We start from the raw sequence: 56,603 nt of genomic DNA on the forward strand, positions 1-56,603 counted from the left end.
TCGCGTGGCCGGTGCAGCAGTTGCCGGACCACGTCCGGGTCGATGGCGGTGCCGCCGGACGCGACCCGGCGCAGCGTGTCGACGAACTCGGTGACCTCGGCCACCCGGTCCTTGAGCAGGTAGCCCACCCGCTGGCCGTCGCCGCTGTCCAGCAGCGCCGCCGCGTACCCGGTCTGGACGTACTGGCTGAGCACCACGACCGGCAGGTGGGGCCGCTCGGCCCGCAACGCGACGGCCGCGCGGAGCCCGTCGTCGCGGCGGCCCGGCGGCATCCGGATGTCGGTCAGCACCAGGTCCGGTTGGTGTTCGCGAGCCGCGTCCAGCAGTTCGGGCGCGGAGCCGACGGCGGCGCACACCGCGAAGTCGAAGCGGGTCAGCAGCGCGACCAGACCCTCGCGCAGCAGCACCTCGTCCTCCGCGAGGACCACCCGCGTCACCGACGGCACGGAAGCTCCACCCGGACCAGGGTAGGCCCGCCGGCCGGGCTGGCGAGCAACAGCCGGCCGTCTGCGGCGGCGACCCGGTCGGCGAGACCGGTCAGGCCGGTGCCCCGGGTCGGGTCGGCGCCACCGTGGCCGTCGTCGGACACCTCGACGACGAGGTCCCCGCCGTCGGTGGTGAGGCGCACCTCGGCGCGGGTCGCCTCGGCGTGCCGGGCGACGTTGCCCAGTGCCTCGGACACCACGAAGTAGGCGGTGGTCTCCACGATCTCCGGCAACTCGGCCGGGAGGTCGGCGTGCACGGTGACCGGAATGGTGGCGGCGTTGGCCAGTTCGCGGACGGCACCGGCCAGGCCGAGGTCGGTGAGGCTCTGCGGGCGAATGCCGTGCACCAGTTGCCGCAACATCACCATCAGGCCCCGGGCCTGGTCGTGTGCCACGGCGAGGGGCCGGGCGGCGGGGGAGTCCTCGGGTACGTCCAGCCGGGCCAGGCCCAGCTGAAGGGTGAGGCTGGTCAGCCGGGGTTGCGCGCCGTCGTGCAGGTCCCGTTCGATCCGACGCCGTTCGGCCTCGTACGCGCCGACCAGCCGGGTCCGCGAACGGGCGACCTCACGCAGCGCTGTCGCGTCGACCGGCCAGGCCAGTGCCCACCGGGCCACGGCGGCCTGGGCGGCGGCGAGCAGACCGGCCGCGTAGCAGAGGACCGGCAGTAGCAGCACAGCCACGATCGCGTACGGGATCGCTTCGCCGGTGGTTTCGATCGGGCGCCAGACGACGACCGGTTCGGCGTCGCCAACGAGCCAGGGGCTGGTGACCATGCCGAGGTCGAGCAGCACCAGCAGCAGGAGCACCCAGTACGCGACCGGCACGAACCCGCCCAGCCAGAACAGGTACGCAACCTCGCGCCAGGTCGCGGCGCTGCGGTAGCGGGCGGCCAGGCCAGGCCACGGCGACGCGGGCAGCGGGCGGCTGTCCACGAGCCGCAGCCGCCACCGCTCGATGGCGGCCACGCCGAAGCTCACGATCGGCGCCAACGCCAGCAGGATGAGGCTGCCGACCGCCAGGAACAACATCAGCGCGACGCTCGGCGGCCGGTCGTGCAGCACTAGCGCGTTGGCGGCGGCCAGCAGGGGTGCGCCGACGACGAGCAGCCCGATGGCGAGCACGCCCGCGATCGGCACGGTGCTGACGAGGTAGGCCAGTGCCCGCCACGGCCAGACGGAGATCAGCCAGCCGCGGCGGCGCAGCGCCTCGGCCAGGTGACGAGGGTGTTCCGAGGTCATGCCGCAGACGCTAATCGCGGCGACCGGGTTGCCCCAGCCGTCCAGATCCACTCCTCGGGTATGCCCAGCCCTACCGTCACCCGTCTCGGCGCTCCGGGCGAAACGGGTGTGGTGGGGCCGAGAACGGGAAGAACGCGGCGCGCGTGACCTGTCCGGGCGGCGGCTGGAGAGACATGGGTGCCAGAACCTTCGTGGTTGTCGGCGGTACCAGCGGGCTCGGTCTCGCGGTGGCCCGGCTGCTGGTCGACGAGCACCAGGTCGTGGTGTTCGGCAACGTGCCGGCCGAGGTCGCCGCGACGGCCGATGAGCTGGGTTGCGACGGGGCGATCTGTGACATCTCCTCGTACGAGCAGATCCGCGAGGGCTTCACCGAGGTGGTGGAGCGCTACGGCACGATCGACGGGGTGGCGGCCTGCGCTTCGATGTGGGCGGGCGGTGAGCTGACGGACCTGTCGGTGGAGCACATCCGCCGAGCCGTGGAGGTCAACGTTCTGGGCATCACGTACCTCCTGCGGGAGGTGGTGGGGCACCTGCACCGGCAGGGGCACGGCAACGTCGTGTACATCGGCGCGACGGCGTTGGCAGCTCCCCGACCCGGCATCCCCGTCTACCGCGCCACCAAGAGTTTCGGCAGCAGCCTCGTCGACTCGCTGGCCGAGGCCCAGCACAGCAACCGGGTCAAGGTGATGCAGCTGCATCCCGGGCCGATGCCGACCCGGCTGCAGGAACGGGTGGGGGCAGAGTTCCTGGACGAGGTGTACGCCATGCCCGAACAGGTCGCCACCGAGGTCGTCCGGCTGCTGCTGCTCCAACCGGACGACCTCTACGTCTCCGGTGAGCGCGTACTGCGCGCGGACGGGCGGTGGTGACGGCAGCGGCCGGACCCCACGACCGTCCGGCCTCCGCGTGGGCACCGTTGCGGACCGCGGTCTATCGCAACCTGTGGCTGGCACTGCTCGCCGCCAACGTCGGCACCTGGATGCAGACGGTCGGCGCGCAATGGCTGCTGATCCACCACTCCAACGCCTCCACCCTGGTCGCACTGGTCCAGACCGCCAGCCTGCTGCCGGTGCTGCTGCTGGCGTTGCCCGGCGGAGTGCTGGCCGACAGCTTCGACCGCCGACACCTGCTGATCGCCGTGCAGCTGTTCCTGGTGGCGGTGGCGGTGGCGTTGACGCTGCTCACCCTGGCCAACCGGATGCCTCCGGCGCTGCTGCTCACCCTCACCTTCGCGTTCGGGGTCGGGCAGGCGCTCACCCTGCCGGCCTGGGCGGCGGTGATCCCGGAGCTGGTGCCACCGGATCAGCTCCGATCGGCTTCCGCGCTCGGCTCGATCAGCGTGAACATGGCGCGGGCGGTCGGGCCCGCGGTGGCCGGTGTGCTGATCGCCCGCGTCGGGGTCGCCCCGGTCTTCGGTCTCAACGCCGTCGCGTTCACCATCTTCGCCTACGCGTTGTGGCGCTGGCGGCCCCGCAGCGCCCGCGCGGTCGAGGTGCCCGAGCGGTTCACCGCCGCGTTGCGTGCCGGTAGCCGGTACGTACGCCACTCGCCGATCGTGCGCCGGCTGTTGCGCCGTGCGCTGGTCTTCGTGATCCCGGCCAGCGCGTTGTGGGCGCTGCTGCCGCTGGTGGCCAGCCGGCGGCTGGGCCTGGGCTCCGGTGGGTACGGGCTGCTGCTGGCCGCACTCGGTGTGGGTGCCATCGCCGGCGGTGTGCTGCTGGCCGTGATCCGCACCCGGCTGTCGGCCAACCAGCTCCTGCTGATCGCCGGGGTGCTGTTCACCGTGGCGCTGACCGTGGTCGCCACGGTGCGGGTGGTGCCACTGGTGCTTCTCGCCCTGCTGCCCGCCGGAACGGCCTGGGTGACGGTGCTGGCCAACGTCAACGCCGAGATGCAGCTCTTCCTGCCCAGTTGGGTGCGGGCCCGGGGGCTGGCGGTCTATCAGGTGTTCTTCGCTGGCGGGCAGGCGGTCGGCGCACTCCTCTGGGGCCTGGTGGCCGACGTCGGCGGTCTGGTCATCGCCTATCTCGCGGCGGCGGCGCTGATGCTGGTCGGCACCGTCACGAGTCGGATCTGGCCGTTGCCGAACCTGCGGTCGGTCAACCGCGAACCGGCGGCCTACTGGCCGCAACTGCACCTCGCGCACGATCCGGACCCGGGGGTGGGGCCGGTGCTGGTGACGGTGCAGTACACCGTCCGGCCGCAGCAGACGCAACCGTTCCTGGCGGCGATGGACCTGGTCCGCGCCGCGCGGCAGCGGACCGGCGCGATGCGCTGGGGGCTGTTCCGACCGGCCGAGACGACGGACCGGTTCATCGAGGTGTACCTGGTGCCGTCCTGGGGCGAGCACCTGCGCCAGCACGGCGGCCGGTTGACGGGCGAGGACCGTGAAGCCGAGGAACGGGCCCGGGAGCTGACCGACGGCGAACTGGAGGTGCGGCACCTGGTTCCTGCCGCCGCGGGCCCGACGCTGTCCGACGACCGCGAGGCCGTGTGACCGGGCCGCTGCCGGTCGCGCGTCAAGGCGGCGTGATGATCGCGCCATCGGCGTAGCGCACGACCGCCGACCGACCGAAGCCATGACCGGTGGCGGGCGGCCCGCCACGGACAGCGCCCGGCGTACGGCGTACGCCGCCGTTGTTAGGATGGCCGCACCATGGCGAGTGAGCGCAGAGCGACCGCGGACCCGGCGCGCAGCCTGGCCATCCTGTGGCGCACCCGGGAGCCGACCAGCCGCAGCGCCGGGCCCGGGCTCAGCGTCGACCGGATCGTCCGGGCCGCGATCGACATCGCCGACGCCGAAGGTCTCGACGCGCTGACCATGCGCCGGGTCGGCGAGGCGCTGGGTGTCGGCACGATGTCGGTCTACACCTACGTTCCGGGTAAGGCCGAACTCGTCGACGTCATGATCGACACCGCGTACGGCGAGATGCCACGCCCCGCCGTCGAGGGGGACTGGCGGGCCCGGCTGGAGCGGATCGCCCGTGACAATCTGGCGCTCTACCAGCGGCATCCCTGGATGCTGCGGGCCGAGACGACCCGGCCCGTGCTCGGCCCTCACCTGGTGGCCAAGTACGACCACGAGCTTGGCGCGGTCGTCGACATCGGGCTCACCGAGGTCGAGATGGACGCGGTGCTCACGCTGGTCCTCGGGCACGTGAAGAGCGCGGCGCGGGCCGCCTCCGAGGTGGTCGACCTGGAGCGCGCGACCGGCATGACGGACGGCCAGTGGTGGCAGTCGCACGCGCCCTGGCTGGAGACGTTCATGACGGCCGCCAACTACCCGACCGCCTCCCGGGTCGGCACCGCCGCCGGTCAGCAGCACGGCGGCGCGTACGGCCCGGAGTACGCCTTCGAGTTCGGTCTGCAACGCGTCCTCGACGGCATCTCGGTGGTGGTCGCCGAGCGGGCGACTCCCGGCTAGCTCGCGCTACCGCCGGCACCCGAGGGCCGCACCACCGCTCCCCGACCCCGACCGTCGGGCCTGGCGGAACCCGCCCGGCACCGGTCGCCCAGGTGGTACGACTTGGGCGGCGGTGGCCGCTGCGGGCCGGGGAAGGGTGGCGATGGCGAACGGGCTTGCGGGGCGACCGGCTCGGCGGACCGATGGATGACGGTTCACCGCCGCACCGCGAGCGGGCGGGACAGCACGACATCGTGGAGTTGCGGGTGCACGGCGTGTCGGGGGCGCGACCGGAGAAGATCCTCGGCCGGGCGCACGTCACGCAGGTCTCGGGTGACCGCAGCGGCGGCTTCCATCGCCCGGTCGGGTCGGACGCCACCGCGCCGGACGGGCTGACGCTGGAGGCGTACCGGTGGGGTGACCTGCCCTCGGGCACCGTGGCCCGGACGCTCTCGCTGGTTTTCCTGTTGCCGTTCATGCTCAGCAACGTGGCGGTCTGGATGCGGCCGACCAGCCGTCGCAGTGGTGCCGGGGTCACCGTGCTGTGCCGGCTCATCGCGCTCAACCTCACCGTGTTGTACGTGGTGTCCATCGCCGGGGTGGCACTCGACCTGCTCGCCTGGCGGTGTCTCGGCGTGCTCCCGTGCCGCGCACCCTTCGACACGGTGGCGGGGCTCGACGGACGGCAGGTCGGGCTGCGGCTGGCGGTGCTGGCTCTGCTGCCGATCGCCGCCATCGGCTTCCTCCGGTTGCTGGGCACGCGGCGACCCCGCCCGGCGGGCAACCCGCTGTGGGCCGTCGAGCCAATGGTGGGACGGCTGCGGGCGATCCACGTCGCCGCCGCGTTCGCCGTGCTCAGCCTGACGCTGCTCACGGCCCGTACCGCCGGCGGTGCGACGGCGTGGACGGCCGTGCTGCTGGCGCTCAACGCGGCGGTGCTGTTGGTCTGCGCCGGCCTGCTCTCGGTCCCCGGCATGCTGGACCGGGCGGCGGCCAAGCCGACGGTCACCCGGGCCGCCAGTATCGTGGCCGCGGTGGCCGTCGCCCTGAGTGCCGCCACCCTTCTCACCGTCGCCCTGGACGAGCGCGCCTGGCCGTCATCCGAAGGGCTGCCCGGCTACGACGGCGTCACCAACTGGGCACTGCTGAGCCAGATGACGCTGCTGGTGGCGCTGAGTGGCCTGGTGCTGTGGCATCACGGCCGGGGGGAGCGCCGTAACGCGCTCCCGCGGGGTCTGGGCGCGGCGGTGGTCGCGGCCATCGCGGTCGGCCTGGCCGGTGCGTTCTCCGCCGACCTCGTCTATCAGAGTGGGGACCTGCTCGGCGGCTACCGGGGCGACGCCGGGCCGCCGGTGCCGTACCAGTGGACGATCCTGGCGTTCTTCCTGCATGCGGCGGCAGGGGTGGTGCTGTGCGCCGCGCTGACCCTCCTGTCGAGCCGGCGCCGGTGGCGAGCGGCGGCGGCGATCACCGACCGCGACTTCCCGGCGGTGACGCCAGCAGCCGTTGGGCGGCTGCGGCAGGTGACGAAGGCGGTCGCCCGTGCCCGGTTCGCCGAGTGGTTGGGACTGCTCGCCGTCACGTACGCGGCGCTCGCGCTGATCGGTCTGGCCGTCAGTCTGCTGAGGCTGTTCGACCTGTCCCCGGCCCAGGTGGTGCGGCGGTTCTTCGGGCTCCCGGCCGGGTCCGTCGACATGGGGCTGACCATGGGCAGCACCCTCGTCGCCCTGGTGGTCCTGGCGCTGCTCCTGGGTGGGGTGTTCGCCTACCGGACGGCGTGGTTCCGCCGGCACGTCGGCATCCTGTGGGACCTGGGCACGTTCTGGCCCCGGGCCGCGCACCCGTTCGCACCCCCGAGCTACGCGGACCGCGCGGTGCCGGAGCTGGCCGACCGGATCACCCAGCTGACCGAACGACACCGCGGGGTGTTGCTCTGTGGGCACAGCCACGGCTCGGTGCTGCTGGCCCTGGCGGTGCTGCGGCTGCCCCCGCGGGTACGCCAGCGCGTCGCGCTGCTCACCTACGGGTCGCCGCTGGATCGCCTGTACGCCCGGCTCTTCCCGGCCTATCTGAACGAGGACGTGCTGCGCAAGGTGGGGGAGCGGGTCGAGTGGCGGTGGCTCAACCTGTGGCGGGACACCGATCCGATCGGCGGCTGGATCTTCGCCGCGAACCGGCCCGGCGATCCGCCCCCGGACCCCGCCGATCCGGCCAGTCGGGTCGACCGGCGGTTGCGGGACCCGCAGGACCTGCTCACGTCGCCGATGGAGCGCCGTCCGCCGCCGGTGCGGGGGCACCATCCGGGCGAGTCCGACCCCCAGTTCCGGGCGGCGGTGCGTGAACTCGCCGGACGACTCCTCGACACCGACGGCGGCTGAGCGCTCGGTCACCACCGCCCGGACCCTGGCAGGGCCGTCGATCAGCGGGTGAGCAGGGCGCGCAACTCCCGGACCACCTCGGCCGGCGCCTCCTCGGCCATGAAGTGCCCGCAGGTGACGGTCCGGTGCGTCAGGTCCGGCGCCCACGACCGCCACAGCCCCGCCGCGTCGTAGCCGAGGGCGGCGCCCCAGTCCTGCTGGAGCACGGTCACCGGCATCCGCAGGTGGTTGCCGGCGGCCCGGTCAGCGGTGTCGTGGGCGACGTCGATCCCGGCCGACGCCCGGTAGTCGGCGACGATGGACGTGACCGCGTTCCGGGAAGCGCGCAGGTACGCGGACCGCACGTCCGCCGGGAGGGCCTCCGGATCGCGGGTCCAGACGTCCAGGAAGTGACCGAAGAAGGCGTCCGGGCTGGCGCCGATCAGCTCCTCGGGCAGGCCGGGCGGCTGCGCCATCAGGTACAGGTGGAACGCGACCGCCGCGGTGGCGCCGTGGAGCACGTCCCACATGTCCAGGGTCGGCAGCACGTCGAGCAGGGCGAGCTGGCTGATCGCCTCCGGATGGTCGAGACCGGCGCGGAACGCGACCAGGGCACCCCGGTCGTGCCCGGCCAACGCGAATCGTTCGTGGCCGAGCGCGCCGGCCAGCGCCACGACGTCGGCGGCCATGGTGCGCTTGGCGTATCCGGTGCCGTCGGCGTCGACCGGCTTGTCGCTGTCGCCGTAGCCGCGCAGGTCGGGGCAGATCACCGTGTGGTCGGCGGCCAGGTCGGCCGCGACGTGCCGCCACATGAGGTGGGTCTGCGGAAAGCCGTGCAGCAGCACGAGAGCTGGGCCGGAACCGCCCACGGCCGCGTTGAGCGTCACACCGTCGGCGACGGTGACGCGCCGGTAGTCGAAACCGTTGATCTTGGGGTCCACGGGGAACCTTCCTGGTGAGCAGGGCCGGCTGGGGCAGTGGCCCCTCGCCGCCGTACGTCGTCGAGCCTGCCCGGCGGTGATCAGCAGATGGTCAGTGTCGAATCAGTGCGGGCAGGTCGCCGTCGCCCGCGCCGATCCCCCTAGATTGGTGCCATGACCAGGCAGCCAACGGCACCTGACGCGGTGACGTTCGGTGTGCTCGGGCCGGTGACCGCCACCACCGAGCGCGGCCCGGTCGCGCTCAAGGGGCACCGACAGCGCCTGGTGCTGGCCCGGCTGTTGATCGCGCACGGCCGGATGGTGCCGGTGGATCGCCTCGTTTACGACCTGTGGGAGGTCGCGCCGGACGGGGCGGTGGGCGCGATCCGGACCTTCGTCGCCGACCTGCGCCGGGCACTGGAACCTGATCGACCGCCCCGGCAGCCGCCCCGGATCCTGGTCACCGAGCCACCCGGGTACGTGCTGCGAGCCGCATCGGACGCGGTGGACGCCGGCCAGTTCGAGGCGGCCGTCGGCGAGACCGGTCGCCTGCTGGCTGCGGGACGACCCGCGCCGGCCCTGGCCGCGCTCGATGCGGCACTGGGGCTCTGGCGCGGCCCCGCGTACGCCGACTGCGCGAACGAGGCCTGGGCGGTCGCGGAGATCAACCGACTGGATGAGCTGCGGATGCTCGCCGTCGAGCGGCGGGCGGAGGCGCTGTTGGCGTTGGGTCGGCCGGACGAGGCCGCCGCCGACCTGCCGGCCCACCTCGCCCGCCATCCGCTGCGCGAGGATGCCTGGCGGCTGCTCGCGGTGGCCCGGTACCGCTCCGGCCGGCAGGGTGACGCGCTGGCCGCACTGCGTGCGGCCCGGGATGTCCTGGTGACCGAGTTGGGCGTGGATCCGGGGCCCGAGCTGCGGCGGCTCGAAGCCGACATCCTGGCCCAGGCACCGCACCTCACCCCACCCCCCGACGGCGCCGCCACCACCAGCGGCACGCGACCTGCCCGACCCGTCGGCCCGGGTCCGGTCCGGCAGCGTTCGTTCGTCGGCCGCGATGCCGAGCTGAATCGGCTGCGGCGGGCCGCCGAGGCCGCCACCCAACGCCACCAGCCCACCCTGGCGCTGCTCAGCGGTGATCCGGGCGCCGGCAAGACCGCGTTGGCGGAAGCCCTGACCCAGCGGCTCGCCTCCGAGGGTTGGACCACGGCGTGGGGACGCAGCCCGGAGTACGAGGGTGCCCCGGCGGCGTGGCCGTGGACCCAGGTCACCGACGCGCTCGCCGGGCCGGTCGGAGCCGCCGGGTCGGCCGGAGCCCCTGAGCCCGCCGGAGCCGTTGAGCCCGCCGGGTCGGTCGACAGCCCGGGCGACCCGGCCGGGGCGCGGTTCCGCCGGCAGCGCGCGGTGGTGTCGCTGGTCTCGGCGGTCGCCGACCGGGGGCCGGTGCTCCTGGTCCTCGACGACCTGCACCGCGCCGACGGCGACACCCTGGACCTGTTGACCGCCCTGCTCACCGGCCCACAGTCGACCACCGGGCCGGTGTTGGTCCTCGGCACCTACCGGGCCACCGAGATCAGCCCGGAGCTGACCGCCACCCTGGCCCGCGCCGCCCGGCTGGAGCCGACCCGGGAGTATCTCGCCGGCCTGCCCGCACCGGCGACCGGCGAGTTGGCCCGCGCTGTCGTCGGGGCGGAACTGGACCCGGCCACCGCCCAGTTGATCCACCACCGCAGCGGCGGCAACCCGTTCTTCGTCCGCGAACTGGCCCAGTTGTACGCGGACGAGGGCGAGGCGGCCCTGGCCGCGGTACCGCCCGGGGTACGCGACGTGATCCGGCACCGGTTGGCCCAGCTGCCCGCGTCGACCCGCACCGTGCTCCGGCAGGCAGCCGTGCTCGGCCGCGACCTCGACCCGGAGGTGCTCAGCGCGCTGGCCGGTGATCCTTCCGCGGTGCTGGACGCCGTGGACCGCGCCCTGCAGGCCGGGTTCCTCAGCGAACGGGAGACCGACGGGCGGCTGCGCTTCACCCACATCCTGGTCCGCGACACGCTCTACGCCGACCTGTCCGCCCCGCGCCGCGCCGCCTGGCACGCGGCCGTCGCGGAGGTGCTGCGACACCGGGAACCCGTCGAACCCGCTGCCCTCGCACACCACCTGCTCCGCGCCGACGGCCCGGTCGCTGCCGGTCGCGCCGGGGCGTACGCCCGCACGGCTGCCGACCAGGCCGAACGCGGTGGAAATCCGCACGAGGCGGCCCGCCTGTGGGGCCAGGCGCTCGACGCGTACGACCGCGCCGGTGGGGTCGCGCAGCGCGAGCGGTTGACCGCGTTGCTCGGGCTGGGACGCGCGCTGGCCGTCACGGGCCGGTTGGCCGAGGCGCGGCGGCGGCGGGCCGAGGCGATCGCCGCCGCCGAAACCGTCGGTGATCCCCTACTGATCGAGGAGGTGTTGGCGGGCTTCGACGTACCCGCCATCTGGACGCGCAACGACGACGACCTGCTCTCCGGGCACATCGTCCGAGCCGTCGAGCAGGCGCTGACCGCTCTCGGCTCGACCGGCTCGGCGCAGCGCAGCCGGCTGTTGAGCACCCTTGCGCTGGAGCTGCGCGGCACCACCACCGATCGCGGTCGCCGTGCGGCGGACGAGGCCGAGACGATCGCCCGGACCGTCGGCGACCCCGGGCTGCTGGCCTTCGCGCTCAACGCCCGCTTCATGCACGCCTTTCAGCGGGTCGGTCTGGCCGGTGCGCGGGCCCGGATCGGCGCCGAACTGGTCGACCTGGCCGCCCGACACGAACTGGTGACCTTCGAGGTGCTCGGGCACCTCGTCCTGGTCCAGGCCAACTGCGCGCTGGCCGACCGGTCCGGCGCCGGCGCGCACGCCCGCGCCGCCGACCGCCTCGCCGAACGGTACGAGCTGCCGTTGGTCGGTGTCTTCACCCGGTGGTACGCCGCGCTGCGCCTGGCGCTGGACGGCGAGTCGGCCGCGGCGGCGGACGCGTACCGGACGGCCGCCGACCGACTGCCCGCTGACGGCATGCCGGGGCTGACCCGCGGGCTGCTCCCGCTCGCCCTGCTCGGCCTGCGACTGGCCGAGACCGCTGGCGGCGACCGGCGGGCCCCCGGGCTGGGCGATGCGGGCCGACCGATCCTCGGGCCGCCCAGCGGTGCCGACTGGGCCGGCCTGGACTGGGGTCCGCACGAGCCGTGGGTCCGGCCGTTGCTGCTGCTCGGCGCCGGCGACCGGGACGCGGCCGCAGCCGCCCTGCGGGCTGTTCCGGATGGGCCGCACGATCTGCTGCGGGAGGTGCGGCTCTGCGTCGTCGGCCGCGCGGCGCGCGCCCTCGGCGACCGGGTCACGATGGAACGGGTCTACGTCGAGTTGCTGCCGGCTGCCGAGGAACTGGCGGCCGGGAGCGGAGTGCTCACCGTCGGACCGGTGGCCGGGCACCTCGCCGACCTGGCCTTCGCGCTGGGGCGCGACGAAGACGCGGCCCGGCACCGTCGTACGGCCCGCGCGGTCACCGCCCGGGCCCGCGCGAGGGCGCGCTGAGTGTGCTGACACCGTTCGGCGCCTTCCTGCTCGCCGAGGCCTTCTGACGGAGGGGCCTCAGTGCGAGGACTCGATGCGGTTCAGGGGTCCGCGGACGAACGGTCAGTCTCCGCCACCATGGCGCGGACCTTGCGCAGGGTGGCGTCGGGCGCACGGATCGCGGCTCGCCAGCGGTCCAACGTCCGGGTGAGCACCCGGACCACGAACTGCAACTGGTTGACGTGCTCGCGGAGCGTGCCCAGCTCGGATCGTGCGCTGAGCGCCTCGCCCTCCAACTCGGTGACCCGAGTCTGCAACGGCTGCACCAGGGTGAGAGCGACATCGGTGAGGGTGTCGGCGGCGTCGGCCTTGAACTTGCCCCGCTGCACGATGACCGTTGCTATCGCGGCCAGGCCGGTGCTTCCGCCGAGGATGCCGAGCACGCTGAGCGTCACCTGCACCCAGTGCGGTGCCGCGGGCGGCGGGGAGTTGATCACGTGACACCTGCCTCTAGTTGTACACAGCTCACCGCTTCATAAGCCCGGGCCAGGCGGCGCAGATCGACGGCTATCTGCCCGGCTCGCCAGAGCGATCCGACCGTCACCGCGGCGACGAACGACGTCGCGGCGATGGATTGTTGGCCCGACATGACCACCAGGGCTCCCGCGTACATGCCGGTGATCGTGCCGAGCACCAGCACCGACGCGAGTTCCAGCCCGAGCCCGGTGGAGAGTCGGCCGGGCCACAGGATGCCCAGCAGCCCGCCCAGGCCCACCGCGATCAGCCCCAGTTCCCAGGCGACCTGGATGGGCACCGGCATCGACGTCTGAACGGAGAGCGGCCGGACGTCGAGGGTCATCATCAGAACGCCGCAGACGGCTGCCGCGGCCAGGACAGCGACCTCGTGCGGCTGGTGCCGGGATCGAATACGCAGGTGTCCCACGGCGACTCCCTGATCGAGGACCGTCGTCCAGCAGCGGCCGGTGGGCCAGTGCCGCCTGGTGGGTCGCGACCAGGAGCTGCGGTCCGTACGGCGAAGCCCGAAGGTGCGTTGCGGGTGAACGGTCGTAAGGCGAGGAGGTGAAGCGACTCGCCGTCGTTGGCTGCCGATATCTGCCTGTGTATCACCGATGACCGGTTGTCGTCCACCTGGTGTAAGTCGCATTACCGCAGGTCAGAGCCCATTTTGGCCCGGCCTCTGCGCGCCGGGCCGAGGGGAGCGCGGCGACCGGGCCGCACTGTCATCTCGGTGACGGTGGGTGTCAGAAATTTTACCGAGGGTGACTGGTGGCGTCGGGTCGCCGATCGGTGAGGTGGTGAGGACGGTTTCGGGTCGAACCGGCCGGCGGGTGCGGTCAGATGGAACCACCGGCGCGTCCGCCGTCGGCCAACGATCGAGGGGGTACGCGTCGTGGAGGTGCTCGTCCTGATCGTGGTGCTGGGCGCCACCGTCCTGGTCGGTACCACTCTCGGCGGCCGGTACCGGGTCGCGCCGCCGGTCCTGCTCATCGCGTTCGGGGTGCTGCTCGGGTTCGCGCCGCCACTGTCCGAGGTGACCCTGGAACCGGACCTGGTGCTGCTGATCTTCCTGCCGGCGATCCTGTACCGGGAGAGCCTCACCATCAGCCTGCGTGAGATCCGGGCCAACCTGCCGGTGATCGGGCTGCTCGCCGTGGTGTTGGTGGTGCTCACCATGGTCACGGTGTCGTTCACCGCCCAGGCGTTCGGGGTGAACCCCGCCGCCGCCTGGGTGCTCGGCGCGGTCCTCGCGCCGACCGACGCCGCAGCGGTCACCGGGCTCGCCAAACGGTTGCCCCGCAAGCTGCTCACCACCCTGCACGCGGAAAGCCTGATCAACGACGGCACCGCCCTGGTGATCTTCGCGGTGGCGGTGGGTCTGCTCGCCGGGGGCGCGGAGCCGGGCGTGCTGGGGGTCAGCGAGGAGTTCGTCGGGGCCAGCGTCGGCGGCGTGCTCGCCGGTCTGCTGGTGGGGGCCGCCGTGGTGTTGATCCGTAAGCGGCTCGACGATCCGCTGCGCGAGGGCGCGCTGAGTGTGCTGACACCGTTCGGGGCCTTCCTGCTCGCCGACTCGGTGCACGCCAGCGGTGTGCTGGCGGTGGTGGTCGCCGGGCTCATGCTCGCCTACGCCGGACCACGGGTGATCCGCGCCCGGTCGCGGGTGCTGGCGTACGCGTTCTGGGACCTGACCACGTTCCTGATCAACGGTGGGCTGTTCGTGCTGCTCGGCACGCAGATACCCCGCGCGGTGCGGGGCATCACCAGCGCCTCGCCCCGACGGGCGCTGGTGATCGTGCTCGCGGTCACCGTGGTGGTCCTGGCCACGCGGCTGCTCTTCATCTATCTGACCACGCTGTCGGCGAGGTTGCGGCGCCGCCGGATGGTGATCGAGGGTCAGGGGCCGTCCGGCTGGCGGGTGGGGACCGTCGCCGGCTGGTCCGGTTTCCGGGGTGCGGTGTCGCTGGCCGCCGCGTTGGCCGTCCCGGCGACGACGGTCGCCGGTCAACCGGTGGTCGAACGCGACCTGATCATCTTCGTCACCGCGCTGGTCATCGTGCTGATCATGCTGCTGCAGGGCACCACCCTGCCGAAGGTGGTGCGCTGGGCGGGGTTGGTCGGCGACCCCGAACGCGTCGACGAGGCCCGCAACGCCCGGCGACGGGCCACCGAGGTGGGCCTGGCCGCCCTGCCCCAGGTCGCCGCCGAGGTCGGTGCCCGGGAGGAGGCGGTGCGCCGGCTTCAGGCCGAGTACCAACGACACCTGGAGGACGTCAACGAGAGCGGGGGGGACACCGCCGAGGAACGTCGTCTGGAACGCCGGCTGCGCCTCGGTGTCCTCGCGCACAAGCGGCGGGAGATCACCCGCCTGCGCGACAGCCGGGAGATCGACGACCTCGTGCTGCAGGAGCTCCAAACGTCGCTGGACAACGAGGAGATCCGGCTGCTGGGACGCGAACCCAACGACTGACGAGTTCAGAGCACCTGGGCGAGGAACCGGCGCAGCCGGGGGTGCTCGGCCCGTTCGAAGATCGCCGCGGGCGGCCCGGCCTCCAGCACGACACCCCGGTCCATGAAGGCGACGGTGTCGGCGACCTGCCGGGCGAAGCCCATCTCGTGGGTGACCACCACCATGGTCATGCCCGCGGCGGACAGGTCGGCCATCACCCCGAGCACGCCTTTGACCAACTCCGGGTCGAGTGCCGAGGTGGCCTCGTCGAAGAGCATCACCTCGGGCCGCAGCGCCAGCGCCCGGGCGATCGCCACGCGCTGCTGCTGACCGCCGGAGAGTTGCGCCGGCCGTGCGTCGGCCTTGGCTGCCAACCCCACCAGCTCCAGTTGAGCCCGGGCGACCGCCTCCGCCTCGTCCTCGCCGAGCTTGCGGAGCCGGCGCAGCGCGAGGGTGACGTTGCGCAGCACACTCATGTGCGGGAAGAGATTGAACTGTTGGAAGACCATGCCCACCCGCTGCCGCAGCGCGTCCGGGTCGTCGCCCAGCACGCTGCGCCCGTCCAGCAGGACGTCGCCGCGGTCCGGCTCGATGAGGCGATTGATGGTGCGCAGCAGTGTGGACTTGCCCGACCCGGACGGACCGATCACACAGGCCGTCGCCCCGCGCGGCACGGTGAGGTCGACACCGCGCAGCACCCGGTTCGGCCCGAAGGCGAGGTGCACGTCGCGTACGTCGAGGCTGACCGAGGTGGTCGTCGCGGTGGTCATCGCCGGTCTCCTTCCGTCGCGGCGGGCAGCGCCGGCGCGGTCTCGTCCTGGTCCTCGTCCTCGTCCTCGTCTGGCGCGGTGGTGGCCGGTCGGCCGTTGCGCAGCCGCCGGTCGATCCAGTTGACGACGTGCGTCAGCGGGACGGTCAGCACCAGGTAGCAGAGCCCGGCCAGCAGCAGCGCGGACTCGTTGCCGGTGGTGGCCGCGTAGTCCTGCCCGATCCGGAACAGCTCCCGCTGGCTGGCCACCAGGCCGAGGAAGTAGACCAGGCTGGAGTCCTTGATCAGGGCGATGAGCTGGTTCACCCACGCCGGCAGCACTCGCCGGATGCCCTGCGGAATGATCACCAGCCGCATCGCGTCGGCCCAGGAGAAGCCGAGAGCACGGGCGCCCTCCAACTGGGCGGCCTCCACCGACTGGATGCCGGAGCGGAAGATCTCCCCGATGTACGCGGCCGCGATGAGCGACAACGCCAGGATTCCCAACGGGTACGGGTCCGGCCCCCAGACCTGCATGCCCAGCGGGGCCAGCCCGACGCCGATCAGCAGGATCGTCGCCGCGGCCGGAAGCCCTCGGAACACGTCGGTGTAGACCCGCGCCGGCCAGCGCAGCCAGCGGCTGCGGGAGATGCCGGCGACGGCCAGCAACAGGCCCAGCACCGAGCCGAGCAGGGCGGCGGAGACCGCCAGGATCAGCGTGTTGGGCAACCCGACGGTCAGCATCTCGGGCAGCGCCTCGCGCATGGCGTCGATGTCGAAGAAGGTCTCCCACAGAGTGCTCAACGGATCCATCGGTCGCCTCTCCTACCGCCCTGCTCGCTCGTCACCGGGTACTCAGGAAGCGGTCGACGCGGACGCCGACGGCGTGGCTGCCGCGGACGGGGCCGTCACCGTGCCGCTGCCCGGCGTGAAGTCCGCCGGGATCGGCCGGCCGGGGTAGTACTGCGCCTGCAACCGGCTCCAGGTGCCGTCCGCGATGACCTCGTCGAGGCCCTTGTTCAGTGCCTCGCGCAGCTTGTCGCCGCCCTTGGCGACGGCGTACGCGGTCGGTGCCGGGCTGAGCTGCTTGGCCGCAACGCTGATCTTGCCGTTGCTCTCGGCGGCCGACTTCTCGCCGATCTCGGCCGGGGCGATCCACGCGTCGGCGGTGCCGGCCTTGAGCTGGTTGATCGCGCCGTTGTAGTCCGGCACCCGCACCGGGTCGAGCTGCTCGCCGGTGGCGTAGTCGTCCTGGACGGTGCCCTGCACCACCACGACCCGCTTGCCGGCGAGCTGGTCGAAGCCGGTGATCGGGGAGCCGGCCGGGACGTCCAGGCCGAAGTAGCCGAAGTCGTAGCCGTTGCCGAAGTCGACGGTCTTCTTACGTGCCTCGGTGATGGTGATCGAGGAGCTGCCAACGTCGAACTTGTGGTTGTTGACCTGGGAGAGAAGGGCGGAGAAGTCGGTGCCGACGAACTCGACCTTGAGGCCGAGCCTGCTGGCCACGGCGGTCAGCAGGTCGTTGTCGAAACCGGTGAACTTACCGTCCTTGAGGTAGACGTTCGGCGGGGCGTCGGTCAGCGTGCCGGCCCGCAGCACGCCCGGCTGCGCCAGGCCGTACGGGTTGGCGGTGGCGTCGGACGAGCTGTCGTTGCCGCAGGCGGTGAGCGTGGTCGCGGCCAGGATCGTGGCCGCGCCCAGGGCGGCGGCGCGGGTCAGGGTAGGAAGAAATCGCACGGGTGTCTCCGAAAAGGTCGCGTCTCGGCGTGCACAGGCGTGCGCCGCCGACGGTGCGCCCGATGGGCGTACCGCTGGGAAGGGCTCGGGAAGGTGAGTGCGCTAGTGCGTGATGCCGCGACGACAGGCGGCGCCGCACATTCGCATCATGTCCACGTGCCGTCGCCGGGTCAGTGCCGGCGAGGGCCAACCGGCGCGGACATCCGCGACGTCGGTCGATGGGGCGCTGCTGAGGATGATGCTCATGGTTCTCCCGGGTCTGTGCTGACCTGGGTGCCAGGCCACGCTTGCACCGGCGTCGTGCCGGTGCCTGGTCTTCACCCGGGGCACCCCACCGCGGAGGAGGGTTGCCGGCCAGCGAGCCGGGGCTTCGCGCTGGCACTCATGACCTGCGGCGAGGCTAGCAGCACGCCCGGGTGGATCGTCCAGTCGTTATGACCACGCTCACGGTGTGCGACGGGATGCCCCGCCCACAGGTCAGCCGGCGTGCACGTGCGGGCGGCGGCGTCGGTCGGGGTCCTGGCGGCGCAGGATCTCGCGGGTGACCGAGGCGGTCGCACCCTGCCCGAACGCCAGGTAGCGCAGGATGTTGCGACCCGGGCCGCCCTCGCTCCACTCGAAGTAGATGTGTGGGCGTCGCCGGCTCCGGTCGCGGATCTCCAGCAGCAGCGCGGCGAGCGCGTTGGGCACCGAGGAACTGGTCAGGCTGAGCACCGGGAAGGCGTCGTCCGCCACGCTGCCACGGACCAGCAGTTCGGTCTCGAAGTCCGACGGGTCGCTGACGTGGACCTCGACGAAGATGACGTCGCTGTCGTCGGGAAAGTCGTTGTCCGCCATGGTCTGTTCCAGCTTGGCGCGGTACTCGGCCACGTCCCGGCGGTCGGGATCATGGGCGATGAGCCGGATTCGCCGTCCGGCACGCTCGTCGATCATCCGGGTCGCGACGGGGTCCAGTTCGACGTGGTCGACCCGCAGCTCGAAGGCCCGGGACAGCCGGGAGAGCAGCGAGACCACGATGATCCCGCCGATGAAACAGGCCGCGATCTTGACACCGTCGGGGCGTTCCACCACGTTCGCCAGGGTGGTGTAGACGAAGATCACCGCGATGGCTCCGAACGAGAAGGTGCGGCCGCGCTGACGCCGTCGCACCGCCGCGAGCGTCACCGCGGTCGCCGCCGAAGTGATCAATACCAGGACACCCGTGGCGTACGCGCCGCCCTGCGCGTCCACGCTGGCCTCGAAGACGACCGTGATCAGAAACGCCACCGCGGTGAAGACCAGCACCAGCGGCCGGACGGCCCGCGCCCAGGTCGGTGCCATGCCGTAGCGGGGCAGGTAGCGAGGTACGAGGTTGAGCAGACCGGCCATCGCCGACGCCCCCGCGAACCACAGGATCCCGATGGTGGACAGGTCGTAGACGGTGCCGAACACCTCCCCGAGGTGCTCGTGCGCCAGGTAGGCCAGCGCCCGGCCGTTCGCCGGTCCGCCCGGCTGGAAATCCTCCGCAGGGATCAGCACGGTGGTCGTCACGCTGCTGGTGATCAGGAAGGCGCTCATGATCACCGCGGCGGTGGTGAGTAGCCGGCGCGCGCCGCGAATCCGGCCCAGCGGTCGAGCCTCGGAGTCCTGTGGGTCACCTCGGACGTTCGGCATGACCGCCACCCCGGTCTCGAAGCCGGACAGACCCAACGCCAGTTTCGGGAAGACCAGCAGCGACAACCCGACCACCATCCAGGGATCGCCGTGGCCGGTGGTCAGCGTGGTGGTCCAGTCCGCGACCGCACTCGGGTGCGTCACCACCCGCCACAGCGCATCGGCCATCACCACCGCGTTCAGCGCCAGGTACACCGCGACCAGGACGACGGCGATCCCGATGGCCTCGCCGAATCCCTTGAGGAACACCGCGCCCAGCAGTGTCAGCAGCAGCAGCGTGAGCAGCACCTCGTGCCCCTTGAGCCCGCTCGGCCAGAACGGGTTCTCGTCGAGGTGCGCGGTCGCGTCGGCGGCCGACAGGGTGATGGTGATGATGAAGTCGGTGGCCGCGAAACCGAGCAGCACCAGTACCAGCAGCTTGCCCGGCCAGTAGCTCAACAGGCGTACCAGCATCGCGATCGAGCCCTCACCGTGTGGGCTCTCCACCGCCACCCGTCGGTAGACCGGCAGTGCACCCAGCAGTGTCACCAGCACCAGCACCAGGGTCGCCACCGGCGACAGCGCCCCGGCGGCCAGCGCCGCGATGCCCGGCTGGTAGCCCAGCGTGGAGAAGTAGTCGACGCCGGTCAGGCACATCACCTTCCACCACGGGTGGTGCCGGCGCTCCGGCGGACGCCCGTGTGGCCCAGGGTGCTGCACGACCTGGTCCGAGCCGGCGTCGAGCAACCACCGCCGCAGCCGGCCGGCGCGCCTGTTGACCTCCATCGGCGCGTCCCCCGTCGTCCCGCCCACGGTCACCGTGAGTATCCGCCCGTCCGGCCGCGCCCGTCCGCCGGTGCTCGGAACTCGCCCGGCGCCTGGTCGGGTTTCGGGCCGAAGACACGGGGGAAACAGCGCCCCCGGTTGGCGGGATCGCGCCCGACCGGACGTCACCGGGGGAGGGGACAGGGCATGGTCGGTGGCCGTCGCTCCCGCCCGGGTGGTGGTTTCGGTCGTCAACTGGACGAGTACGAGACGAGGGTCGGCGAGCCGCCACCCGTGGAGTCGCTCGAAACACCCGGTGGTCTGGTGGACAGCGCCGTCTACGTCCAAGGGCACCGGTTCGCCTCGCCGTCCGGCCTCGCGGAGACGTACCGCTGCCTGCAGGAGCAGGACAGCGCAATGGCCTGGATCGGGTTGTACCGGCCGGACATCGGCCAGATCACCTCGCTGGCCCGGGAGTTTCGGCTACACGACCTGGCGGTCGAGGACGCGATCAACGCCCACCAGCGACCCAAGCTGGAACGGTACGGCCACACCCTGTTCGTGGTGCTGCGTGCCGCCAGCTACGACGACCTGCGGGAGGAGGTCGAGTTCTCCGAACTGCACCTCTTCATCGGGCCGGGTTTCGTGGTCACCGTTCGACACGGTGAGGCACCGGACCTGGCTGCGGTGCGGCGGCGGATGGAGACCGAGGCGCAGATGCTCGCCCGGGGTCCGCAGGCGGTCCTGTACGCGATCCTCGACCAGGTCGTCGACGGGTACGCGCCGGTGGTGGCCGGGCTGGAGAACGACATCGACGAGATCGAGACGCAGGTGTTCGGCGGCGACCCGAACGCCAGTCGGCGCATCTACGGCCTCAGCCGGGAGGTCATCCAGTTCCAACGGGCCGCCCGCCCACTGCTCAGCGTGCTCGACGCGCTGGCCGATGGCGCCGGCAGCGCCAGCAGCGACGAGGAACTGCGCCGCTACCTGCGCGACGTGACCGACCACCTGACCCAGGTGGTGGAGCGGGTGGACGGTTTCCGGCACCTGCTGCAGAACATCCTCACCGTCAACGCCACCCTCGTCTCGCAGCAGCAGAACGAGGAGATGCGCAGCCTCACCGCGGCAAGTTACGCGCAGAACGAGGAGTTGAAGAAGGTCTCGTCCTGGGCGGCGATCCTGTTCGCTCCCACGCTCATCGGCACGGTGTACGGGATGAACTTCATTCACATGCCGGAGTTGAACTGGCGCTTCGGCTACCTGTTCGCGCTGCTGCTGATGTTGCTGGTCTGCGGAACCCTCTACCTGATCTTCAAGCGGCGCGGCTGGTTGTGAACCGGGCCTGCGGCGATCTCATTCGATGCCACGCAGGATGTGCCGTTCGTCCTCGACGTCGTCGTCACCGGCACTGATCCGGCCGAGCAGTACGGCGGCGGCCCAGATCGTCAGCGGCGTGGCCGCCCCGGTCATCCCTCCGCCGGTCCGGTCGTCCCGGGTCTGGCTCCGCTCCGCGCGCGGTGGCCTGCGCTGAGCCTGCATAGGCAATGCCCCTTCTCGTCGAAGCCGCCTCAGCGGCACGGGGTGCGCCCGCGCCGCCGGCCGGGCCACCCGCGCTCGGGCAGGTCACCACCGGTACGGCATCCATGTCGAACCATCCCACGCCGGGCCGCATCAGCACCGCTTGTTTTCGGTTTCCCGACTGTCGCCTGCCAATCCGGACATTTTGCCAGGACTGCGAGCTGGCCCCGGCGATGCTCTTCCTCAGGGCAACGGGTGGGCGATGTCGCGGGCGTGGTCGGTGAGTGCCGCGCCGACCACGGTCGCGGTCAGCGGCAACACCTCGAGACACCGCCGCACCGCGGCGGCCATCAGCGCGTTCGGCACCCGCATGGAGAGCGTGCAGTGCGGCACCCAGCGACCGGGCTGGTAGTGCTCGGCCAATCCGATGCCGGCGGCGGTGAGCCGTTCGTACACCATGCGTTGGTGGGTCAGCAGCTCCGGTGTGGGCGCCGGGCCGAGCCAGAGCACCCGACCGACGAACTGACCGGCGTGCTGGAAGTCGAGTCCCAGTGGGGCGGCCACGACCATCCCGCGTAGCGCCTCAGCGACCTGCTCCGGGTTGAACCGGGGTGCCACCGCGAGCGAGACGTGCGGCCGGTGGCGCTGCTCCCACAGCGACCGCATGCTCTGCACACCCTCGGCCTCCAGCGCTTCCCAGAGCACCCGGATCCGTCGGGTGGCGTCCGGGTCCAGATACAGCTCCAACGCCGCGACCACGCGATTACCGTATCGGTCGAGGTTTGGTCGGTCCCTGCCGGCGGTACTGGGTCAAAGGCCGACCAGGAAGGTGTGTCCGTGGACGTTGGTGACCTGCTGACCGAGACCTACGACCGACTGCCCGACCTCGTTCGCGCGGCGGTGGACGGGCTGACTCCCGAGCAGTTGCGCCAGGCCCCCGGCCCGGGCGCCAACTCGATCGGCTGGCTCGTCTGGCACCTGACCAGAGTCCAGGACGATCACGTCGCCGACCTGCTCGACACCGAACAGCTCTGGGTGAGCGGCGACTGGGCGGGCCGGTTCGGGCTCACCGCCGACCCGGACGACACCGGCTTCGGTCACTCGGCCGCCCAGGTCAGAGCCGTCCAACCGGAGAGCGCGCAGGCTCTGATCGACTACTACGAGGCGGTCGCCTCGCGTACCGGATCGTTCCTGGCCCGGCTGCGCCCGGCGGACCTGGACCGGGTGGTCGACGAGGCGTGGGATCCGCCGGTCACCCTCGGCGTCCGGCTGGTCAGCGTCGCCGAGGACGACCTGCAGCACGTCGGTCAGGCAGCCTACGTGCGCGGCCTGATCGAGGCCGCCTGAGCTCCCGCCGAGCAGACGGCCCACGTCGAACGCCCTGCTGATTTCGGTCCTCACCCGTTTCGGGTGAACCGGCCTCACCCCGGTGTGGGTGATCCTTCCGAAGAAGCGTGGGGAGGGGACACCTGATGGGCACGACGGCGGCGCAGTACCTGCAACAGTTGGACGCCGGCCGGCGATCCGATCTGCCGGAAACCACCGCCGGGACGCTGCGGCTGGACTTGCGCGGCGACGGCTGCACCGACCACTGGTACCTGACCATCGCCGACCAGCAGGTCCGGGCCACCCGTAGCGCGGACGACGCCGACCTGGTGGTCGGCGCGGACCGGACGACCTTCGACCGGATGGCCAGCGGCGAGCTGCACCTGGCTCAGGCGCTGCTGAGCAACGTGCTGGTCGTACGGGGCGACCTGCGCCTGCTGACGCTGCTGCGGCGGATCTTTCCCGGGCCGAGCGGCGCCCGTCATCCGCGCGAGCTGGGACGGGCCGCGGTGGCCGGTCGGGCCGGTTCAGCCGGTCCGGCCGGGTCGACCGGTCGGGATGAGCGGCCATGAGGCAGGAACTGGTGCACGTCATCGCCGGCAACGTCTTCGCGATCAGCGACGCCGAGGGCGACATCGAGCTCGATCCGCAGGCGCCGGTCGGCCTCTTCGCGTTCGACACCCGTTTCCTGTCCCACTGGGTGCTCAAGATCGACGGCGAACGGATCAACGCGCTCTCCCGCGACGACATGACGTACTTCGAGACCCGGTTCTTCCTGGTCCCGGGTGCGGCGAGCCACTACGTCGACGCCGATGTGTCGATCATCCGGCACCGCTCGGTCCATGACTGTTTCCACGAGAAGATCACCGTGCTCAACCACGCGTCGCAGCCCGCCGAGTTCACCGTACGGATGGAGATGGCGAGCGACTTCGCCGACATCGTCGAGGTCGGGCAGCTCAGAGAGCGAGAGGTCCAGGTCGCCGTCGACCCCTCGAGCAACCGCCTCGTACTGCGCTACGAGCGGGAGCGGTTCGCGCGCGAAACCACTGTGCAGAGCACCGCTCCGGTCGAGGTGGACGAGGGCGGGATGACGTTCCGGATCCACCTCGACCCCGGAGGATCGTGGACGACCGACCTGCACGTCTCCATGACCATCCAGGGTGAGGCCGGCCAGGACCTGCGCGCCGGCCTGCAGTCGCACCAGCGGGCCGTCCGCGGGACCATGAACGAGGACCTCGCGGACTGGCTGGACCGGGCACCGCATCTGGTGGCCGAGCGGGGCGGGCTGGAGGAGACGTACCGGGGCAGCCTTGCCGACCTGGCGGCGCTGCGGTACGAGCCGCTGGCGTACAGCGAGCGGGTACCGGTCGGTGGCCTGCCGTGGGCGATGGCGTTGTGCGGACGGGACAGCATCATCACCTGCCTGCAGACGATGGCCTTCACGCCCGAGTTGGCCCCCGCGACGCTGCGGACGCTGGCGCTGTTGCAGGGCGGTCAGCTCGACGACGAGCACGACGAGGAGCCAGGCAAGATCCTGGCCCAACTCCGCTACGGCGAGTCGGCCGCGTTCGGCGAACGGCCGACCGCGCTGTACTACGGCGCGGCCGACACCACCCCCCTCTTCGTCGTCCTGCTCGACGAGTACGAGCGTTGGTCCGGTGACGCCGACCTGGTCCGGGAGCTGCGCCACCCGGCCCGGATGGCCCTGGACTGGATCGACGAGTACGGCGACCTGACCGGTGACGGTTACGTGCGCTACCAGCGCCGGAACGAGCGTGGCGGCGCGATCAACCAGTGCTGGAAGGACTCCGCGGACGCGATCGTCGACGCACACGGCCGGCAGCCCGCCTTTCCCCGCGCCACCTGCGAGTTGCAGGGCTACGCGTACGACGCGAAACGGCGTGGCGCTCGGCTGGCCCGGGAGTTCTGGGGCGACCCCGCGTACGCCGACCGGTTGGAGCGGGAAGCGGCAGCGTTGAAGGACCGCTTCAACCGGGACTTCTGGCTGCCCCAGCGGGATTACTACGCGCTGGCGCTCGACCCGTACGGCGAGCCGGTCGACGCTTTGTCATCCAACATCGGGCATCTGCTGTGGAGCGGCATCGTCGCGGACGACCGTGCGGAAGCGGTGGCCGAGCACCTGGTCGGGTCGCGGTTGTTCAGTGGCTGGGGAGTGCGTACCTTCGCCACCGGGCAGCGCGTGTACAACCCGGTGGGCTCCCATCTGGGTGGGGTGTGGCCGTCGGACAACGCTCTGATCGCCGCCGGGTTGCGCCACTACCGTTTCGACGTGCAGGCGGCAAGGATCGCGGCCGGCATCTTCGACCTGGCGCAGACGCTTCGTGGGGCAGTGCCGGAGGTGATCGCCGGCTACGACCGCAGCGTGACGAAGTATCCCGTCCAGTTGCCGTCGGCGGGTCGCCCTCAGTCGTGGTCGTCGGGGGCGCTGCTGATGCTGCTGGGCACCACGCTGGGGCTGCGGCCTACCGGCGACAACCTGTTGGTGAATCCGGCCGTGCCCGGGGGCTTCGGCCGGCTGGAGCTGTTGGACATCCCTGGTCGCTGGGGTCACGCCGACGCCTACGCGAGGGACCGCACCGCCAGCCCCCACCGGCCCAGGGTCAAGTGAGCGCACCCGGTGCCGCCGGTCGATCACCCGCGCTCCGGCGGCCCGGGTTGGCACCTGCGCTGGCCGGTGGAGGTCTGCCGGCCGGGTTCAGCCCATCGTCCTCGCGCCGTCGATCGACTCCCGCAGGATGTCGGCGTGCCCGGCGTGCTGGGACGTCTCGGCGATCAGGTGCAGCAGCACCCGGCGGACCGTCCAACTCGCACCCGGCTCGAACCAGGGCGCCTGCGGCAGCGGGTGTGCCGCGTCCAGGTCGAGAGTCGCGACCAGCTCGTCTGTCTGGTCGGCCACCTCGTGGAACCGCTCGATGAGACCGCTGAGGGTCTCACCCGGCGCCATCCGGAACTGACCGACCCAGTCGATGGGCTCGCGCTGCATCGCCTCCGCACCGCCCTGGGCGAAGAGCATCCACCGGTGCTCGGTGCCGGCCACGTGCTTGATGAGGCCGCCGAGGCAGAGCTCACTGACGGTGCTGCAGGCGGCCGCCTGCTCGTCGGTGAGACCGTCGACGGTCTGCAGGAGGAAACCCCGGTGCCGGCGGAGCGTCTGCAGCAGGTCAGCCCGCTCGCCGGTGAGCTGCTCAGTGCTGGGCATGGTGTCACCCTTCTCGTTGTCGACCGAACCCTCGATGTCCATCGCGCGCCACCGTAGGACGAGGCACCGACACTTTCGGGCGCGACACGAGGGCGGCGTGGGGCCCCAGCGGTTGCCGATCCACGCCCGTGGCGGTCCACTGAATGACATGGGTGTAATCAAGGTGGGCACGTCGTCCTGGGCGGACCAGTCGCTGCTGCGCTCCGGGTGGTACCCGCGCTCGGCCAACACGCCGGCCCGTCGGCTGGGTTTCTACGCCTGCCAGTTCCCGCTGGTCGAGGTGGACACGTCCTACTACGCAGTCCCCGTTCCGGAGACCACGCAGGGCTGGGTCGACGCCACCCCGGACGACTTCACCTTCGACGTCAAGGCGTTCAGTCTCTTCACCGGCCATCCGACGCCGGTCGCCGCGCTACCCCGTGACCTGCGCCCGGCCACCGGCCCAAACCGGATCCGCCGCCGTGACCTCCCGGAGCGGGCGTACGACGAGCTGTGGGACCGGTTCCGCGCGGCCCTCGACCCGATCGCGGCGGCGGGCAAGCTGGGTGCGGTGCTGCTGCAGTTCCCACCGTGGCTGGCACGCGGTGCTGCCGCCGAACGTCGGATCACCGAACTGGCACAGCGGTGCCGGCCGTGGCGGGTTGGCGTGGAGCTGCGGCACGGCTCGTGGTTCGAGGGTTCGGCCGCGGTGGACACTCTGGATCTGTTGCGCGCGCACGACCTGTCACTGGTCTGCGTCGACATGCCCCAGGGGCACCCGTCGTCGGTGCCACCGATCCTGACCATGACGGCGGAGCCGGCGATCGTCCGGTTCCACGGCCACAGCGACGCCTGGGGCGACGGCGACAAGCAGGAGAAGTTCCGGTACGCGTATGCCGAGGGCGAGCTTCGGCACTGGGCCGGGGTGCTGGCTGAGCTGGCCGGGTCGGCCGACGACCTGCACGTGCTGTTCAACAACTGCTGTGCCGGTCAGGCCCAACGCGACGCCACCCGTCTGGCGCAACTGCTCACCGAGACGATGATCGCCGATCGGGCCGTTCCGGCCCAGGCCACGTCGACCGGCTGACGGTCGCGCCCGCTCAGGAGCGCCGGCCCCGGCTACGCAACGCGTCCTGCGTCGAATCGCCGATGTCGGCGTCGTCCGGGAAGGTCCGGCCGCTGGGCGCCGGATCCGGCGGGGCGCCCGGTCCCGCCATCGTCGTACGGGTCGGCTCCACCGAGCCGAAGCCATGCCGTCCGGCCGGGTCTGACCGGCCGGCCGGGGCGCCCGCGCGTCGCTCCCCGCGGCGTCCCTCGGGTACCGCGGTCGGCTCGCTGCCCTCGTCCATCGGCGAGTCCTCGTCGGTGCCCCAGGGGGCGTCGGCGTCGACGCCGTCGCTGGTGCCCCACGGTTTGGTTGCTTCCGGCTCCAGCGGGTCGTTGTCCCCGCCGCGTCCTTTGTGCGCCGTCATGGCCACCCCGCTCGTCGGTCCGCCGCTACCGGCGGACGCCGTGCCGTCCTCGGGCCGTGCCTGCCCAACCGGATCTCAACGCACGACACGCGTCGTCCGTCATTCCGTTGAGCGCGCGTAGGGCCGGCCAGCGCCCCGCCGTCGAGGTGGCGGCGGGACGCCGGCCGGCCCGACGCCTCAACGCCCGGCCATCGCCATCGGCCGCTTGCCATTGCTCATACCGGGCATCTTGATCATGCTCTTCGTGGCGCCCTTCATCCCGCCGCCTCGGCCGAGGATGCCCTTGAACACCTGCCCGGGCTTCTGCTGCTCACCCATGTACGCGGTGACCACGACCAGGGTCCCGGTGAGCGCCGGGATGGCCCACTGGAGCAGCTTCATCTGCCGCTGCGAGGAGGCCACGCTGGCCGGCGTCTGGTGGTTCGGCTCGGTGGTGCCGCTGACCGGTGAGGCACCGGCCTTCTCCAGGCGCATGCCGATCAACCGGCTGTAGCCGGTCACGGCGAGCGCGCCGATCGTCAACGCCGTCTTGATGGCGCTGGTACGGCCGACCCCGGACTGGGCGGCCACGCGCGGGCTCTCCGTCACCAGCTCGCCGACCGCCCCGGCCAGGTGCGCGCCGATCGCGGCGGCGTTGACCGGGGTCCACCTGGACCACCCGGCCGACGCGACCGAGAGCCGCTGGGTCGAATCGCTGACTTTTCCCGCTGCGCCGTTGACGCCGAAGGCACCCATGAGGGAGCCCCCGAACCAGGCCGCGAGGCCCAGGTCGTGCATCGAGCGCAGTGCGGTATGCCGTTCGGACATGTGATCCCCTTCCGCCGTGTTGGGCGCTGCGGCTTACCCGCCGCCCGGGCGGCTAACCCCGTCGCCCTCCAGCCGATCAGCCCCGCACCGGCACGAGGGGGACACTCGGTTCTCGTGGGGCCGCAGCACCGCCGACAGGAGTCGTCCGCGCGGTGGCGGGTAGATCCCGAGCGACGCTGACGGAGAGGGGAACGGGATGTCGCAGCCGGACGAGAGTCGGGAAAAGACCCCCAAGACGGACGCGGTGCTCATGCACCCGGACAACGACCCACACAAGAGCACCGGGGGGGCCGCGCCGCGCAAGGATCACGCGGAGATCCAGGTGGAGCGCGACGGCGAACTGGTGCCGCTGGACCAGGACGAGTGAGCGGTACGGCTCAGCGGGGCGGCAGGTCGTCCGCGAAACGGGCGATCCGCCGCGCCAGCGGGGTGCTCGCGCGGACCCACGTGAAGTGGTCCAGCGCGGCTCCGGCCTGGGCAACTGTGTAGCGCTCCCGGGTGAGCGGGGCCGAGGTGAGCTTCGCGCAGAGGGCGTCCATCGTCTCGTGCGGGGTGTACTGGTCGTCGTCCACACTGACCGCCAACGCCGGTGTCCGCACCGCGCGGACCGCCGCCTCGGTGTCCGTGCCGTTGAGGCGGGGGAAGCGGCCGGTCCGCGCGGTGTACGCCCAGTCGCGGATGACGCCGCGCGCCTGCCGGCCGCCGAAGCCCCAGCCCGGCCAGACCCCGAGCAGCGCCGCGGTGGCGGCGATGCCCTGGGTGTACGGCAGCACGCTGAGGCCACTACGGCCCGGATAGTTTCGCCAGTAGGGGATGCCGACCGCGACCAGCGCCAGCCCGTCCACCTCGCCGCCGTGCAGGGCGAGGTGCAGCAGCGCGGCCTGACCGCCGAGCGAGTGCCCGAGCAGCACTCGGGTGCGTCCGTCCAGTCGGGGCTTGAGCGCGGCCAGGACGGCGCCGACGTCCTCGGCCAGTTCGGCGTAGCCGTAACGGTCGGCCCGGCTCGGTGGCGGAGTGCTCGCCCCGTTGCCGCGTAGGTCGGCGACGACCACGGCCAGCCCGGCGGCGCGTAGCGCGGCGGCGAAGGGGCGGTAGTAGCGGGCCCGCACACCCATCGCGGGCCAGATCACGACCACGGGCGCACACATGGTTCCGGTCGGCTCCGGATAGACCTGCACACCCAGCCGACCACCGTCGACGTCGACGAACTCCTGCGCGTACTCCGGATCCCCGCTCACCGGCCCAGCCTAGGGCCCGGACGTTACCGTCGGGTAGCCGCAGCCCGGTCGGATGCGCCGGAGGCCCCGCCGGTTGGCGGGGCCTCCGGGTGGTGACGCGGTCAGGAGACGGAGACCGTCCCGTTGCCGGCGCGGACGCAGGAAACCGCGCGGGCTGCGGTGACGGCGGCGCCGGCGAGGCACTGGCCGAGCACCTGGTGCCCGGTGGCGTTCGGGTGCCACGACTCCTGACAGGTCTGGAAGTAGCTGACGCAGGTGTTGGCGATCCGCTGGATGGCGATCTTGTCCTTGCCGGCGAGGCTGATGACGAAGGTGCCGGTCGCGCCGTCCTGGAGCCGGATCGGCGTGGCCAGCGCACCCGTCGGGCTGCTCGTCTGCTCACAGAGCCGGGCGCCGTTGAAGGCCTGCTGCACGTTCAGGTACACCAGCTCGTCGGCGGGGAACTCGGCGGCCAGGGTGTCCCGGGTGGACTTCACGATGGTGCCCAGACCCTGCGAGAAGCGGTGCCCGGGCGCCAGGCTGGCCCGGTGGATCGGGCATCCGGCCGCGTACCGCTCGGCACCCAGGTCGCGGAACTTGTCCCGGGTGTCGTCCCGGCTGTCCTCCTCGTGGAACTGCGGGTTCAGGTCCAGCGGCAGCGGGTTCGTGTAGTCCTGGAACACCACCCGGTGCTGCCCGTCCGCGTCCACCTGGTCGAGGGTGGTCAGCACCTGGCGTACGGCGGCGGTCGTCTCCGCGGTCGCGGCGCTGAGCTGTGCGGCGGTGGCCAGGTCGGCGTCGGTGCACGGCTTCTGCTCGACCGGGCCGTTCAGGTACGCCCAGAACTCCCACCAGCCGGTCCAGGCGTCGGCGATGAACCGGTTGGCGCACTTCTCCGCGACGCTGCCAAAGGTGAACGAGCTGTTGTTGGAACCCAGGCCGATCAACACCAGGTCGATGTCCTGGGTCTGCGCGACGGCGCGGAGCTGGTCCAGCTGCGCGGCCACGGTGCGGCCGTTGGTGCGCGCCTGCGAGGCGTTGGCGATGTCGTGTGGTTGGCCGCCGGAGCAGGCCAGGTTGAACCGGTTCTGGATGCCCGGCAGGTTGGCCTGGTTGAGCGAGGCGTTCGCCGAACGGTGGCAGAAGAAGGCGTTGTTGTTCGGCGCGGTCCAGCCGGGGAAGCCCTGGGCGACGCCGTTGACGTCGACCACCGGGGTGTACGACCCGGCGCCCTCGCCACTGATGAAGCTGTCCCCGAGTGCCACCGCCGCGGTGGGTAGCGCGGCCGACGCGGGTGCGGGCAGCGCGATGGCAGTCGACAGCGCGGCCATGGCGATCGTTAGTCCCGCGGCGAGCGCGGTACGCCGGAACCTGGGCATGAGGGCTCCCATTCATCGAAAGATGAAAGATTCTCTGAGAGCGCGATCACATCACCCTTGTACGACGGACGTCAATGGCCCGTAACAGATTCGTTCGATGAAGGACATGCACGCGTCGGCGTGCGGTTCACCCCGCCGAAGTGGACCCGATCGCCTGGTCACGGCGGCTCAGCACGGCCGCGCCGACGGCGTTCAGCCCGACACCCCAGATCAGCAGGACGCACACCCACTGCACCCAGCGCAGCACGCTCATGTCCCCCGAGAGCAGGTTGCGCACGCTGCCGAACGGAGTGAGCCACGCCTGGGCGGGACGGAGGGCGTCCACGCCGCCCAGCAACGCGAAGAGGCTCAACGGCAGGACGATCGTGGCGAGGAACGCGACCACCGTCGAGCGCAGCAGCAGGCCCAGCCCGGTGCCGACCAGACCGGCGACGATCTGCACCAGCACACTGCCCACCGCGATCGTCCCGGCGTGGCGCCACGGGTCGTCGGCGACGTCAGCAGGGGTGAGGGCGAGCGTCGCGGCGCAGATCAGCACCCCGACAACGCCGATGACGACGGCCGGCAGCCCCACCGCGAGCACGCTGGGCAGCACCGGGCCGGGGCCGCCCGCCCGCCGCAGGTCGCGCACCAGCAGGATGCCGAAGAGCGGCGTCACGACCGACATCAGGCTCTGCACGGTGTCCGAGAGTGCGGCGAACGTCCGGTCGGCGGGAGCCGCCGCCGCGACCAGCACCACCGCGACGAGCAACCCGGCCAGCAGGGTGCCCGCGAGCAGCCACCGCCGGGCACGCGTCCCGATGGCACGCTGGAGGGGGGTTCGCATCGTCTCGTCCACCACGATCGCCTCCGCAAGGTCGGTCGTACCCGGATCCCGCGGGTCGCTCCGCCCGATCACCGGATCGGCCCGCGACGGAACACGGCGCGCCAGCGGCACACGGCCGGTGCGCCGACCCGTCGTGATCATGGGCCAGCGTAGCTGTGGAAGTATCTTTGCGTGGTCCCGTGATAACCGGTGGGCTGTTTGTTGGCTCACGTCCGCAGGCCCGTGCGCGGCGGGTCGGCGCGGGGGCGAAGTGAGTTGTCCTAGCCTCGGGCTAGGCTCGCTGCGGCGCGCCACGCCGGCATGATGTCGCCGGTGACCGGCTGCACACCGCCGAGACCGGGGAGTACGACCAGTTGACCGCAGAGCCTGACACCCTGTACGGGGCCGATGACCTCACCCACCTTGAGGGGCTGGACGCTGTCCGCAAGCGGCCCGGCATGTACATCGGTTCCACCGACAGCCGTGGCGTGGGTCACCTCGTCAACGAGATCCTCGACAACTCCACCGACGAGGGTGTCGCCGGTCACGCCAGCAACGTCGAGGTGACACTGCACGCCGACGGCTCGGTGCAGGTCGACGACGACGGCCGGGGCATCCCCACCGACGTGCACGCCAAATCCGGCATCTCCGGCGTCGAGCTGGTGCTCACCCGGCTGCACGCCGGCGGCAAGTTCGGCGGCTCCGGTTACAAGACCTCCGGCGGCCTGCACGGCGTCGGCGCCTCGGCGGTCAACGCGCTGTCCCACCGGTTCGACGTGACCGTCCGTCGGGCCGGCAAGGTGCACGCGATGTCCTTCCGGCACGGCGTCCCGGGCATCTTCGACGGCGACGGGCCGGACGCGCCCTTCACCGCCGGCCCCGGGCTGCAGGTCATCGGGGCGATGAAGCGCGGCCACCGCACCGGCACCTCGATCCGCTGGTGGCACGACGCCCGCTACTTCGAGACCGGCGCCGCACTCGACATCGACGCGGTCCGTACGAAGCTGCGCAACACCGCCTTCCTGGTCCCCGGCGTGACCTACCTGCTGCGTGATCTGACCGGCGAGGCCCCCGCCGAGGAACGGTTCCACTACCCCAACGGGCTCAGCGACATGGTGGAGTTCCTCGCGCCGGCCGGCGACCGCCCGGTCTCCGGCACCCTGCTGGTCAACGGGGAGGGCACCTACCGGGAGAACGCCGCCGACGCCAGCGGCGTCATGCAGTCCAACGTGCAACGGCGCGCCGAGGTCGAGGTGGCGTTCCGGTGGGGCACCGGCTACGAGCGCACCGTCGAGTGCTTCACCAACACCATCCGCAACGCGCACGGCGGCACCCACCGCAAGGGCTTCGAGCGGGCCCTCGTCCGCGCCCTCGCCGACGCGGTCCGCAACACCCGCGGTCTGCTCAAGGCCAAGGAGGAGCCACCCACCCTGGACGACGTCCTGGAGGGGATGACCGCGGTGGTGCACGTGCGGATCCCCGAGCCGCAGTTCACCTCGCAGACCAAGGACGAGCTCTCCACCCCCGGCATCACCAAGGTGCTCCAGGGTCTGGTCGACGCCCACATCAAGGCCTGGCTGGAGGACCGGCGCACCAAGGCCGAGGCCCGCACCGTCCTGCAAAAGATCGTCGACGCGGCACGGGTGCGGCTCACCCAGAAGCAGCAGAAGGACGCCGCCCGGCGCAAGACCGCCCTGGAGGGCGCGTCCATGCCGCCGAAGCTGGTCGACTGCCGAGCCACCGGCATCGACCGCAGCGAGTTGTTCATCGTGGAGGGCGACAGCGCGCTCGGCACGAGCCGCATGGCTCGATCCTCCGAATACCAGGCGTTGCTGCCGATCCGGGGCAAGATCCTCAACGTGCAGAAGGCCAACCTCCAGCAGGTTCTGGACAATGCCGAGTGCGCCGCGATCGTCCAGGTCCTCGGGGCGGGCTCGGGGCGTACGTTCGACCTCGCCGCGCTGCGTTATGGCCGCGTGCTGATCATGGCCGACGCCGACGTGGACGGCGCCCACATCCGGACGCTGCTCATCACCCTCTTCGCCCGCTACATGCGCCCGTTGATCGAGGCCGGCCGGCTCTATGCAGCGATGCCGCCCCTGCACAAGATCACCACCAGGGGGCGCAACCCGCAGATTGTCTACACCTACACGCAGGCCGAGATGGAGACGACGGTCCGCAAGCTGGAAAAGGCCGGCAAGCAGATCGTCACACCCATTCCGCGCTTCAAGGGCCTCGGTGAGATGGACGCCGACGAGTTGTGGGACACCACGATGAACCCCGCCACCCGAGCCGTCCGTCGGATCACCCTCGACGACGTCGACGCCGCCGAGCGGATCCTCGAACTGCTGATGGGGGAAAAGGTCGAGCCGCGCCGCAACTGGCTCATCGACTCCGCGGACCGGGTCGACCGGGAAGCGATCGACGCATGAGCGCCCGTTTCGTTCGAGTGGAGAGCTGAGTCATGGCACGGCGCAAGGAAAACAAGGTCGACCTCTCCTCGTTCGACCAGGCCGGCGCACGGGTCTTCGACAACCCGCTGGTCACCGAGGTCTCCGACTCCTATCTGGAGTACGCGTTCTCGGTCATCCACTCCCGCGCCCTGCCGGACGCCCGCGACGGCCTCAAGCCGGTGCACCGGCGCATCCTCTGGTCGATGTACGAGCAGGGCTACCGCCCGGATCGCGGGCACGTGAAGTCCGCGCGCATCGTGGGCGACACGATGGGTAAGTACCATCCGCACGGCGACACGGCGATCTACGACGCCATGGTCCGCCTCGCGCAGGACTTCTCCCTCAACGTGCCACTCATCGACGGGCATGGAAACTTCGGGTCCCCAGACGATGGACCGGCAGCATCGCGATATACGGAAGCACGAATGTCTCGCGAGGCCATGCTGCTCGTCGGTGAGCTGGGCGAGGATACCGTCGACGTCGAGCCCAACTACGACGGGTCGCTGACCCAGCCGACCGTGCTGCCGGCGGCCTTCCCTAACCTGCTGGTCAACGGCGCGTCCGGGATCGCGGTCGGCATGGCCACCAACATGATCCCGCACAACCTGGCCGAGGTGGTCCAGGCGGCTCGCTGGCTGATCAACCACCCGGACGCCAGCCTGGACAAGCTCATGGAGTTCGTTCCCGGTCCCGACCTGCCCACCGGTGGTGTGCTGCTGGGCCTGGACGAGGTGCGTCGCGCGTACGAGACGGGGCGCGGCGTGGTGCGGATGCGCGGCAAGGTGGAGATCGGCCCGATCGAGGGCAGTCGGGGTCGCCAGGCCATCACCGTGGTCGAGCTGCCCTACGGCGTCGGCGCGGAGAAGGTCATCGCGGCGGTCACCAACGAGGTCACCAAGACCAAGCGGCTGACCGGCATCGCCGACGTCAAGGACCTCACCGACCGGGAGAGCGGCACCCGACTCGTCATCGAGTGCAAGGTGGGCGTCAACCCGCAGGCGCTGCTCGCCGACCTCTACCGGCTGACCCCGCTGGAGCAGTCGTTCGGCGTCAACAACCTGGTCCTGGTCGACGGGCAGCCGCGCACCCTGGGTTTGAAGGCGCTGCTGGAGGTGTTCCTGGCCCACCGGTACGAGGTGGTCACCCGGCGCACCTCGTACCGTCGGCGCAAGCGTCAGGAGCGGCTGCACCTGGTCGACGGTCTGCTGATCGCCCTGCTGGACATCGACGAGGTGGTCCGGCTGATCCGGGGCAGCGATGACGCGCAGGCCGCGAAGGACGGGCTGATGAGCCGCTTCGGGCTCTCCGACATCCAGGCCACCTACATTCTGGACACTCCGCTGCGTCGGTTGACCAAGTTCGACCGGATCGAGCTGGAGACCGAGCAGGAGCGGCTGCGTACGGAGATCGCCGAGCTGAGCAAGATCCTTGACGACGAGCGGGTGCTCAAGAAGGTGGTCTCCGACGAGTTGGCGGCCGTGGTCAAGCAGTTCAGCACCGAACGGCGTACGACGCTGGTCGACGGCGACCTCAAGGAGGTGCTGGCCGCGTCCGCGCCGGCCGGCCCGCTGGAGGTCGCCGACGACCCGTGCCAGGTGATCCTCTCCGCGACCGGGCTGGTCGCCCGGACCGCGGCCGAGTCGGAGGAGAGCGCCGAGGGGCGCCGACGCAACGGCCGGGTCAAGCACGACACGGTACGCGCGATCGCGCACTCCACCGCCCGTGGTCGCGTGCTGTTGCTGACCAGTGCCGGTCGGGCCTTCAAGGTCGACGTCCTGCCGCTGCCGGTGCTGCCCGAGCAGGCCGGCACGGTGTCGCTGCGGGGCGGTATGTCCGCAGCCGAGTTGGTGCCGTTGGAGGCGGGGGAGACCGTCGTCGGCCTGGCCCCGCTGGGTGGGCAGGCGGAGGGCTCACCGGGGCTGGCGCTGGGCACCCGGCAGGGCGTGGTGAAGATCTGCGCGCCGGAGTGGCCGGTGCGGTCCGACGAGTTCGAGGTGATCGGGCTGCGTGCGGGCGACGAGGTGGTCGGGGCGACCTGGCTGACCGACGGCGACGAGACGCTGACCTTCGTCACCTCGGAGGCGTCGCTGCTGCGCTTCCCCGCGGCGCTGGTCCGTCCGCAGGGCCTCAAGGGTGGCGGCATGGCCGGCATCAGCCTGCCGGCCGGAGCGCGGGTGGCGTTCTTCGGCGCGGTGCGTACCGACGACCCGGGGCATGGCGAGCCGATGGTGGTCACCTCCACCGGAGCGACGGTCAAGGTGACGCCGTTCAAGTCGTACCCGGCGAAGGGCCGCGCCACCGGCGGCGTGCGCGCCCACCGCTTCCTCAAGGGTGAGACGGACGTGGCCGTCGCCTGGGTGGGTCCGCGCCCGGTCGGCGCGACCGGCACCGGTGACCCGGTGGAGCTGCCCGCGGCGGACCCACGCCGCGACGGCAGCGGCTTCGCGGTGATGCTCGGCCCAACGGTGGTAGGCCACCTCATCGAACGCGACTAACCCCACCAGGTCGATCTCGTCGATCATGCACCTGCCGCCAGGACACCTCGGTACCTGGCGACAGGTGCATGGTCGGTTACGGGCTCGGGGATGCGGTGCTGGCACTCATGCGTGCGAGGGAGGCTCTCATGCGTGCGGGGGAGGTAGCGGGCGCCCGCAAGATCGCCCGGCCGCGCGATGCCATCGGGGTGGCGAAACGGGAGGCTTGACCACGTCGAACACACGGCGCAAGCACCCCAAGGAGACACCACAATGGAGTTCCGCCCCGCCTTCATCGCCGCCCCCGTCCTGGTGATGAGCTATGGCATCATCCGTCTCGTCGACGGACTGGACGGCGAGCGTGGTCCCGGCCCGGCCTGGACCATCGGGCACCTCGCGTTCATCGGCGCGCTCGTCGCGTTCATCTCGGTGTTCTGGCAGATGCGCCGCATGACTGGCGGCCGGGTGCTGGCGACGGTGTTCGCCACGGCCGGCACCTTCGGTGCGCTGGCGCTGATCACCCAGTTCTCGATCGACCTGGTAGCAGGCCTTCTGGCCACCGACAACTACGGCATGAGCATGACCATTCACCAGGTACGCACCCTGCCGGGAATCTCGCAGCTGGCCTACGACTTCGGGCCCTACGCCTTCTACCTCGGTCAGCTCGCGTTGGTCGTCCTGCTCGCGGTGCAGCGCCGGGTCAAGGTGTGGACGCCGATCCTGGTACTGGCCGACCTTGCCACGCCGTTCATCGACAAGGACCTGATTCCGTTGGGCTCGGTCCTGCTGCTGGTCTCCTTCCTTCCGCTGGCCCGCCGCACCACCGCCGCCAACCCGGCGAACCCGGTGCCCGCCCTCGCCTGAGCGGCGAGTCCCGAACCGATCCCCCGGGGCCGGGGGATCGGCTGCCCGTGGGGAGGAGGGTCAGAGATCATGCACACTGTCGCGATGTCGTTCGCCCGCTTCGTGCGCACCACCAATCCGTACGTGGTGGATGCGGCGATCGCCGTGTTCGTCCTCGTCGCGGTGTCGCTGCCGTTCGTGCTCCCCCGGCCGGGCGGCGCACCGGGGCTGCTGGCATACCTGCTCACCGCGGGTACGGCGATCCCGCTGATCTGGCGCAGGCGGGTGCCGTTCACCGTGTTGGTGGTGGTCGCACTGGCCACGATCGCGGGCAAGGCTGTGGACGCGCCAGGGCAACCCCTCGCGTACGGCGGGCTGGTCGCGCTCTACACGGTCGCCGCACTGGGAGGTCGCCGGCAGCGTTGGGGCGCACTCGCCGCCACCTTCCCGGGCGTGGCGGCTGGGGTGGCGTTCAACACCAACCGCATCAGTGAATACTTCTACACCTTCTTGGTCTTCTTCACCGCGTACGTCCTGGGTCGACTCAGCCATGCTCGTCAGGAGCGCGCGACCACCCTGGAGGACCGGGCGCTTCGGGCTGAGCGTGAGCGTGAGTTCGAGGCCGATCGGGCCGCCGTACGCGAGCGGGCCCGGATCGCCCGGGAGATGCACGACGTGTTGTCCCACGCGGTGAGCCTCATGATCGTGCAGGCCGAAGCCGGGCCGGTAGCGGTGCGTACGGCCCCGCACCGGGCCGAGGCGGCGTTCGACGCGATCGCCGCCGCCGGCCGCGACGCCATGGTGCAACTGCGCGGAATGCTCGGCCTGCTGCGCGCGGAGGCCGGGCCCCGCAGTCCGCAGCCCACCCTGGCCCAACTCCGGCCGCTGGTCGACGGAGTCCCGGCGGCCAGCCTGCGGGTGACCGGTGAGCAACGCCCGGTGTCGGCCGACGTGGAACTGGCGGCGTACCGCATCGTGCAGGAGGCCCTGACCAACGCCGTCAAGCATGCGGCGGCCAGCACTGTCGACGTCCACCTCGGCTGGTCACCCGCAGCCCTCACGATCACCGTCACCAACGACGGCGCCGGGACCGGAGGCCCGGGCGGCGGACACGGCCTCGTCGGCATCCGGGAACGGGCGATCGCCTGCGGAGGTACGGCGAGAACTGGGCCCGACGTCGGTGGGCGCGGGTTCACCGTCGAGGTTCGGCTACCCTTCCCGGCGTGACGATTCGGGTGGTGATCGCAGACGACCAGGAACTCGTCCGCAGCGGATTCGCCATGATCCTTGACGCCCAACCGGACATCACCGTCCTCGCCGAAGTCGGTGACGGCGAGGCGGCCGTGGCCGCCGTTCGGGAACACCGGCCGGACGTGGCGCTCCTGGATATCCGGATGCCGACGATGGACGGCATCGAGGCCGCCCGGCGCATCTGTGCGGACGCCGGCAGCCGAGTCATCATGCTCACCACCTTCGACCAGGACGACTACATCTACGAGGCGCTCTACGCCGGTGCCAGTGGCTTCCTGCTCAAGGACGTGCGCCGTGAAGACCTCGTCCACGCCGTCCGGGTGGTGGCCGCCGGCGATTCGCTGCTCGCCCCCTCGGTCACCCGGCAGATCATCGCCGACATCACCGGTCGCCACCGCCCTGGTGCGACCCGGTCGGCCGGCGGTTCGGACGCCCGCCTCGGCGTGCTCACCACCCGCGAACGGGAAACCCTGCACCTGCTGGGCCGAGGTCTGTCCAACGCGGAGATCGCCCAGACCCTGGTGGTCAGCGAGCACACCGTGAAGACCCACGTCAGCAACGTGCTGACCAAACTCGGCCTCCGAGACCGCGCCCAGGCAGTGATCTGCGCCTACGAGACCGGCCTGATCACAGCCGGCGAAAACTGAACCCCCTCCCCGGCTCTGCTCCCTGGCGAGCGGATGGGGGTGTGGGGTTACGCGACGTTGTGTGGGCGGAACTGGACGCTTACTCGGGGGCCCACCGGGCGGGTGGTTTTCGGGATGGCGTGCTCCCAGGTGCGTTGGCACGAGCCGCCCATCACGATCAGGTCGCCGTGGCCCACCGGGAAGCGCAGGCTGTCGCCACCGCCGCGCGGGCGTAGCAGCAGCGGTCGGGGTGCTCCGAAGGAGACGATCGCGACGATGGTGTCGGTGTGTGCGGAGCGGCCGATGGTGTCGCCGTGCCAGGCGACGCTGTCCCGGCCGGAGCGGTAGAGGCACATGCCGGCGGTGACGAAGGCCTCGCCCAGCTCGGGCGCGTAGTGCCGGGTCAGTGCGGCCCGTGCCTCGGTGAGCACCGGGTGGGGCAGTCGGGCCTCGCCGTCGTACCAGCAGAGCAGGCGGGGCACGTCGACCTCGGTGTCATACATGGTGCGCCGTTCGGCACGCCAGGGCACCTCGGTGAGCAGGGTGTCGAGGATCGTGTCGGAGCCGTGCACCCAGCCGGGAAGGTGGTCGACCCAGGCGTTGCGGCTGAGCTGGTGCCGGCGGATCAGGCCGGGCAGTGGCCCCAGGGTCGGCCCGGCGTCGGCCAGGTCGAGCATCGACGGCTGGTAGGCGGCCTGCGTCATACGGCCACCCTAGCAGCACTTTCGTACACCCGTGCTAGGAGCGGATCCCTGCGGTCAGTCGGTGTCGGTGGCGGCGTGGACGGCGGTGAGCACCGCGTCCACCACCCGTGCCCGGCCCTGCCCGTCAACGGTGGACCAGGCCCGTGCGGCGAGCGCCGCGCGACGCGGCGGCGAGCTGAGCAGCCCGTGCAGGGTCCGCGCCGCCGTCGCCCGGGCGGCTCGTCCGGCGACCCCGGCCGCGGTCAGCTCCGGCAACTCGCCGAGGGCCGCGGCCAGTCCGTGGCGCACCACCCGGGTGTACGACTCACGTTGGTTGTCGACCACGCAGACCAGCGCGGCGGGTGCGCCGAGGCAGCAGAGTTCCCAGGTCGACGTGCCGGCGGCGCTGACCACCAGGTCGGCTTCGGTGATCAGTGTCGGCAGCGAGCTGGTGGGCGGGATCGGCCGGATGATCTGCCCGCGGCCGGGGGCGACGTCCTCGACCTCCGCCTCGATCTCGGGTCGACCGACGATGACCGTGAGGTCCATCGGATGGCCGGTGGCCACCAGCACACGGGTCAGGACCGGCGCCGCACCGACCGCGTCGGTGCCGCCGAAGAACGACAGCACCCGGGGTCGGCTGACCGTCATGGCGGGCGGGGGGACCGGCGGGCGGGCGGTGATCACGGAGTCCCGCAGCAGGGCGTACCCGCTGCCGGCGAGCAGCCGTCCGGGCAGCCCCGGCAGCTCCGCTGCGGAACGCAGCCCCGGCAGCTCCGCTCCGAAGTTCTGGTCGAGGTAGAGGTCGGCGACCTGGCCCCGGCTGTCTCCGTCGATCACGGCGAGGGTGAACACACCGGCGGCGCGTAGGGCGCCCGCGCCGGCGGGGTCCAGCTCGTAGGAGTCGAGGACCAGCACGTCCAGTTCGTGTCGGTGGGCTGCCTCGACCAGCTCGGCCGGCGTGTCCGGGCCGGGGTGCAGGGGAATGCCCCGGCTGGCGAGTTCCGCGGTGGCCCAGGGGAGCCGTTCGACGGTGCCGAACACGGCGACGTGGGCTCCCCGTGCGAGGAACTCCTCGGCGAGCGCGAGGCAGCGGACGAGATGGCCGACGCCGCGCTGTGGTCCGGCGTCGCAACGCAACCCGACTCGGAGGGTGCTCAGGACTCCTCCAGCTGCTTCTGACGTACGTCGGCGTTGAGCGCGCGCAGTCGGGGCTGCCCGTGGAGCCAGTCGGCGAGTTTGGCCAGTGGCACGTTGACGTCCCCGAAGTGGTCGATGACGGCGCTGACCAGCGCCCAGTCCTGCTCGGTGTCGAGGGTCAACCGCAGCCCGGAGCGGTCCGGGGTGAGCGTCACACCGAGCACCCGGAACAGCTCCGGGTGGGTGTACGCGTACGAGGTCACGTGCACCCGGTGGTGGTCGGTGGCGAGCCGGCCCAGGGTGCGCAGCGTCTCCGCTCGGATGATCTCGACGTCCAGCCCTCGGGGCAGGGTGCGGGCGATCGACGTGCTCGCGTAGTCCAGCCCGGGGACCGCCCGGTACACCGACGCGACCAGGGTGATGATCTCCGGGTCGAGCAGCGGGCAGTCGGCGGTGAACCGCATGACCGCGTCTCCGGGGTGCGCCGCGAGGGCACGCACGAACCGATCGAGTACGTCGTCGACGGGCCCGCGGTGGCACGGGACGCCCAGCCGCTCGCACTCGGCCACCACGGCGTCGTCGAGCGCGTCCGTGCTGGTGGCGACCACCAGGTCGGCCAGGACACCGCTGTCGCGGGCGGCGCGCACCACTCGGCCCAGCACGGAACGCCCGGCGAGCGGGCGGAGGACCTTGCCGGGCAGCCGGGACGAACCCATCCGGGCCTGCACGATGCCGACGATCCGTGGACCCACGCCGTCCGTCGGGGCCGACCCGTGCACCGGTACGCCGGTCACTGCTGCTCCTCCTGCTGCTGGGGGGCGAGCGCGGCGATGGCCCGGCGCTTGGCGGCGCGGGCACCTCGCTTGGCCAGTCGGGCCGGGGTGATGGCGAGCCGGCCCACCCGGTAGCTGAGCGACCCGCTGAGCAAACCGACAGTCGTCTCGGCCCGACGCAGCGCCCGTTCCCGCGAGGTGAGCAGTTCCTCGGTCCACGCGGTCAGTGCCGTCAGCCGGGCGAGCTCCTCGCGCTGCCGCAGCCACGCCTCGCGCAGCTGCTGGTAGCTGTGCCCGCCGACCGGCGGGTCGGTCGGCGCGACGGCGTGCAGCTCGGTGGCGAGGTTGACCCTGCCGTCATGGTCCAGCCCGTGCAGGGCGGCGGCGATGGCCGCTTCGGCCTCCACCGCCTCGTCGACGGTCGTGCGGTCCACGTCGTGGCCGGCGAGCCCACCGAGCACCACGGTCAGACCGACAACGTCGAGGGTGGACGACCACGGGTGGGCGTATCCGCCGGTGAGCAGTTCCGCCGCGAAGCGCCACAGTCCGCGGGCCAGCACCACGTCGGCGGGCAGCGGGTCGGTGACCCGCCAGCTCGGGTCGAGCACCGCGTAACGCGCACCGTCGACGACCACGTTGTCGGTGCCGGCCAGCGCCGCGGCGCCGGCGATTCGGCCGTCGGTGTCGGCCTGGTCGGCGAGCCAGCCCGCGTACCCCTGCAGCAGCGTGCGCAGGGTCGCCAGGTCGCGGCGCAGGGCCGCGTCGAGCAGCAGGGTACGCAGCAGCCGGCCGGACGGCACCGGTCCGGACAGCGCGTCCGCGTCCCGGTACGCGGCCTCGCGGCTGGCGAACGGCGCGGCGGCCGGCACGTTCGTGCCGGTGGCCGAGGTGAGGCCCCACCGCCATCCCGACGGGCCGTGCAGCACCTCCAGTACGCCGATCCCGGGCCGCCCGGTCTGCAGCAGAGCCACCGGCAGGTCCCGGTCGGCGGACGGCGTGGTCGGGGCCGCGGGGCTGGCGGGCCGGTGGGCGAGCATCAGCCAGCCCGGTGCGAGGTCGGCGGCGCGTCCGGCGTGCAGTGCGTCCACCGCCAGCCGGGCCGGGTCCTGGAGCACCGTGTCGCTGGTGAAACCGCCGGCGCACGCGCCGTGCAGCACCGCGTCGAAGAGGCCGGAGCCGCCGTCGGAGTCGAGGTGGTCGGCGTCGAGCAGCGCCGTCGGGGTGCTGGCGTCGGGGTACGCGGCCCAGCACGCGGCCGGTTGCAACTCCGCTGCGGTGAGCCGCTCGCGCAGTTGGTCCCGGTTGGCCGGGTGGGTCCGATCGAGCACCCCGCCGATCGTCCACGCGGAATCGTCGCGGCCGGCGTACCAGGGGGTGGTGGCGACCAGTCGGTGCAGGCCGAGCGGGTTGTCCAGGCGCAGCAGCAGCGCACCACCCGGTCGTAGGACGGCGACCAGTCGCGCCAGCACGCCGTCCCAGCCGAGTTGGGTGCCCTCCACCGACTCCACCGGGTCCAGCCCGGCGGCGGCGATCACCACGTCGTACGTCTCGTCGTCGGGCAACCCGGCCGGGCCACCCACCACCAGGTGGGCGGCTCGCTGGGCCAGCGCGACCGCGTCCGGGTGGCTGCGCAGCAGGCAGGTCACCTCGGCGTGACCGAGCTGGTCGAGCAGGGCCGGGTCGTGTGGCCCGGCCACCAGGACCCGGGCGCCGGGCGGCACGAGCCGGGCGGCCAGCGCGGCGACCGGCCCACCGTCGGCCAACCGCTGCTGCGGCAGGTCGGACCAGGCCAGCATCTCGCCGCCCGGCAGGGTGATCCGGCCGGCGGGTGCCGTCTCAGTCGTCACGGTGGTCCTCTTCCTCCTGGAGGTTCGCCCAACCGAGTAGCTCGCGCAGCTCTGCCGGCGTGCAGCGGTGCTCGGTGCCCAACTCGGCGCGGGCGATCTCGATCGCGGTGGGCAGGTCGACCTCGGCGCCGTGCAGCTCCGGCCACTGCCGCCGGATCCGAGCGGTCCCGCCGAAGGTCGGGTCCTCGTTGGACAGGATCATCGGGTCGCCGTAGACCGCCGGCTCACAGCCGGCCGCGATGCCGTAGAAGATCGCACTGGTCAGCCGGTTGGATGCTACCCGGCGGTGTCGACGCAGCTCGGTCAACTGCTTGTCGAGGAAATCCGGGTCGGTGTCCTTCCACCAGTGTCCCCGGTAGCCGTGGCAGATCACCCGGAAGCCGGCGCGCTCGTAGAGGCGACGGACGCTGCGCATCCGGTACTCGTGCCAGTAGAGGCAGACGGTGACCGGGCCGGGCTCGGTGTCCCGGATCAGCGCGATCAACGTCCGGTGGTCACCCTTGACGTGCTGGCCCTCCCAGCCGTGGAACGGGTACCAGATGGTGCCCTCCCGCTCCTCGGCCGGCGGTTCCTCGGGGCGCATGGCCAGCAGGTAGCTGAACGGCGCTCCGATGACGACCACGTTGCGTCGACCCACCGACCAGGCCCGTCGGCGGGTCTGTTCCGACCAGAGCAGGCTCGGGGCGCGCTCGGCGTACGGGTGACCGGGGGCCAGACCGTCACCGATGTTCCAGCCGTGCTGCACGTACCCGTTGATCCGCGGTGGGTGCCCGCCGCCGAGACCGGCGTAGCGGGCCAGCACGTGCGCGTGGCCGTAGAAGTGGTTGGCGTGGTGCATCAGGTTCCCATCAGGCGGCGGTACGCACCGAGCCGACCCGCAGGGCCGCGGTCAGCGCGTCGATGACGCGATCCTGGTCGGTGTCGCTGAGTCCCGGGTAGAGCGGCAGCGACAGCTGCTGGGAGTAGAACGACTCGGCCACCGGGCAGGACCCGCGCCGGTAACCGAGGTCGGCGAAGGCCGGGTGCCAGTGCACCGGGATGTAGTTGACCTGCACGCCGATGCCGGCGGCCCGCATCCGGTCGTACACCTCGCGGCGACGCCCGTCGAGCACCCGGATCGGGTAGAGGTGCCAGGCCGGGTCGGCCCACGACCTGCGGGTCGGCAGCAGCACGCCGTCCAGGTCGGCCAGCGCCTCGTCGTAGCGGGCGACGAGTGCGGTCCGTCGCGCCTTGAACTCGCCGAGTCGACGCAGTTGGCTGCGGCCCAGGGCGCACAGCACATCCGGCAGGCGGTAGTTCAGCCCGAACTCGTGCACCTCCTGGTGCCAGCCGCCCTCGTCCGGGTAGCGCAGCTCGTCGCGATCGCGGACCACGCCGACGCTGCGGAACCGACGCGCCCGCTCAAGGACGTGCGGGTCCAGCGCGGCGACGGCACCGCCCTCGGCGGTGGTCAGGTTCTTGGTGGGAAAGAACGAGAACGTGGTCAGGTCGGCGAGCGAGCCCACCGGCCGGCCGTGATAGGTCCCGCCGATCGAGTGCGCCGCATCGGCGACGAGCAGCGCGTCGCTGCCCTCGACCGACTTGCGTAGCGCGTCGTAGTCGGCGGGGTGGCCGGCGTAGTCGACCGCGGAGACGACCTTGGTCCGCGAGGTGACCGCGGCGGCGGCCGCCGCCGGGTCGAGGCAGAAGGTCTCGTCCTCGACATCGGCGAAAACGATCTTCGCCCCGAGGGCGACCGCGCTGCTGGCGGTCGCCACGAAGGTCATCGGCGGGACGACCACCTCGTCGCCCGGGCCAACCCCGGCAGCCGCGTACGCCACGTGCAGCGCCGCGGTGCCGTTGGAGACGGCGGTGACGCCGACCCCACCGGTCCAGGCGGCGAGGTCGGCCTCGAACGCGTCGACCTGCGGCCCGGTGGTGAGCCAGTCGCCGCGCAGCACGTCGGCGACGGCGGCGATGTCGTCCTCGGTGACCGACTGCCGGCCGTACGGGAGCATTCCCGTCATGCGGTGAGGCCGAGCATGTCGCGCAGCTGCTCGACCGTGAGCCACTCGTCGTTGGTGTCCGACTGGTAGGCGAAGCCGTCCGGCACCGGGTCGCAGTCGACCGGCGGCTGGTAGCCCCAGGTGGCGATGGTCGGCTGGACGATGAACCGGCCGTCGGCGCGCAGCGTCCGCCGGCTGTCGTCGGGGGCGATCATCTCCTCGTGCAGCTTCTCGCCCGGCCGGATCCCGATCTCGTGGGTGGTGGCATCGGGGGCCACTGCCTCGACCAGGTCGAGGATGCGCATGCTCGGGATGCGCGGCACGAACAGCTCGCCACCCTGCATCTGGTCGAACGAGTCCATGACGAACTGCACGGCCTGGTCGAGCGTGATCCAGAAGCGGGTCATCCGCTTGTCGGTGATCGGCAGGCTCTTGCCCTCGGCGGCCAGCCGGCGGAACAGCGGGACGACCGAACCGCGGCTGCCCACCACGTTGCCGTAGCGCACGACGGCGAACCGGGTGGGGTGCTGGGCGGCGTAGTGGTTGGCCGAGACGAACAGCTTGTCGCCGACCAGCTTCGTCGCACCGTACAGGTTGATCGGGCTGGACGCCTTGTCGGTGGAGAGCGCGATGACCTTCTTGACGCCGGCCTCGATCGCGGCATCGACGACGTGCTGGGAGCCGGTGATGTTGGTGGCGATGTATTCGGAGGGGTTGTACTCCGCGGTGTCCACCTGCTTGAGCGCGGCGGCGTGCACCACGTGGTCCACGCCGTGCATGGCCCGGGTGAGGCGGTGCCGGTCCCGGATGTCGCCGATGAACCAGCGCAGCCGCGGGTCGTCGCCGAGCTGCTGACGCAACTCGTACTGCTTGAGCTCGTCGCGGGAGAACACGACCACGCGGGCCGGGTCGGCCTCGGTGAGGATGTGCCGGAGGAAGGTCCTGCCGAAGGAACCCGTTCCCCCGGTGATCAGAATGGACGATCCATTCAACTCACTCAATTTGGTGCTCCCGTGATCGTGGATGAACCGGCGGCCCTCGGCCGGCCGACCGGGGTGAGACGCTAGTCAGGGCGGGTTAACTTCCCGACGCTCGCGGGTTAACCACCGCCCCTGCTCCTGTGAATGGCGAGCACCGCGTAGGCGAACACTTCCGACCGACCCGTAACGGGCCTGACCAGGTCGGATCGGCCCGTTACAGTGACCGCGCGAGTGACCCGGCAGCCCTTTCCGCGGCCGGTTCCCGCGTTCACCCGACATCCGCATCAACTCGGTGCGAGCGGGTCACCCCGAGCGTCACCGGTGCGGGCCGACGTGCCCGCCGGGTCTGCGCGGGCCCGGTCCGGCCGGCAATTCTGGAGGCGTTGATGGCATCCGGTAGCGACGTGATCGAACGGCCGGCGGTTGCGGCGGAGTCGACAGACCCGGCACCCGCCCGACGCTGGTTGGTGCCGGTGCTGCTGGTCGTCGGTTGGGTGCTCAGCGTCGCCTGGCGGATGTGGCTGTCCCGGCACATCGTGCTGCCGATCGCACACACCGATGAGGACAGCTACCTGAACACCGCCCGCGCGCTGGCTGGCGGGCCGGGTGGCTTCAGCAGCGAGAACGACCTGCTGCGCCGGGTCGGCTACCCGATGCTGATCTCGCCGGCGTTCCTCGGGGACCGGGATTTCAGCGACAGCTACCGGATCGTCCAACTGATCAACGCGATGGCGAACTCGACGCTGCTGCCGCTGGCGTACCTGCTCGGTCGCCGTCTGCTCCGGCTGCGCCGGTCGCACGCGCTGCTCGGCGCCCTCGCGGCGGCGACCCTGCCGGCCACCGTCTTCTACGCGGGCATCGCCATGATCGACACGGTGATGGCGCCACTGGTCGTCGCCTGGCTGCTCGCCGTGCACCGCTGGATCGGGCGGCCCGGCCCGGTCGCCGCCGCCACCGTCGGTCTGCTGGTCGGCGGGTTCCATCTGCTGCACTCCCGCGGCCTGGTGATCGTCGCGGTACACGCCGGGTTGGTCCTGCTGCTGTTCGTCCGCCGCCGGATCAGCCCGCCCGCGGTGCTCGCCGCGCTACTGCCGGTGCTCGCCATGGCGCTCGTCAACGAGGCCGCCATCCGCTACCTCGGCAACAAGGTCTACCTGCTCGGCAGCACCCCCGGCGGTGGCACGGTCGAGGCGGTCGCCTCCGTCCAGGGCGTGGTCCGCGTCAGCGCGGGCGTCGCCACCCAACTCTGGTACGTCGTGGTGATCACCTTCGGGATGGCAGGGGTGGCCTGGGCCGCCGCCGTCCGTGAGCTGTGGCGCCCACGGCACGGCGACGCCGCCCGCTGGACGATAGGCGTGGCGCTGGTGGTGACCGTCGGGGTGGCCGGCGGCGCGTCGGTGATCCTGGCCGGCATCACCGGCAAACCGCTGGACGCGATCTACGGCCGCTACGTGCAGATGCTGGCGCCGTTCTGGCTGCTCGTCGGGCTCGGAGTGCTGCTCACCGCCGGCCGCCGGGTGGTGCTGCGCAGGGCGGCCGTCGCGGTGGCCCTGCTGATCGGCGGCGGTGCGCTGATCGCCGTCCGACTCGCATACGTGGCGAGCCAGGGCCACCGGTTGCGCTACGGCGGTTTCAGCGCACCGGACCTGGTGGCGTTGACCGCGGGCTGGCGGGAGATGCGGCCGGTGATCGGATCGCTGGTCGGCATCGCCGGCCTTGTGCTGCTCGTCGCGGCCGTCCTGGTGCCCCGACTGCGGTTGCCGATGCTCGGCGTCCTCGTCCTGGTCAACCTCGCCACCATGCAGGTGATCGACCAACACGTCGTGCGGCCGGCCATCGCGAGCACCGCGCCGACGCCCCGGGTGGCCGACGTCGGCGTACGCCCCGGCGAGCGGGTGTGGGCCTCGACGGGTGTGCACTACGTCCTGCGGTTCAACCTCAGCCACCAGGTGACCTGGACCGACGTTCGCTGGTTCGGCAACCAGCAGCCACCGGCTGCGGCGCAGGTGGTGTTCGCCCGCTGGGCACCCGGGGAGGCCGACGACTGGGACGGCACGGCGTACGGCTTCGTCCGGCTCGGCGGCAACCCGGTGCAGCACTGGGCGGCCTGGCGGCGGGCCTGACCCGCCGCGCCCCGGTGGACACCGCTATTCGTGAACGGCGGATGTCCACCGGGAGCACCGACGGTTAATGATTTCGGTCCATTGCGGAAATGCGTACGACAATCAGCGTTGACGGCGATCGGCCCGGGCCAGGGAAATCGGGATGACGGTGATTTCCCGGCCGTCGGAGAGCTCCTGCCGGGGCGTGCCCTCGACGAATCGGAAACGCCGGTTCATCTGTCGTACGACGGTATTGTGACCGAGCACCTCGCCGTCGAGCCGGTCCAGGTGCAGCCCGTCGAAGGCGTACTCGACGGCCTCCCGCATGACCCCCAACCAGGCGGGCAGCGTCTCACCTCGCCCGTCCAGCCCGTCGGCGTCGAGATAGAAGCCCCACGCCCCGGTACGAGGGCCGTCCAACCGCAGGTCGAAGAAGGTGACCACACCGCAGGGCAGGTCGTCGCGGACATACATCAGCACCCGCCGGGACTGGTCGTCACGGACCGCCGACCACCACCGGGCGTGCTCCTCGACGGTGATCTCGTGACTGGTCTTGCTGACCTGGCGGTTGGTGTCCTGATTACGCCAGGACAACATCAGGTGAACGTCGTCCGCCGTCGCTTCGCGCAGCACGTGCGTCTCGCTTTCTTATTTGTTCACGTCGGGTCCCGGCACCTTACCCGGGACCACCGGGAAAGCAGATATGCATTCGTTGGGTTGTAGACTGCGGCGCATGAACGAATTGAGTCGCGCGCAGATCCGCGACCTCATGGCTCAGGTGCTGAAGAACCAGGACAAGGAGTTGCCCGCGGACGACGCGGCGCAGTTGCGGGAGATCGGGTTCCGGTCGCTCGACTTCTCCGAGCTGGCCCTTCGGGTGGAGGACGAGACGGGGGAGGAGCTCAACTTCGACGCCCCCGGCCTGCGTCGCATCGCCACCGTCGGAGACGTTCTCGACTTCCTCGTCGAGCTTCAACACCAGTGACCGTCGCGACGGCGCGTAACCCCGCATCCGCGCACCCGGAGCCGGCCGGTGTCGACAACCGGGTCGTCGTCGGTGGCGCCGCGCTGACCTGGCGTTCACTGCCGACGCCGACGCTGCCCGACCCCGCGGCGGTGCTCGCCCACTCCGCCATGCACGCACTCACCGCCGCTCGGCAGCACGCCGTGCACGGCACTGAGCTGCTGCTCAGCACCGCGGGTCGGGTCGACGCGGCGATGCGTACGGAGCTGCTGGAGGCCGGGTTCACCGTCGGCGTCCTCGACGACGACGGGATGCGCCTGAGCGTCCCGGCCCGGCCGCGAGCCGCCGAGCCCGGCCGACTCTGGCTGCTGACCTCGGGCTCGACGGGGCGTCCCAAACGGGTTGGGCACACTCTCGACACGCTGACCACCGTGCGGGCCGAGCAGCCCGACCGGACCTGGCTGTGCCCGTACGCTCCCGGCACGTACGCCTGGTGGCAGGTGGTCACCCTGTCGCTGACCCAGCCCGGCCAGCACCTGGTGGTGGTCGAGCCGGACGAGCTGGACGACTGGCCCACCGTCGCGGCCGCGCACGGGGTCGACGCCGCCTCCGGCACCCCGACCTTCTGGCGCCGCACTCTCTACCGGGATGCCGCCGCGTTGGGCCGGGTGCCGCTGCGCCAGATCACCCTGGGCGGGGAGCCGGTGGACCAGGCGATCCTGGACCAGCTGCGGGAGGTCTTCCCCACGGCCCGGATCTCCTGGATCTACGCCTCGTCCGAGGTGGGAGCGTCCATCGTGGTGCACGACGGGCGGGCCGGTTTCCCGGTCGACTGGCTGGACCGGGAAACCCCTGGTCGGCCGACGCTCTCCGTGCGCGACGACGAGCTGGTGGTCACCTCTCCGTACCACGGCGCCGGGTTGGCCGGCCCGATCCGTACCGGGGACCGGGTGCAGGTGCTCGACGACCGGGTGCTGATCACCGGCCGACTGGACTCCGACGAGATCAACGTCGGCGGCAGCAAGGTGTCCGCCGGTGTGGTCCGCGGCGTGTTGACCGGGCATCCGGCGGTGGCCTGGGCCCGGGTGACCGGTCGCCGCGCCCCGGTGCTCGGCCGGATGGTGGTCGCCGAGGTGGTCCTCACCCCCGCCGGTCCCGCCGACACCAGCGTGCCCGACGAGGGCACGCTGGTCCGCTGGTGTGCCGACCAGCTTCCCGAGCACGCGGTGCCACGCCGGATCCGCGTACTGGCCGAGATTCCCGTCAAGGAGACCCTGAAGAGCGATGTCTGACCCCGCCGACACCCAGCTCGTTCCGCCCAGCTCCGTGGTCCTCGTCTCCGGGGGATCCCGGGGGCTGGGCCTGGCCATCGTCAACGACCTGCTCGACGCGGGCGTCAAGGTGGCTCCGTTCGCCCGTACCGTCACTGCGGAGCTGGAGAAGCTCGCCGCCGAGCACCCAGACCGGGTGCACGTCGGCTCGGTGGACGTGACCGACCTGCGCGCCGCGCAGAGCTTCGTCCGGGAGGTGGAGCAGCATCTCGGCCCGATCGACGGCATCGTCAACAACGCCGCCATGGGGCAGGACTCCCTGCACGCGCACACCGCCACCGACGACATCGCCCGGATCATCGAGACGAACCTGACCGCCCCGCTGCAGTTGACCCGGCTGGTGATCCGCCGGATGCTCGCCAAGGGACTGCGCGGGCGGATCGTCAACATCACCTCGATCTGCGGGAAGCGTGGTTTCCCGGGCCTGGTCGCGTACTCGGCCACCAAGGGCGGCATGGACGCCGCCACGCGTTCGCTCGCCCGGGAACTGGGTGGCCGGATGCTGGTCAACTCGGTCGCGCCCGGCTTCTTCGCCTCCGAGATGTCCGCCGTGCTCGGCCCAACCCAGCTCGACCAGATCGTGCGCCGCACCCCGACCGGTCACCTGACCGAACCCGTGGAGGTCACGCCGGTGGTGCGGATGCTGCTGCGGGAGCACACCAACATCAACGGCCAGGTCATCGTGGTGGACGGTGCCGCCTCCATCTGACCTGGACCGGCTGGTCCGGCCCCGTCCGGTGCCGGGGCTGCTCGCCGTCGCCGAACGGCACCTGCGTATCGGCGTCCCCGCCGCCCTGACCGACGCGGCGACCCGCAGTCACCTCGACGACGGGCGCTGCGTCGGCTGGTACGGCCCGCGGACGCCGGGCTGGCGGGTGGCCATCGACGCGGAACGCGCCGACGCCCCGGTGCCCCCGGCGTTGGCCCGCCGGTTCGGCGTGGAGGACTTCTGGGCGCGGTGGACCCGCGCCGAGTGCTGCTGCAAGCTGAGCAACGTGCCGGTGGCCGCGTGGTGGCGTCGCCACGGATTGAGTACGCCGGCCGACGGGTCCGCGGTCTGGCGAACCCTCTGGCTGGCCGACCTGGTGGTCACCGTCGGCTTCGTTCCCGACGGTCGGGGTGCTGCTGTCGGCGGCTGCTCGCTGTAGACCTGCCCCATGTGTGGGGCAGCGCCTGCCGTTGCGTCTCCGGATGGGTGGGTGCTGCTGTTGGTGGCTGCTTCCTGTAGACCTGCCCCATGTGTGGGGCAGCGCCTGCCGTTGCGTCTCCGGATGGGTGGGTGCTGCTGTTGGTGGCTGCTTCCTGTAGAGCTGCCCCATGTGTGGGGCAGCGCCTGCCGTTGCGTCTCCGGATGGGTGGGTGCTGCTGTTGGTGGCTGCTTCCTGTAGAGCTGCCCCATGTGTGGGGCAGCGCCTGCCGTTGCGTCTCCGGATGGGTGGGTGCTGCTGTTGGTGGCTGCTTCCTGTAGACCTGCCCCATGTGTGGGGCAACGTCCACCGTCGCATCCCCGGGACGGGTGCGTGCGGTGGTCGGCTGTCCATGCCCCAGATCTGGGGCAGCTCTACAGGCGCTCAGGGGAGTCCGTTGGGCCGGGCTGCATCCGCTCGGCGGCCCGGCCCGGCCCGGCCCGGCCCGGCCTGGCCTCGGACGACGGTCAGATCAGGTCCCAGCTCAGGGGAGTGCCGCGGGGGACGTCGGTGGCGAAGGTGCGGCCCAGCACCCGGTCGATCTCCACGGGGGGCAGGCCGCCGGCTGGCCGGATTGACCGCACGTTCTGGGCGGTCACCGGGTCACCGGCGCGGACGTCCTCGACCACGAAGAGGGAGCGGCGGAACCGTAGCCCCTCCTGCTCGGCCGGGGTTGGGCCGATCGCGGTGCCACCCAGCGCCGCGTACGCGCGGCCGGACTCGGCGACCAGGGCCGCGAGCTCGGCCGGGTTCAGCGAGAAGTCCGAGTCGACACCGCCGTCGGCCCGGTCCAGGGTGACGTGCTTCTCGATGAAGCAGGCGCCCAGCGCCACCGAGGCGACCGCCACTCCGATGCCCGGCGTGTGGTCGGAGAGCCCGACCGCCACGTCAAAGGCGCCGGCCAGCACCGGCAACCGGCGCAGGTTGCTGTCGGCCGGCGGGGCCGGGTAGGACGCGGTGCACGCCAGCAGGACGATGCCCGCCGCGCCTCCGTCGCGGGCGGTGCGCACCGCGGCGTCGATCTCGGCGACCGTCGCCATCCCCGTGGAGATGACCATCGGCTTGCCGGTGCTCGCCACGAGCCGGATCAGCGGAAGGTCGACCAGCTCCGAAGAGGCGATCTTGTACGCGGGCGCGTCCAGCGACTCCAGCAGCTCCACGGCGGTGGCGTCGAACGGTGACGAGAAGACGGTCAGGCCCCGTTTGCGGGCCCGTTCGAAGATCGGGGCGTGCCACTCGTACGGGGTGTGCGCGCGCTCGTAGAGGCGGTACAGGTTCTCCCCGCCCCACAACTCGTGCCCGCTGGAGATCCGGAACGCCGGGGTGTCGACGTCGATCGTGATCGTGTCCGGCCGGTACGTCTGGAGCTTCAGCGCGTGCGCCCCGCTGTCGGCCACCGCGTCGACGATGGCCAGCGCCCGGTTCAGATCGCCGTTGTGGTTGCCGGACATCTCGGCGACCACGAACGGTCGCTCCCCGGCACCGACCACGTGCGGTCCGATCTTGATTGTCGCCGTCATTCCGACCTCTGCTCAGGTACGCCCGCACCGGAGTGCGGTGATGCTGTCATCGTCCACCCGGCGGGCGGACGACCTGGAAAACCAGGGCGCCGGGAGCCGCCCCGGCTTCCGGCGTGTTGTGCGGTGGGGGCGGTCACGGCAGGCGGCCCCCGGCCAGGACGTCGCGCCGCGCCGTCGTGACCGAAGCGGCGCCGCCGCCCACCGCCGGGCCGCTCCGACGGAGGCGACCAGCGACCCGGTGGGCCTGGCGCAACGCCGAGTACGCCAGCCAGTCACCGCGCCCGACGAGGCGGTGCTTGAGCCCGGTCACGCCCGAGGGCAGCGGGTAGCCGCCGGTGGGCAGGAACCGACGGTAGTGCTCGGCGGCCCGGTGGAAGAAGTCCCGCCGCAGGTGCGGGTGCAGCCGGTCGTCGTTGCCCACCACCACCAGGTAGTGGCTGATCATCAGCTGGAACAGCTCGGCCTGCAACCGCTCGTCCGGGTGCTTGCGGGCGACCCAGTCCAACAACCGCTCGTACTGGTCGAACGCGTCGAAGTGCCGGCCGCTGCGGGTGGAGGTGATCGCGCCTTGCCGACCCTGCCGGTACAGGTAGCAGATCCGGTCCAGCACGGAGATCTTCTCCGCACCGATCAGCAGCGGATGGCTGAACGGGATGTCCTCGTACCAGCCGGGGAAGAACCGCAGCTCCAACTGGTCCAGGAAGTCGCGGCGGACCACCTTGTTCCAGGCGGTGTGCTGCACCCGCAGCAGTTGCGGTTGGTCGTCCAGGCGGGTCACCGCGGGAATGCCGCGTAGCAGGTGACTGCTCGCGTCGACCTCCCGCCGGCCGTCCTCGTGTACCCGCAGGTGGTCCAGCATCAGCACGTCGGGCTGGTGCTGGCGCAGTCGGTCCAGCACCGCGGGGACCGTGCCCGGCGGCAACCAGTCGTCGCTGTCGATGAACCAGACGTAGCGGCCGGTGGCCACGTCGAGCCCGGCGTTGCGGGCCAGCCCCAGACCCACGTTGCTGCTCAGGTGCACGACGCGGACCCCCTCACGGCCGGCGGCGTACGAGTGGAGCATGTCGCCGCAGCCGTCCGGGGAAGCGTCGTCGACGGCGATCAGCTCGACCGCGTCCGACTCGCCCACCGGGACGTCGGCCCGGATCGACTCGAGGCACTGGTACAGGTACGCCTCGACGCCGTACACGGGCACGACGATGCTCAGCAGCGGTGCGTGCGTCGGCTCAATGACCACGCCCGCCACCTTCGACGACCCGGGTGGCCGGCCCCGGAACCGCGCGTGGCCGCTGATGGTGAAGTCTCTGAACTCCCGCCCAGCGGAAGGTTAACGCCCGCCGCCGGACGGTTCGCCGATCGGCCGACCGTGGTCTGCACGCCCGGCAATCGGCGGGTGGGACGCGTCCGGTTCACCCGGGAGTGACCCGGTAGGGTGCCCCGGGTGCGGCCCTGCCGGGCCGTCGCGGGCGTCGCCGTCGCGCCGTCCGACGCCGCGCCGAGGAGGATACGGACGTGCTGGTGACCCTGCCGAGCTTCGGAGTCCCGGCATGACGAGCGCCGCAGCGGTGTCAACTGTCCGGCCCGCCCCCGCACCAGCCCGACTGCCCTCGCTGACCGGGTTGCGTTGGATCGCCGCGTTACTGGTCTTCGGCTTCCACGCGGGCACCATGCGGATCATCGCCGAGCCGGACTACAAGGCCGTGGTCGACGCGCTGTTCACCCTCGGCCTGTCCGGGGTGCAGTTCTTCTTCATCCTCAGCGGTTTCGTGCTGGTCTGGTCGGCCCGCGCGGGCGACTCCCGGCGTACCTTCTGGCGGCGTCGGGTCGCCAAGATCTACCCGAATCACCTGGTGCTGTGGGGGGCGGCGCTGCTGGTCGCCTGGTGGTTCGCCGACGCGGTCGTGCCAGCGGCCGCGCTGGAGAACCTGCTGCTGTTGCAGGCCTGGGATCCCCGGCCGGGCTGGTTCTACAGCATCAACACCGTGAGCTGGTCGCTCTCCTGCGAGTTCTTCTTCTACCTGTGTCTGCCGCTGGCGTTGCCGCTGCTGCGCCGGGCCCGGCCGAAGCTGCTCTGGGCGCTGATCGTCGCGCTGCCGCTGCTGATCCTCGCGCTCTGGCCGGCCCAGCACCTGGTGCCGGAGGTGAGCCGGTGGTGGTTCACCCAGATCTTCCCGCCCGTACGGTCGCTGGAGTTCTGGTTGGGTGCGGTGGCGGCCGAGTTGATGCGCCGTGGCCTCTGGCGTGGTCCGGGGCTGACGGTGGCCAGCGTGATCTTCCTGGGCACGTGGGTGGCAGCCGCGGAGTGGATCCGTGCCGAGCTGTGGACCACGCTGCTCGCGGTCGCGTACCTGTTGGTGATCGCCGCCGCCGCGGACGCGGACGTGCGGGGTAAGCGTTCGCCGTGGCGGTCCCGGCCGCTGGTCTGGCTCGGGGAGGTGTCCTTCGCCTTCTACCTGGTCCACGTGCTGGTGATGACGAGCGTGTTGCGCCTCAGCGGTGACTGGGGGACCGGCTTCGAGGGCTGGCGCGGCCCGGCCGCGGTGCTCGGTTTCCTGCTGGTGAACCTGATCCTCGCTGGATTGCTGCACCGCTTCGTCGAGACCCCGATGATGCGCCGACTCGCGCCGCGTCGTGCGGCCCGGCCGCCCGTCCCCGAACAACGCACGGCCGGAACCCAGGCCGCCGGCGACCGGTCACCGTACGTCGACTCGCGCTGACACCGTCCACCCTGGTCAGCAGGGGCGGCGCGGCGTTCGCCGACACGCCCGTGGGCCGTGCGCCCGGGTCGGCGCGGCGGTAGCGTGGGCACGTGCTCCCGGTCGCGCTCACCTGTCCGCTGTGGTGGGTGGCGCGCTGGGCGACGCGGGTGCTGACCAGCCTCGCCGTGGTGGCGGCCCTGGCGCTTGGCGCTGGCGCAGCCTCGGCCGCCGTGACAACTCC

General features: G+C 71.7%; 51 protein-coding genes and 1 riboswitch (2 of these 52 running past the window's edge). Of the genes, 24 read left to right on the forward strand and 27 right to left on the reverse strand.

The annotated features are described in order from the left end of the window. Both JOD64_RS23800 and JOD64_RS23805 read right to left on the reverse strand, forming a co-directional pair. On the reverse strand, positions 1-446 hold the 5' portion of the coding sequence (locus JOD64_RS23800) for a response regulator transcription factor (protein ID WP_204944237.1). It extends 220 nt beyond the left edge of the window; 446 of the gene's 666 nt are visible here — the first part of the coding sequence; the start codon lies at positions 444-446; its stop codon lies off the left edge, out of view. Continuing rightward, positions 434-1,723, reverse strand: coding sequence for a sensor histidine kinase (locus tag JOD64_RS23805; protein WP_204944239.1), 1,290 nt, complete (start codon positions 1,721-1,723; stop codon positions 434-436). The genes JOD64_RS23800 and JOD64_RS23805 overlap by 13 nt, the downstream gene beginning before the upstream one ends. A 173-nt stretch (positions 1,724-1,896) precedes the next feature. On the opposite strand from JOD64_RS23805, the gene JOD64_RS23810 reads away from it, so the two are divergent. The 4 genes from JOD64_RS23810 (at position 1,897) to JOD64_RS23825 (ending at position 7,504) form a co-directional block, all read left to right on the forward strand. Continuing rightward, entirely contained in the window at positions 1,897-2,592 is a 696-nt protein-coding gene (locus JOD64_RS23810; RefSeq protein WP_204944240.1) for an SDR family NAD(P)-dependent oxidoreductase, read from the forward strand. After that, on the forward strand, positions 2,586-4,220 hold the full coding sequence (locus tag JOD64_RS23815; protein ID WP_204944242.1) for an MFS transporter: 1,635 nt from the start codon (positions 2,586-2,588) through the stop codon (positions 4,218-4,220). The genes JOD64_RS23810 and JOD64_RS23815 overlap by 7 nt, the downstream gene beginning before the upstream one ends. A gap of 159 nt (positions 4,221-4,379) precedes the next feature. Then, complete coding sequence (locus tag JOD64_RS23820; RefSeq protein ID WP_204944243.1) at positions 4,380-5,147, forward strand: TetR/AcrR family transcriptional regulator; 768 nt, start codon at positions 4,380-4,382, stop codon at positions 5,145-5,147. Positions 5,148-5,329: 182 nt separating this feature from the next. Continuing rightward, positions 5,330-7,504: a hypothetical protein gene (locus JOD64_RS23825; protein ID WP_204944245.1), complete on the forward strand. Its 2,175-nt coding sequence runs from the start codon at positions 5,330-5,332 to the stop codon at positions 7,502-7,504. A gap of 41 nt (positions 7,505-7,545) precedes the next feature. Here JOD64_RS23825 and JOD64_RS23830 read toward each other — a convergent pair whose 3' ends face one another. After that, positions 7,546-8,424 (reverse strand): alpha/beta fold hydrolase, encoded by an 879-nt coding sequence (locus tag JOD64_RS23830; RefSeq protein WP_204944246.1) that lies wholly within the window; start codon positions 8,422-8,424, stop codon positions 7,546-7,548. Between the two features lie 153 nt (positions 8,425-8,577). On the opposite strand from JOD64_RS23830, the gene JOD64_RS23835 reads away from it, so the two are divergent. Next, on the forward strand, positions 8,578-11,955 hold the full coding sequence (locus JOD64_RS23835) for an ATP-binding protein (RefSeq protein WP_204944247.1): 3,378 nt from the start codon (positions 8,578-8,580) through the stop codon (positions 11,953-11,955). 80 nt (positions 11,956-12,035) lie between these two features. Here JOD64_RS23835 and JOD64_RS23840 read toward each other — a convergent pair whose 3' ends face one another. Both JOD64_RS23840 and JOD64_RS23845 read right to left on the reverse strand, forming a co-directional pair. Then, entirely contained in the window at positions 12,036-12,431 is a 396-nt protein-coding gene (locus JOD64_RS23840) for a hypothetical protein (RefSeq protein ID WP_204944249.1), read from the reverse strand. Beyond that, a complete protein-coding gene (locus tag JOD64_RS23845) occupies positions 12,428-12,877 on the reverse strand; it encodes a hypothetical protein (protein WP_204944251.1) in 450 nt (149 codons plus the stop codon). Before JOD64_RS23845 ends, JOD64_RS23840 begins: the two co-directional genes overlap by 4 nt. 468 nt (positions 12,878-13,345) lie before the next feature. Here JOD64_RS23845 and JOD64_RS23850 point away from each other — a divergent pair, with 468 nt between their 5' ends. Beyond that, complete coding sequence (locus tag JOD64_RS23850; protein ID WP_204944252.1) at positions 13,346-14,920, forward strand: Na+/H+ antiporter; 1,575 nt, start codon at positions 13,346-13,348, stop codon at positions 14,918-14,920. Positions 14,921-14,925: 5 nt separating this feature from the next. On the opposite strand, the gene JOD64_RS23855 is transcribed toward JOD64_RS23850, so the two are convergent. From JOD64_RS23855 to JOD64_RS23870, 4 genes are all read right to left on the reverse strand, one after another. Next, on the reverse strand, positions 14,926-15,669 hold the full coding sequence (locus JOD64_RS23855) for an amino acid ABC transporter ATP-binding protein (RefSeq protein ID WP_204944254.1): 744 nt from the start codon (positions 15,667-15,669) through the stop codon (positions 14,926-14,928). Continuing rightward, on the reverse strand, positions 15,666-16,460 hold the full coding sequence (locus JOD64_RS23860) for an amino acid ABC transporter permease (protein WP_204944255.1): 795 nt from the start codon (positions 16,458-16,460) through the stop codon (positions 15,666-15,668). Before JOD64_RS23860 ends, JOD64_RS23855 begins: the two co-directional genes overlap by 4 nt. Before the next feature lie 42 nt (positions 16,461-16,502). Beyond that, a complete protein-coding gene (locus JOD64_RS23865; protein WP_204944256.1) occupies positions 16,503-17,384 on the reverse strand; it encodes an ABC transporter substrate-binding protein in 882 nt (293 codons plus the stop codon). A gap of 278 nt (positions 17,385-17,662) precedes the next feature. After that, a riboswitch (SAM riboswitch) is annotated at positions 17,663-17,774 on the reverse strand. Positions 17,775-17,861: 87 nt separating this feature from the next. Then, on the reverse strand, positions 17,862-19,802 hold the full coding sequence (locus JOD64_RS23870; protein WP_204944258.1) for an APC family permease: 1,941 nt from the start codon (positions 19,800-19,802) through the stop codon (positions 17,862-17,864). A gap of 186 nt (positions 19,803-19,988) precedes the next feature. On the opposite strand from JOD64_RS23870, the gene corA reads away from it, so the two are divergent. Beyond that, positions 19,989-21,116, forward strand: a complete 1,128-nt coding sequence (gene corA, locus JOD64_RS23875; RefSeq protein ID WP_204944260.1) for a magnesium/cobalt transporter CorA — start codon at positions 19,989-19,991, stop codon at positions 21,114-21,116. Positions 21,117-21,134: 18 nt separating this feature from the next. On the opposite strand, the gene JOD64_RS23880 is transcribed toward corA, so the two are convergent. Both JOD64_RS23880 and JOD64_RS23885 read right to left on the reverse strand, forming a co-directional pair. Continuing rightward, positions 21,135-21,320, reverse strand: coding sequence for a hypothetical protein (locus JOD64_RS23880; RefSeq protein WP_204944262.1), 186 nt, complete (start codon positions 21,318-21,320; stop codon positions 21,135-21,137). Positions 21,321-21,542: 222 nt separating this feature from the next. Next, positions 21,543-22,058 carry a 2'-5' RNA ligase family protein gene (locus JOD64_RS23885; RefSeq protein ID WP_204944263.1) on the reverse strand — a complete coding sequence of 172 codons (516 nt, stop codon included), beginning with the start codon at positions 22,056-22,058 and terminating at the stop codon, positions 21,543-21,545. Between the two features lie 78 nt (positions 22,059-22,136). On the opposite strand from JOD64_RS23885, the gene JOD64_RS23890 reads away from it, so the two are divergent. The 3 genes from JOD64_RS23890 (at position 22,137) to JOD64_RS23900 (ending at position 25,254) form a co-directional block, all read left to right on the forward strand. Beyond that, complete coding sequence (locus tag JOD64_RS23890) at positions 22,137-22,646, forward strand: mycothiol transferase (RefSeq protein WP_204944264.1); 510 nt, start codon at positions 22,137-22,139, stop codon at positions 22,644-22,646. 125 nt (positions 22,647-22,771) lie between these two features. Continuing rightward, positions 22,772-23,197: an SCP2 sterol-binding domain-containing protein gene (locus JOD64_RS23895; RefSeq protein ID WP_204944265.1), complete on the forward strand. Its 426-nt coding sequence runs from the start codon at positions 22,772-22,774 to the stop codon at positions 23,195-23,197. Then, on the forward strand, positions 23,194-25,254 hold the full coding sequence (locus JOD64_RS23900; RefSeq protein ID WP_204944267.1) for an amylo-alpha-1,6-glucosidase: 2,061 nt from the start codon (positions 23,194-23,196) through the stop codon (positions 25,252-25,254). The genes JOD64_RS23895 and JOD64_RS23900 overlap by 4 nt, the downstream gene beginning before the upstream one ends. A gap of 87 nt (positions 25,255-25,341) precedes the next feature. On the opposite strand, the gene JOD64_RS23905 is transcribed toward JOD64_RS23900, so the two are convergent. Beyond that, entirely contained in the window at positions 25,342-25,887 is a 546-nt protein-coding gene (locus tag JOD64_RS23905; RefSeq protein ID WP_239559628.1) for a DinB family protein, read from the reverse strand. Between the two features lie 106 nt (positions 25,888-25,993). On the opposite strand from JOD64_RS23905, the gene JOD64_RS23910 reads away from it, so the two are divergent. Then, positions 25,994-26,911, forward strand: coding sequence for a DUF72 domain-containing protein (locus tag JOD64_RS23910; protein ID WP_204944268.1), 918 nt, complete (start codon positions 25,994-25,996; stop codon positions 26,909-26,911). Between the two features lie 13 nt (positions 26,912-26,924). Here JOD64_RS23910 and JOD64_RS23915 read toward each other — a convergent pair whose 3' ends face one another. Then, on the reverse strand, positions 26,925-27,296 hold the full coding sequence (locus JOD64_RS23915; protein WP_204944269.1) for a hypothetical protein: 372 nt from the start codon (positions 27,294-27,296) through the stop codon (positions 26,925-26,927). Between the two features lie 177 nt (positions 27,297-27,473). Beyond that, positions 27,474-28,103 carry a hypothetical protein gene (locus tag JOD64_RS23920; protein WP_204944271.1) on the reverse strand — a complete coding sequence of 210 codons (630 nt, stop codon included), beginning with the start codon at positions 28,101-28,103 and terminating at the stop codon, positions 27,474-27,476. Between the two features lie 196 nt (positions 28,104-28,299). Between JOD64_RS23920 and JOD64_RS23925 the strand changes: the two genes are divergently transcribed. Continuing rightward, the gene (locus tag JOD64_RS23925) at positions 28,300-28,470 is read left to right on the forward strand and encodes a hypothetical protein (protein WP_204944272.1); all 171 of its coding nucleotides are present in this window, start codon (positions 28,300-28,302) and stop codon (positions 28,468-28,470) included. Between the two features lie 10 nt (positions 28,471-28,480). On the opposite strand, the gene JOD64_RS23930 is transcribed toward JOD64_RS23925, so the two are convergent. From JOD64_RS23930 to JOD64_RS23940, 3 genes are all read right to left on the reverse strand, one after another. Then, positions 28,481-29,341: an alpha/beta hydrolase family protein gene (locus JOD64_RS23930; RefSeq protein ID WP_204944273.1), complete on the reverse strand. Its 861-nt coding sequence runs from the start codon at positions 29,339-29,341 to the stop codon at positions 28,481-28,483. 101 nt (positions 29,342-29,442) lie between these two features. Continuing rightward, entirely contained in the window at positions 29,443-30,699 is a 1,257-nt protein-coding gene (locus JOD64_RS23935; RefSeq protein ID WP_204944275.1) for an SGNH/GDSL hydrolase family protein, read from the reverse strand. 127 nt (positions 30,700-30,826) lie between these two features. Further along, entirely contained in the window at positions 30,827-31,666 is an 840-nt protein-coding gene (locus JOD64_RS23940) for a hypothetical protein (protein ID WP_204944276.1), read from the reverse strand. A 212-nt stretch (positions 31,667-31,878) separates the two neighbouring features. Here JOD64_RS23940 and JOD64_RS23945 point away from each other — a divergent pair, with 212 nt between their 5' ends. The 5 genes from JOD64_RS23945 to JOD64_RS23965 all read left to right on the forward strand — a co-directional run bounded on the left by JOD64_RS23945 (position 31,879) and on the right by JOD64_RS23965 (position 39,172). Continuing rightward, positions 31,879-33,936 (forward strand): DNA topoisomerase IV subunit B, encoded by a 2,058-nt coding sequence (locus tag JOD64_RS23945; protein WP_239559629.1) that lies wholly within the window; start codon positions 31,879-31,881, stop codon positions 33,934-33,936. A 32-nt stretch (positions 33,937-33,968) separates the two neighbouring features. Beyond that, positions 33,969-36,452, forward strand: a complete 2,484-nt coding sequence (locus JOD64_RS23950) for a DNA gyrase/topoisomerase IV subunit A (RefSeq protein ID WP_204944277.1) — start codon at positions 33,969-33,971, stop codon at positions 36,450-36,452. A 252-nt stretch (positions 36,453-36,704) separates the two neighbouring features. Next, entirely contained in the window at positions 36,705-37,295 is a 591-nt protein-coding gene (locus tag JOD64_RS23955; protein WP_204944278.1) for a hypothetical protein, read from the forward strand. A gap of 69 nt (positions 37,296-37,364) precedes the next feature. Continuing rightward, complete coding sequence (locus tag JOD64_RS23960) at positions 37,365-38,501, forward strand: sensor histidine kinase (protein ID WP_239559630.1); 1,137 nt, start codon at positions 37,365-37,367, stop codon at positions 38,499-38,501. A gap of 53 nt (positions 38,502-38,554) precedes the next feature. After that, entirely contained in the window at positions 38,555-39,172 is a 618-nt protein-coding gene (locus JOD64_RS23965) for a response regulator (protein ID WP_239561618.1), read from the forward strand. A 47-nt stretch (positions 39,173-39,219) separates the two neighbouring features. On the opposite strand, the gene JOD64_RS23970 is transcribed toward JOD64_RS23965, so the two are convergent. Genes JOD64_RS23970 through pseB form a run of 7 tightly spaced genes read right to left on the reverse strand, consistent with a single transcriptional unit; the run spans position 39,220 to position 46,580 of the window. Beyond that, a complete protein-coding gene (locus JOD64_RS23970; protein WP_204944281.1) occupies positions 39,220-39,855 on the reverse strand; it encodes an alpha-ketoglutarate-dependent dioxygenase AlkB in 636 nt (211 codons plus the stop codon). Positions 39,856-39,909: 54 nt separating this feature from the next. Continuing rightward, complete coding sequence (locus JOD64_RS23975; RefSeq protein WP_204946217.1) at positions 39,910-40,995, reverse strand: PseG/SpsG family protein; 1,086 nt, start codon at positions 40,993-40,995, stop codon at positions 39,910-39,912. Then, positions 40,992-41,726, reverse strand: coding sequence for a cytidylyltransferase domain-containing protein (locus JOD64_RS23980; RefSeq protein ID WP_204946218.1), 735 nt, complete (start codon positions 41,724-41,726; stop codon positions 40,992-40,994). The genes JOD64_RS23975 and JOD64_RS23980 overlap by 4 nt, the downstream gene beginning before the upstream one ends. Before the next feature lie 38 nt (positions 41,727-41,764). Next, entirely contained in the window at positions 41,765-43,594 is a 1,830-nt protein-coding gene (locus JOD64_RS23985; protein ID WP_204944282.1) for a class I SAM-dependent methyltransferase, read from the reverse strand. Then, positions 43,584-44,432, reverse strand: coding sequence for a hypothetical protein (locus JOD64_RS23990; protein ID WP_204944283.1), 849 nt, complete (start codon positions 44,430-44,432; stop codon positions 43,584-43,586). The genes JOD64_RS23985 and JOD64_RS23990 overlap by 11 nt, the downstream gene beginning before the upstream one ends. Before the next feature lie 10 nt (positions 44,433-44,442). Further along, positions 44,443-45,600, reverse strand: a complete 1,158-nt coding sequence (locus JOD64_RS23995; protein ID WP_204944284.1) for a DegT/DnrJ/EryC1/StrS family aminotransferase — start codon at positions 45,598-45,600, stop codon at positions 44,443-44,445. Continuing rightward, entirely contained in the window at positions 45,597-46,580 is a 984-nt protein-coding gene (gene pseB / locus JOD64_RS24000; protein WP_110561940.1) for a UDP-N-acetylglucosamine 4,6-dehydratase (inverting), read from the reverse strand. The genes JOD64_RS23995 and pseB overlap by 4 nt, the downstream gene beginning before the upstream one ends. A gap of 365 nt (positions 46,581-46,945) precedes the next feature. Between pseB and JOD64_RS24005 the strand changes: the two genes are divergently transcribed. Beyond that, positions 46,946-48,682: a glycosyltransferase family 39 protein gene (locus tag JOD64_RS24005; RefSeq protein WP_204944286.1), complete on the forward strand. Its 1,737-nt coding sequence runs from the start codon at positions 46,946-46,948 to the stop codon at positions 48,680-48,682. Positions 48,683-48,784: 102 nt separating this feature from the next. On the opposite strand, the gene JOD64_RS24010 is transcribed toward JOD64_RS24005, so the two are convergent. Then, positions 48,785-49,294, reverse strand: coding sequence for a GNAT family N-acetyltransferase (locus JOD64_RS24010; protein WP_204944287.1), 510 nt, complete (start codon positions 49,292-49,294; stop codon positions 48,785-48,787). A gap of 100 nt (positions 49,295-49,394) precedes the next feature. Here JOD64_RS24010 and JOD64_RS24015 point away from each other — a divergent pair, with 100 nt between their 5' ends. From JOD64_RS24015 to JOD64_RS24030, 4 genes are read left to right on the forward strand one after another with little or no spacing between them, the layout of a single operon-like run. Continuing rightward, entirely contained in the window at positions 49,395-49,646 is a 252-nt protein-coding gene (locus JOD64_RS24015) for an acyl carrier protein (RefSeq protein WP_091401397.1), read from the forward strand. Next, positions 49,643-50,917, forward strand: coding sequence for an AMP-binding protein (locus JOD64_RS24020; RefSeq protein WP_204944288.1), 1,275 nt, complete (start codon positions 49,643-49,645; stop codon positions 50,915-50,917). The genes JOD64_RS24015 and JOD64_RS24020 overlap by 4 nt, the downstream gene beginning before the upstream one ends. Beyond that, positions 50,910-51,665: an SDR family NAD(P)-dependent oxidoreductase gene (locus JOD64_RS24025; protein ID WP_204944289.1), complete on the forward strand. Its 756-nt coding sequence runs from the start codon at positions 50,910-50,912 to the stop codon at positions 51,663-51,665. Before JOD64_RS24020 ends, JOD64_RS24025 begins: the two co-directional genes overlap by 8 nt. Continuing rightward, on the forward strand, positions 51,649-52,104 hold the full coding sequence (locus tag JOD64_RS24030; protein WP_307813598.1) for a hypothetical protein: 456 nt from the start codon (positions 51,649-51,651) through the stop codon (positions 52,102-52,104). Before JOD64_RS24025 ends, JOD64_RS24030 begins: the two co-directional genes overlap by 17 nt. A gap of 506 nt (positions 52,105-52,610) precedes the next feature. On the opposite strand, the gene pseI is transcribed toward JOD64_RS24030, so the two are convergent. Together pseI and JOD64_RS24040 are read right to left on the reverse strand one after the other, a co-directional pair. Then, complete coding sequence (gene pseI, locus JOD64_RS24035) at positions 52,611-53,663, reverse strand: pseudaminic acid synthase (protein ID WP_204944290.1); 1,053 nt, start codon at positions 53,661-53,663, stop codon at positions 52,611-52,613. Between the two features lie 133 nt (positions 53,664-53,796). Next, the gene (locus JOD64_RS24040; protein WP_307813599.1) at positions 53,797-54,900 is read right to left on the reverse strand and encodes a glycosyltransferase family 2 protein; all 1,104 of its coding nucleotides are present in this window, start codon (positions 54,898-54,900) and stop codon (positions 53,797-53,799) included. Positions 54,901-55,210: 310 nt separating this feature from the next. On the opposite strand from JOD64_RS24040, the gene JOD64_RS24045 reads away from it, so the two are divergent. Both JOD64_RS24045 and JOD64_RS24050 read left to right on the forward strand, forming a co-directional pair. Further along, on the forward strand, positions 55,211-56,380 hold the full coding sequence (locus JOD64_RS24045; RefSeq protein ID WP_204944292.1) for an acyltransferase family protein: 1,170 nt from the start codon (positions 55,211-55,213) through the stop codon (positions 56,378-56,380). A 92-nt stretch (positions 56,381-56,472) separates the two neighbouring features. Continuing rightward, positions 56,473-56,603, forward strand: partial view of a hypothetical protein gene (locus JOD64_RS24050; protein WP_204946378.1) — the 5' end (the start) only. 328 nt of this gene lie beyond the right edge of the window; the window shows 131 of its 459 coding nt (coding positions 1-131); the start codon lies at positions 56,473-56,475; its stop codon lies off the right edge, out of view.

It is taken from the genome of Micromonospora luteifusca (assembly GCF_016907275.1).
Taxonomy (GTDB): Bacteria; Actinomycetota; Actinomycetes; order Mycobacteriales; family Micromonosporaceae; genus Micromonospora; species Micromonospora luteifusca.

What these genes read in the sequence shown, in the direction of transcription:
- JOD64_RS23895 (WP_204944265.1), top strand. Translation starts at nt 22,772, where the DNA reads ATGGGCACGACGGCGGCGCAGTACCTGCAACAGTTGGACGCCGGCCGG.
- JOD64_RS23925 (WP_204944272.1), top strand. Translation starts at nt 28,300, where the DNA reads ATGTCGCAGCCGGACGAGAGTCGGGAAAAGACCCCCAAGACGGACGCG.
- JOD64_RS23915 (WP_204944269.1), bottom strand. Translation starts at nt 27,296, where the DNA reads ATGACGGCGCACAAAGGACGCGGCGGGGACAACGACCCGCTGGAGCCG.
- JOD64_RS23900 (WP_204944267.1), top strand. Translation starts at nt 23,194, where the DNA reads ATGAGGCAGGAACTGGTGCACGTCATCGCCGGCAACGTCTTCGCGATC.
- JOD64_RS23880 (WP_204944262.1), bottom strand. Translation starts at nt 21,320, where the DNA reads ATGCAGGCTCAGCGCAGGCCACCGCGCGCGGAGCGGAGCCAGACCCGG.
- JOD64_RS23860 (WP_204944255.1), bottom strand. Translation starts at nt 16,460, where the DNA reads ATGGATCCGTTGAGCACTCTGTGGGAGACCTTCTTCGACATCGACGCC.
- JOD64_RS23940 (WP_204944276.1), bottom strand. Translation starts at nt 31,666, where the DNA reads ATGATCACGACGGGTCGGCGCACCGGCCGTGTGCCGCTGGCGCGCCGT.
- JOD64_RS23820 (WP_204944243.1), top strand. Translation starts at nt 4,380, where the DNA reads ATGGCGAGTGAGCGCAGAGCGACCGCGGACCCGGCGCGCAGCCTGGCC.
- JOD64_RS23810 (WP_204944240.1), top strand. Translation starts at nt 1,897, where the DNA reads ATGGGTGCCAGAACCTTCGTGGTTGTCGGCGGTACCAGCGGGCTCGGT.
- JOD64_RS23805 (WP_204944239.1), bottom strand. Translation starts at nt 1,723, where the DNA reads ATGACCTCGGAACACCCTCGTCACCTGGCCGAGGCGCTGCGCCGCCGC.
- JOD64_RS23905 (WP_239559628.1), bottom strand. Translation starts at nt 25,887, where the DNA reads ATGGACATCGAGGGTTCGGTCGACAACGAGAAGGGTGACACCATGCCC.
- JOD64_RS23950 (WP_204944277.1), top strand. Translation starts at nt 33,969, where the DNA reads ATGGCACGGCGCAAGGAAAACAAGGTCGACCTCTCCTCGTTCGACCAG.
- JOD64_RS24005 (WP_204944286.1), top strand. Translation starts at nt 46,946, where the DNA reads ATGGCATCCGGTAGCGACGTGATCGAACGGCCGGCGGTTGCGGCGGAG.
- JOD64_RS23965 (WP_239561618.1), top strand. Translation starts at nt 38,555, where the DNA reads ATGATCCTTGACGCCCAACCGGACATCACCGTCCTCGCCGAAGTCGGT.
- JOD64_RS23855 (WP_204944254.1), bottom strand. Translation starts at nt 15,669, where the DNA reads ATGACCACCGCGACGACCACCTCGGTCAGCCTCGACGTACGCGACGTG.
- JOD64_RS23935 (WP_204944275.1), bottom strand. Translation starts at nt 30,699, where the DNA reads ATGCCCAGGTTCCGGCGTACCGCGCTCGCCGCGGGACTAACGATCGCC.
- JOD64_RS24015 (WP_091401397.1), top strand. Translation starts at nt 49,395, where the DNA reads ATGAACGAATTGAGTCGCGCGCAGATCCGCGACCTCATGGCTCAGGTG.
- JOD64_RS23955 (WP_204944278.1), top strand. Translation starts at nt 36,705, where the DNA reads ATGGAGTTCCGCCCCGCCTTCATCGCCGCCCCCGTCCTGGTGATGAGC.
- JOD64_RS24045 (WP_204944292.1), top strand. Translation starts at nt 55,211, where the DNA reads ATGACGAGCGCCGCAGCGGTGTCAACTGTCCGGCCCGCCCCCGCACCA.
- JOD64_RS23920 (WP_204944271.1), bottom strand. Translation starts at nt 28,103, where the DNA reads ATGTCCGAACGGCATACCGCACTGCGCTCGATGCACGACCTGGGCCTC.
- JOD64_RS23970 (WP_204944281.1), bottom strand. Translation starts at nt 39,855, where the DNA reads ATGACGCAGGCCGCCTACCAGCCGTCGATGCTCGACCTGGCCGACGCC.
- JOD64_RS23995 (WP_204944284.1), bottom strand. Translation starts at nt 45,600, where the DNA reads ATGACGGGAATGCTCCCGTACGGCCGGCAGTCGGTCACCGAGGACGAC.
- JOD64_RS24025 (WP_204944289.1), top strand. Translation starts at nt 50,910, where the DNA reads ATGTCTGACCCCGCCGACACCCAGCTCGTTCCGCCCAGCTCCGTGGTC.
- JOD64_RS23990 (WP_204944283.1), bottom strand. Translation starts at nt 44,432, where the DNA reads ATGCACCACGCCAACCACTTCTACGGCCACGCGCACGTGCTGGCCCGC.
- corA (WP_204944260.1), top strand. Translation starts at nt 19,989, where the DNA reads ATGGTCGGTGGCCGTCGCTCCCGCCCGGGTGGTGGTTTCGGTCGTCAA.
- JOD64_RS23825 (WP_204944245.1), top strand. Translation starts at nt 5,330, where the DNA reads ATGGATGACGGTTCACCGCCGCACCGCGAGCGGGCGGGACAGCACGAC.
- JOD64_RS23870 (WP_204944258.1), bottom strand. Translation starts at nt 19,802, where the DNA reads ATGGAGGTCAACAGGCGCGCCGGCCGGCTGCGGCGGTGGTTGCTCGAC.
- JOD64_RS23835 (WP_204944247.1), top strand. Translation starts at nt 8,578, where the DNA reads ATGACCAGGCAGCCAACGGCACCTGACGCGGTGACGTTCGGTGTGCTC.
- JOD64_RS23910 (WP_204944268.1), top strand. Translation starts at nt 25,994, where the DNA reads ATGGGTGTAATCAAGGTGGGCACGTCGTCCTGGGCGGACCAGTCGCTG.
- pseI (WP_204944290.1), bottom strand. Translation starts at nt 53,663, where the DNA reads ATGACGGCGACAATCAAGATCGGACCGCACGTGGTCGGTGCCGGGGAG.
- JOD64_RS23960 (WP_239559630.1), top strand. Translation starts at nt 37,365, where the DNA reads ATGCACACTGTCGCGATGTCGTTCGCCCGCTTCGTGCGCACCACCAAT.